Here is a 57,671-nt window from a genome sequence, read left to right as displayed (position 1 = left end):
CCGCGAAACCAAGCCATGTGACACCGAAAGATATCGCCATTATCGGGATGTCGCTCAATGTCCCGGGAGCGTCAACGAAAAGTGATTTTTGGAATCTGCTTGAAAAAGGTGAGCACAGCATTCGAGAATACCCCGAATCCCGGCTGAAAGATGCGGCGGATTATTTAAAGTCCATCCAAAGCGAGTTCAATGAGAGTCAGTTTGTGAAGGGCGGCTATTTAGATGAAATCGACCGCTTTGACTATTCGTTCTTCAGTTTAGCTCCTAAAGCGGCTCAGTTTATGGACCCTAACCAAAGACTGTTTTTGCAGTCTGCATGGCATGCGATTGAAGATGCGGGCTATGCCGGCGGCAGCATGAACGGGAGCCGTGTCGGGGTATATGCAGGGTACTCGAAGGTGGGCTACGATTATGAACGTCTTCTTTCTGCGAATTATCCGGATGAACTTCATCAATATATCGTGGGCAATCTCCCTTCCGTGCTAGCCAGCCGAATCGCTTATTTCTTAAATTTAAAAGGGCCGGCGGTCACAGTGGATACGGCATGCTCCTCATCGCTTGCCGCCGTTCATATGGCATGTAAATCTTTAATGTCCGGCGATTGTGAAATGGCTCTTGCCGGCGGTATCCGGACATCGCTCTTGCCGATCTGTATCGGACTTGATATGGAATCTTCGGACGGGTACACGAAAACGTTCAGCAAAGATTCAGACGGCACGGGCACAGGTGAAGGCGCGGCCGCAGTCCTGCTAAAACCTTTGCAGGATGCTGTTCGCGACGGAGACCATATTTACGGCGTAATCAAAGGAAGCGCGATGAATCAAGACGGAACAACCGCCGGGATTACAGCACCGAATCCGGCAGCTCAGACTGAGGTCATTGAGACGGCTTGGAAAGACGCGGGCATTGCCCCTGAAACACTGTCTTTCATCGAAGCGCATGGCACCGGAACGAAGCTCGGCGATCCGGTTGAATTTAACGGGCTTTGTAAAGCGTTTGAAAAGTATACGGCAAAAAAACAATTTTGTGCGATTGGTTCTGTTAAATCGAACATCGGTCATTTGTTTGAAGCGGCAGGCATTGTCGGGCTGATCAAATCTGTCCTCATGCTGAATCACAAGAAAAATCCGCCGTTAGCGCACTTTAATGAACCTAATCCGCTCATTCATTTTCACTCTTCACCATTTTATGTGAATCAGGAAGTTTCGGAGTTCACATCTGGTGATGAGCCGCTGCGAGGCGGAGTCAGCTCATTTGGCTTTAGCGGAACGAACGCTCATGTGGTATTGGAAGAATATATTTCTCAAAGTGAGTATGCACCCGAGGATGAACATGAGCCGCACCTATTTGTTTTATCCGCTCATACTGAAAAATCACTCTATGAACTCGCACAGCAGTACCGGCAATATGTATCGGATGACAGCCAAGCTTCATTAAAGTCCATTTGCTATACAGCCAGTACGGGCAGGGCTCATTTGGATCATGGCATTGCCATGATTGTATCCGGTAAAAAAGAACTATCGGATAAGCTGACCCGCCTGATTCAGGGAGACAGAAACCTTCCCGGTGTATACATCGGTTACAAGAATATGAAGGAAATGCTGCCTGCTCATAAAGAAGAGCTGAATCAACAAGCAGCCGCTCTGATTAAGCAGCGTTTGCGTACGCAAGATGAACGGATCACATGGCTGCATCGCGCAGCCGAATTATTTGTGCAAGGAGCCGTTATCGATTGGCGCGCGCTTTATTCCGGTGAAACTGTACAAAAGACGCCATTGCCCCTGTATCCGTTTGAACGGAGCCGATGCTGGGCTGAAGCTGACCAGTTGCGCTTAAACGAGGGCGAAAAGAGAGGAGAAGCGGCATTGAATATCAATCAATCGAAGGCGCACATTGAATCCTTCCTGAAAACTGTAATCAGCAATGCTTCGGGGATCAGAGCGGAAGAACTCGATCTGAATGCTCATTTTATCGGGCTCGGAATGGATTCTATCATGCTGTCACAGGTCAAAAAAGCCATCGCGGACGAATTTGGGGTAGATATCCCGATGGATCGTTTTTTTGATACGTTGACCAACCTTCAAAGTGTCATAGATTACTTGGCTGATACCGTTCCATCGTCCTTTGCATCCGCTCCGCCTCAAGAGAATGTTCCGGCGCAGGAAAAACAGGTCATTTCAGAAGCGCAGCCTGAATCGGATCGCAGAGATGGTCATCAAGAGCATACGCTCGAAAAAATAATCGCATCTCAAAATCAATTAATTCAGGATGCCTTGCAAGCTCAATTAAATAGCTTTAATTTGCTGAGAAACAGCGGACATCATTCCGACGAGAAAGAATACGCTAAAGCGCAAGAGAAATCAATTCCTTCTGTCAAGCAGGGGCCTCCGACCGTCACTGCAGAACAGAAAGCGGCTCAAGAAGCGAAACCCTATGTTCCTTTCCAGCCTCAGAACCTGAATGATCAGGGACACTATACCGCACGGCAAAAACAATACTTAGAAGATTTCATCAAGAAATACGCAGATAAAACGAAAGGTTCCAAACAATATACGGACAACACCCGATTTGCTCATGCAAACAACCGCAATTTGTCCAGCTTCCGTTCGTATTGGAAGGAAATCGTATACCCGATTATCGCCGAACGTTCTGACGGTTCTAAAATGTGGGATATTGACGGAAATGAATATATCGATATCACCATGGGATTCGGGGTTAACCTTTTCGGGCATCATCCTTCCTTTATTACACAGGTTATCGATGATTCAACCCGTTCATCATTGCCTCCGCTCGGCCCGATGTCAGATGTCGCCGGTGAAGTTGCCGACCGGATCCGAACATGTACCGGCGTGGAAAGGGTCGCTTTCTATAATTCCGGAACAGAGGCCGTCATGGTTGCCCTGCGTTTGGCGCGGGCGGCAACAGGAAGAAAGAAAGTCGTGGCGTTCTCAGGATCTTATCACGGGACGTTTGACGGCGTATTAGGGGTTGCCGGCACAAAAGGCGGGGCTGCGTCTGCGAATCCGCTGGCCCCGGGCATACTGCAGAGCTTTATGGATGATTTGATTATTTTACATTACAACAATCCCGACTCGCTGGACGTGATCCGCAGTCTTGGTGATGAATTGGCAGCCGTACTGGTGGAACCGGTACAAAGCCGCAGACCGGATTTGCAGCCGCAGGCATTTTTGAAAGAATTGCGGGCGATCACGCAGCAATCCGGAACAGCTCTGATTATGGATGAAATAATTACCGGATTTCGGATCGGTCTCGGCGGCGCACAGGAATGGTTCGGCATTCAGGCTGATTTAGTGACCTACGGAAAAATCATCGGCGGCGGACAGCCGTTAGGGGTAGTTGCCGGAAAAGCTGAGTTCATGAATGCGATCGACGGGGGTACCTGGCAGTATGGGGACGATTCCTACCCGCAAGACGAGGCGAAACGCACGTTTGTGGCCGGCACCTTCAATACTCACCCGCTTACCATGAGGATGTCATTAGCCGTCCTTCGCCATTTACAAACCGAGGGAGAACATCTGTATGAGCAGCTTAATCAAAAAACAGCCTACCTGGTCGATGAGCTGAATCACTGCTTCGAACAAGCGCAAGTGCCTATCCGCATGGTTCGATTCGGTTCTTTATTCCGGTTTGTCTCATCGCTTGATAATGACTTGTTCTTTTACCATCTCAACTATAAAGGGGTCTATGTATGGGAGGGACGCAACTGCTTCTTGTCTGCGGCACATACCGCGGATGATATCGAAAATATTATTCAAGCGGTGAAAGACACGGTGGAGGATCTTCGCCGAGGCGGATTTATTCCGGAAGGCCCGGATTCCCCTGATGGCGGAGGCCGTAAAAAGTCCGGGACGCGCGAGCTTTCACCTGAACAAAAGCAGTTGGTTATGGCATCCCATTACGGGAATGAAGCTTCCGCCGCTTTAAACCAGTCCATTATGCTGAAAGTGAAGGGCGAACTGCAGTATACATCATTAAAACAAGCCGTCCGGTATATCGTTGACCGTCATGAAGCTTTACGTACGGTGATTCATCCCGATGACGAGGTACAGCAAGTGCAGGAACGGATGAATATAGAAATACCAGTCATTGATTTTACCGGTCTCCCGCATGAACATCGGGAGCCGGAAATCCAAAAATGGCTGACAGAAGATGCCAAGCGACCGTTTCATTTCCATGAACAAAAGCCTTTGTTTAGAATCCATGTGCTTACATCGGCTCACAATGAACATCTGATTGTGCTCACGTTCCATCATATCATCGCCGATGGATGGTCAATCGCCGTTTTTGTTCAAGAACTGGAGAGCAACTACGCGGCAATAGTACAAGGAAAACCGATTTCACCGAAAGAGGCAGATGTTTCGTTTCGCCAATACTTAGACTGGCAGCAGGAACAGATTGACAGCGGCCAGTATGAAGAAGGGGTCCGTTATTGGCGGCGTCATTTCTCTGAACCGATACAGCAGCCAATTCTGCCAAGCACAGATTCTGTCCGTTATCCGAACGGGTATGAGGGAGACCGGTGTACCGTCAGGCTTGGACGGCCATTGAGCGAGGCTTTAAGGTCATTAAGCATTCAGATGAAAAATAGCGTATTTGTGACGATGCTGGGTGCATTTCATCTTTTTCTGCACCGGCTTACCAAACAGTCAGGCCTTGTGATCGGGATCCCCGCTGCAGGTCAATCGCATATGAAACAGCATGATCTGATTGGAAATTGCGTCAATATGATTCCGGTGAAGAACACGTCTTCTTCAGAAAGCACTTTATCCGGTTATCTTGGCAGTATGAAAGAAAGCGTGAATCTTGCAATGCGGCACCAAGCCGTCCCGATGGCACTGGTGGCCAGAGAGCTTCCGCACGATCAAGTGCCGGATATGCGTATTATCTTTAATTTAGACAGGCCTTTTCGAAAGCTGCATTTCGGAAAGGCGGAGGCGGAGCCCGTAGCATACCCAGTAAAATGCACCCTGTACGATTTATTTCTTAACATAACAGACGCGCATCAAGAATATGTTCTTGATTTCGACTTTAATACGAACGTCGTCAGTCCGGAAATCATGAAAAAGTGGGGAGCGGGTTTTACAAAATTGCTGCAAAAAATGGTTGAGGGAGATTCAATCCCTCTTGACGCCATGATGATGTTTTCCGATGAAGAACAGCATGATTTACAAGCACTTTACGCCGAACACCAGAAGCGGATCGCTTCAATAGGAAGCAATACGGCAAATTTTACTGAAGCCTACGAGGCGCCGGTAAATGAAACGGAGCGGCAGCTGGCGCGGATTTGGGAGGAACTTTTCGGCCTTGAACGGGTCGGCAGATCAGATCGCTTCCTGGCTCTGGGAGGAAACTCACTCCAGGCGACGCTTATGCTTTCCAAAGTTCAGAAGACATTTCATCAAAAGGTTTCCATCGGACAATTTTTCAATCACCAGACTGTTAAGGAATTAGCACGTTTCATTCAGAACGAAACGAAAGTCGTACACCTCCCGATGAAGACTGCTGAGAAAAAAGCGTATTACCCGACATCGCCGGCACAGCAAAGAGTATATTTCCTGCACCAACTGGAACCGGATCAGCTGGCGCAAAATATGTTCGGCCACATATCAATAACAGGGAAGTACGATGAGCAAGCCCTGATCTCATCTCTTCAACAAGTGATGCAGCGGCACGAAGCGTTTCGCACGTCTTTCGACATTATAGATGGCGATATCGTTCAGAAACTTGAAAACGAAGTTGATTTTAACGTTCATGTCCGGACAATGAGCCGGGATGAATTTGATGCCTATTCAGACCGGTTTGTAAAACCGTTCCGCCTGGACCAAGCTCCGTTAGTTCGTGCGGAGCTGATCAAGATTGAAAACGAGCAGGCCGAACTGCTCATCGATATGCATCATATCATTTCGGACGGTTATTCCGTCAACATCCTTACAAATGAATTGCTGGCTTTATATCATCAGAAACCATTACCGGACATTGAATTTGAATATAAAGATTTCGCAGAATGGCAAAACCAACGGCTGAATGACGATGCCATGAAGCGGCAGGCGACATATTGGCTGGAACAATTTCAAGACGAAATTCCCATCCTTGACCTGCCGACAGACGGTTCAAAAGCGGCAGAACGGTCTTCTGAGGGACAGCGTGTGACATGCTCCTTACAGCCGGATGTCATCCGTTCGCTTCAAGACTTGGCACAAAAGGCGGAAACCACTCTCTATACGGTGCTTCTGGCCGCCTATAATGTGCTGCTTCATAAATATACGGGACAAGAAGACATTGTCGTTGGCACGCCTGCTTCAGGAAGAAATCATCCGGATATCGAAAAAATCATCGGTATTTTCATACAAACCATCGGAATCCGGACGAAGCCGCACGCCAATAGAACGTTTACGGATTATCTGGAAGAAGTAAAGCGGCAGACGCTTGACGCTTTCGAAAACCAAGACTATCCATTCGACCGGCTTGTGGAGAAATTAAATGTGCAGCGGGAAACAACCGGAAAGTCTCTGTTTAACACGATGTTTGTGTTTCAAAACATTGAATTTCATGAAATCCGGCACAATGAATGTACATTTAAAGTGAAAGAACGAAATCCAGGGGTCTCTTTATATGATTTGATGCTCACGATCGAAGATGCCGGTCAACAGATAGAGATGCATTTTGATTATAAACCGGGACGATTCACAAAAGACACCATTGAACAGATTACCAGACACTATACCGCCATTTTAAACAGCCTTGCTGAGCAGCCGGAGATAACATTGTCTTCCGTTCCTATGCTGTCTGAAACCGAACGGCATCAACTGCTGACGGAGTGTAATGGCACAAAGACGCCGTATCCGCATAAGGAAACGGTATATCGGTGGTTTGAAATGCAGGCGGAACAGAGTCCCGATCATGAAGCCGTTATTTTTGGCAATGAGCGGTATACGTACAGACAGCTCAATGAACGGGCGAACCGATTGGCGCGGACGTTACGGACAAAAGGCGTACAAGCGGATCAATTCGTTGCCATCATCTGCCCGCATCGGATCGAGCTGATTGTCGGAATTTTGGCTGTTCTGAAAGCCGGCGGCGCATACGTGCCCATTGATCCTGAATATCCGGAAGATCGGATCCAATATATGCTGAGAGATTCAAGGGCGGAGGTTGTGTTGACACAGCGCAGCCTGCTGGATCAATTACCGTATGATGGTGACGTTGTGCTTTTGGATGAGGAAAACTCATACCATGAGGATCACTCGAATCTTGAATCGGACAGCGATGTGCATGATTTGGCCTATATGATCTATACGTCAGGTTCGACGGGAAACCCAAAAGGTGTACTCATTGAGCATCAGGGACTGGCTGATTATATTTGGTGGGCGAAAGAGGTTTATGTAAGAGGTGAGAAAACCAACTTCCCATTATACTCTTCCATCTCTTTCGATCTGACTGTGACCTCGATATTTACACCGCTGGTTACGGGAAATACCATCATTGTCTTTGACGGCGAAGATAAAAGCGCTGTGCTTTCTGAGATTATGCGGGACTCAAGAATAGACATGATCAAATTGACCCCGGCACATCTGCACGTCATCAAGGAGATGAATATCGCTGGCGGCACCGCAATACGGAAAATGATTGTCGGCGGAGAAAATTTAAGCACCCGTCTGGCCAAAAGTGTCAGCGAGCAGTTTAAAGGCCGGCTGGACATTTTCAATGAATACGGACCGACGGAAGCTGTCGTCGGATGTATGATTTATCAGTTCGACGCAGAACGGGACAAGCGGGAATTTGTACCGATCGGCACTCCGGCTGCCAACACGGATATTTATGTGGCCGATGCAAGCAGAAACCTGGTTCCGATCGGGGTAATCGGCGAAATATATATCAGCGGACCGGGTGTTGCCAGAGGGTATTGGAACCGCCCGGATTTAACGGCAGAGAAATTTGTTGAAAACCCGTATGTCCCGGGAGCGAAGATGTACAAATCAGGGGATTTGGCTAAGCGATTGAAGGACGGAAATCTTGTATATATTGGGCGCGTTGATGAACAAGTCAAAATCAGGGGACACCGAATCGAGCTTGGTGAAATTGAAGCAGCGATGCATAACGCGGAAGCGGTGCAAAAAGCCGCGGTTACAGTGAAAGAAGAAGAAGACGGCTTAAAACAATTATGCGCGTATTACGTAAGCGACAAGCCTATAGCGGCTGCGCAGCTTAGGGAACAATTGTCATCGGGGCTTCCGGACTACATGGTTCCGTCCTATTTTGTCCATCTGGAGCATATGCCGTTAACGTCCAACGGGAAAATAAACCGTAAGGCACTGCCTGCACCAGAATCGAGTCTGCAGCAGACAGCTGAATATGTTCCGCCGGGTAATGAGACGGAGTCCAAACTGACAGATTTATGGAAGGAAGTGCTCGGAATAAGCCATGCGGGGATCAAACATAATTTCTTTGATCTCGGAGGCAACTCCATCCGAGCGGCTGCCTTAGCCGCCAGAATTCACAAAGAGCTGGATGTGAATCTGTCTCTCAAAGACATATTCAAGTTTCCTACCATTGAACAATTGGCTGACAAGGCGTTGCACATGGACAAAAATCGATATGTACCGATTCCGGCTGCAAAGGAAATGCCATATTATCCGGTTTCTTCAGCTCAGAGGCGGATGTATTTATTAAGTCACACAGAAGGCGGCGAGCTGACTTACAATATGACGGGTGCCATGAATGTGGAAGGGACGATCGATCCCGAACGGTTAAACGCCGCTTTCCGAAAATTAATCGCGCGTCATGAAGCGTTGCGTACCAGCTTTGATTTATATGAAGGCGAGCCGGCACAGCGTATTCATCAGAACGTCGACTTTACGATAGAACGAATTCAAGCAAGCGAAGAAGAAGCGGAAGACCGTGTGCTTGATTTCATCAAAGCGTTTGACTTAGCCAAGCCGCCGCTGATGCGGGCCGGACTGATTGAAATTGAACCTGCGCGGCACTTGCTTGTGGTGGATATGCATCATATCATTTCTGACGGCGTGTCCGTCAATATTCTGATGAAAGATTTAAGCCGAATCTACGAGGGGAACGAACCGGACCCGCTCTCTATTCAATATAAAGACTTTGCAGTTTGGCAGCAATCGGACATTCAGAAACGGAACATCAAGAGCCAGGAAGCGTATTGGCTGGATCAGTTTCACGGTGATATTCCTGTACTGGATATTCCTGCGGATTATGAGCGACCTGCCATACGCGATTACGAAGGCGAATCATTTGAATTTCTTATACCCGAACACTTGAAACAGCGTTTAAGCCAAATGGAAGAAGACACAGGAGCAACACTGTATATGATTTTATTGGCAGCCTATACGATTCTTTTATCCAAATACAGCGGACAAGAAGATATTATCGTAGGAACGCCATCTGCCGGGCGGACTCATCTGGATGTAGAGCCGGTCGTGGGAATGTTCGTCAATACGTTAGTCATTCGCAATCACCCGGCGGGCCGTAAAACATTTGATGCCTACTTAAATGAAGTAAAAGAAAACATGCTGAACGCCTATAAAAATCAAGACTATCCGTTGGAAGAATTAATTCAGCATCTGCATCTTCCAAAAGATTCAAGCCGCAATCCTTTATTCGATACGATGTTTGTGCTGCAAAATCTTGATCATGCTGAATTGACTTTCGATTCCCTTCAACTCAAGCCGTATCCATTTCATCATCCGGTTGCCAAATTCGATTTGACCTTGTCGATTCAGGCGGACCGCGACAACTATCACGGACTGTTTGAATATTCGAAAAAACTGTTTAAGAAAAGCAGAATCGAGGTTTTATCAAACGACTATTTACACATCCTATCGGCGATTTTGGAACAGCCAAGCATTCTAATTGAACATATCGGATTGAGCGGCAGCAATGAGGAAGAAGAGAACGCGCTTGATTCTATTCAATTGAACTTTTAGGGAAAAGCATTATTTCTTTAAAATATATAAAATGAGGTGCTCCAATGTCGGTATTTAAAACTCAAGAAACGTACTGGGAAAACCTGTTTGATGAAGAAGACGGTCTAAGCGCATTCCCTTACTTTAAAGCAGCGGATAAAGCGTCGTTGGGCCGTACCGGCTACCAGGAAAAATGCATCTGCCGTTCCTTATCTCCGGAAGTATCTCAAAGAATCATGACAATGGCGAATCATTCCGATATGGCGGCCTATCTGATTTTATTGGCGGGTATTGAATGCTTGTTATATAAATATACGGATCGAACGAGCCTGATTCTTGGCATTCCAACGGTATCGAAGCAAAAAGCCGGCCAGTCAGCCGTTAACAACATTGTCCTCTTAAAAAATACGCTTTCAAACGAGAGCACATTTAAAACCGTATTCGGGCAGCTGAAAGAAGCCGTTAATGATTCTCTGAAAAATCAAAACCTGCCGTTTAGAAAAATGGCCCGGCATCTGAGCGTGCAATACAATGACGAGCATATGCCTTTGATTCATACCGTCGTTTCGCTTAACGAAATTCATTCCTTGCAATGTAAAGAAGATACTGCAACCGATACGCTGTTTCACTTTGATTTGGAGAACAACGGGATTCATTTGAAGCTTTTTTATAACGGCAATCTGTACGATGAGCGCTATATCAATCAAATTGTATCCCATTTGGATCAGCTGCTGTCTGTGATCCTGTTTCAGCCTCAAGCCGCGATCCATACGGCAGAGATCTTACCGGAAGCGGAAAAACAGAAGCTATTGTTTGATTTTAACGACACAGTCAGAGATTTCTCCGGGAGCAGAACAGTCTATCAATTATTTGAAGAGCAGGCAGAAAGAACGCCTGAGAATGCGGCCGTCAAATTTAAAAACGACCATTTGACGTACAGGGAACTAAATGAGAAGGCGAGCCGTTTGGCAAGAACATTGCGTAATTGCGGGGTTCAACCCGATACGTTAGTCGCCATTCTCGCTGATCGTTCATTAGAGATGATCGTATCCATTATAGCTGTTTGGAAGGCAGGGGGCGCTTATGTGCCCCTGGATCCTGAATATCCAAAAGAGCGGCTTCAATATTTGCTTCATGATGCGGATGCAGACGTTCTCCTTGTTCAGCATCATTTAAAAAACAGCCTCGCCTTTGACGGCCCGGTGATTGATTTGAATGATGAAACTTCATACCATGCCGATTGCTCATTGTTATCACCAGTAGCGGGACACAGCCATTTAGCCTATGTCATTTATACGTCGGGTACAACAGGAAAGCCGAAAGGGGTCATGGTTGAACACGGCGGCATTGTGAACTCGCTTCAGTGGAAGAAGTCGTTTTTCAAGCATTCTCCGGCGGATCGCGTACTTGTCTTGTACCCATATGTTTTTGATGCGTTCATTTTAAATTTCTTCGGCCCGCTCATCTCAGGAGCAACTTTGCACCTTCTGCCTAATGAAGAGAATAAAGAAACTTTCGCCATTCAAAATGCCATAAAACAAGAAAGAATTACCCATTTCTCAACTTCCCCCCGTCTTCTGAAAACGATGATCGAACAGATGAACAGAGAGGATTTCATCCATGTTCAGCATGTTGTTGTAGGCGGTGAGCAGCTGGAAACAGATACAGTTGAGAAGCTGCATTCTCTGCAGCCTCGCATTCGGATCAATAATGAATACGGACCGACAGAAAACAGCGTGGTATCTACATTTCACCCTGTTCAGTCCGCTGATGAACAGATCACAATCGGCAGCCCGGTGGCCAACCATCAAGCTTATATTTTAGGAGCGCACCATCAAATCCAGCCGATCGGCGTACCGGGAGAGCTGTATGTCGGAGGAGCGGGAGTGGCCCGCGGCTACCTCAATCGGCCTGAATTGACGGAGGAAAAATTTATGGAGCATCTGCATGTCCCTAGTCAAAAGATGTATAAAACGGGGGATCTCGCAAGATGGCTGCCGGATGGAAGAATCGAATATTTAGGGCGGATTGATCATCAAGTGAAAATTCGCGGCTACCGGATTGAGATCGGCGAGGTAGAGGCAGCCATGTTCAATCTGGAAAACGTTCGTGAAGCCGCAGTCGTCGCGCGGGAAGACGCAGACGGGGCCAAACAATTGTATGCCTATTATGTCGGCGAGCCTTCTTTGACCGCTGCGCAGTTCAGAGAAGAATTATCCCGGGAACTGCCTAATTATATGATTCCCTCCCGCTTTATCCCATTGGAACGCATTCCGCTCACTTCCAATGGGAAGATTGATCTGAAAGCTTTGCCTGCTGCTGACGAAAATACGCGGGCGGAAAACGAATACATAGCCCCGCGGAACACAATAGAAGAACTGCTGGCGTCTATCTGGCAAGAAGTATTAGGGGCAGAACGTATAGGAATTTTGGATAATTTCTTTGATTTTGGCGGAGATTCGATTAAATCAATTCAGGTGTCATCCAGATTGTATCAAGCCGGATACAAGATTGATATGAAGCATTTGTTTAAACACCCCTCGATTGCTGAACTTAGTCAGTTTGTAGCACCGGTCAGCAGGGTGGCTGATCAAGGAGAAGTGAATGGCGGAACCAAGCTGACCCCGATACAGCATTGGTTTTTTGAGCAAAAAATGCCGCATGCACACCATTACAATCAGGCCGTCATGTTATATTCGGCGGAAGGCTTTAAAGAGGGCCCGCTTCGCCGGACGATGGAACGGATTGCGTCGCATCACGATGCCTTGAGGATGATTTTTGAAAAAACGCCGGATGGATACGCTCCGCGAATTACAGGAACAGATGAAAGTGAACTATTCCATCTGGAAGTGATGAATTATAAAGGGGAAACCGATCCGGCTCAAGCGATTGCCGATAAAGCGAATGAGATTCAAAGCAGCATGGTATTAGACAAAGGGCCATTGATGAAGCTCGGTTTGTTCCAATGTCCGGACGGAGATCATTTGCTGATTGCAATTCATCATTTGCTGATTGACGGTGTATCCTGGCGTATTTTGCTCGAAGATTTTGCAAGCGGTTATGAGCAGGCAGAACGCGGACAAACGATCCAGTTCCCGCAAAAAACAGACTCGTTTCCATTCTGGGCCGGTCAATTGTCCAAATATGCGGCGGAAACCGATATGGAAGAGGAGATTGCGTATTGGACTGAGCTTTCAAGTATAAAGCCTCAGCCATTGCCTAAGGACACTATCAGCGAAGGATCGTTATTAAGAGACAGCGAAGAAGTGACGATTCAATGGACAAAAGAGGAAACGGAGCAATTATTAAAACAAGCGAACCGCGCCTACAACACGGATATCAACGATCTGCTGCTGACTTCGTTAGGGCTGGCTGTTCACAAGTGGACAGGCACGGAAGAGATTGTCGTGAATTTGGAAGGCCACGGGAGAGAACCGATTATTCCGGATGCTGACATTTCCCGCACGATAGGATGGTTCACAAGCCAGTACCCTGTCGTCCTGAGGATGGAAGCCGGAAAAAACCTGTCGCAGCGGATCAAGATCGTAAAAGAAGGGCTGCGCCGTATCCCTGACAAAGGAATGAATTACAGTATCATCAAATATATATCCGGGCACTCGGAAGCCGACAGCCTGCAGCTGAATCCGGAGATATCGTTTAATTATTTGGGACAATTTGACCAAGACCTGAAGCATCAGGCTTTGCGCATCTCGCCTTTTTCCACAGGGTTGTCAATGAACGAAAACCAAGAGAGAACGGCCGTGCTTGATTTGAACGGAATGATTGCCGAAGGGACATTATCACTGACACTGAGCTACAGCAGCAAACAATACGAAAGATCTACTATGGCGCAATTTGCCCGGGGGTTGAAAGAAAGTCTGCAAGAAGTCATTGCGCATTGCGTAAGCCGGCAGCAGACTTCTCTCACACCAAGTGACATCCTGTTAAAAGACATCTCAATCGACGAACTGGAACAGCTTTTGGAGCAGACGCGTGAATTAGGCGAAGCGGAAAATATTTATCCATTAACGCCGATGCAGAAGGGCATGCTGTTTCACAGCTTATTTGATCCGAATTCTGGTGCTTATTTTCAGCAAACGATGTTTGATCTGCATGGAGATCTGGAAATTGATTCATTTTCAAAAAGCTTGGACGGCTTATCGCAAAAATATGATATTTTCCGCACGAATTTTTACAGAGGCTGGAAGGATCAGCCGCTCCAAATCATATTCAAAACGAAAAAAATCGGCTTTCAATTCAATGACTTACGAGAGATGAAGGAATCTCAAAAAGAAGCGATGATTCAGCAGTATGCCAGAGAAGATAAGATGCGGGGGTTCGACTTAGAAAAAGGCGCGTTAATGCGGTTATTCATCCTTCGTACGGATGAAAAGACATACCGTTTTATCTGGAGTTTCCACCATATTTTGATGGACGGCTGGTGTCTGCCGCTGATTACAAAAGAAATTTTCGAGAATTACTTTGCTTTGCTTCAGCAAAAGCAGCCTGAACAATCGTCAATTACTCCGTACAGTCAATATATTGAATGGCTCGGCCGGCAAGATGCGAAAGAGGCCACGGCTTATTGGGATCAGTACTTGGAGGTATATGAGGAGCAAACCGGCCTTCCTAAGGATCACCATGCAGCGGAAGACGGACGATACGTTCCTGAAAAAGTGACGTGTGACATAAGCTCCGATCTCACTTCGAAAATGAAGCGGACGGCAGGCAAGCATCATGTCACGCTGAACACGCTGCTGCAGACGGCATGGGCGGTTTTGCTGCAGAAATATAACCGCAGCCGGGACGTTGTGTTTGGAAGTGTTGTATCCGGAAGACCTGCTGGAATTCCAAACGTGGAAACCATGATCGGCTTATTCATTAACACCATTCCCGTCCGGTTCCGGTGTGAAGCCGGGACAACGTTTGCCGGGCTTATGAAAGAGGCGCAGGAAAGGGCTGTAGCGTCTCAACAATTTGAGACGCACCCACTGTACGATATTCAAGCGCGTACAACGCAAAAGCAAGATTTAATTACACATTTAATGATATTCGAAAATTATCCGGTTGATCAGTATATGGAAAGTATAGGCCGCCAAAACGGAACATCCATCACGATTTCCAACGTACAAATGGAAGAACAGACCAACTACGATTTTAATTTGACCGTTATACCGGGCGACGAGATGAACATCTCTTTTGAATACAATGCAAATGTGTATGAGCGGGCAAGCATAGAGCGGGTTCGGGAACATTTCATGCAAATCCTGCATCAAGTCGTGACAGATGCGGATATCCGGGTGGATCAAGCGGAATTGTTAACGGAAGGCGAAAGAAGAACCCTTCTGCAGACGCTGAACGACACGGCTGCGCCGTTCCCGCAGACGCCGGTTCATCAATTATTTGAAGAGCAATCGCAGCGTACGCCCGATCAAGCAGCCCTCATTGATAAGGACAGGCAGCTCACGTACGGAGAGCTCAATAAGCGGGCCAACCGCCTGGCGCGAACGTTAAGAGCGAAAGGAGTGCAGACGGATCAGCCTGTAGCCATCATCACAAGAAACAGCATCGAATCGGTGGTCGGAATCCTTGCCGTTTTAAAATCAGGCGGAGCCTATGTCCCTATAGATCCGGAATATCCGCAAGACCGCATCCGGTATATGCTGGATGACTCCCAAGCCGGAATCGTTTTAATGCAGCGGGACGTCAGGAAACAGCTTGCCTATGAAGGCGTCACGGTTTTACTTGATGATGAAAGTTCTTATCACCAAAATGGCTCTGACCTTGCTCCGATAAATGATGTGAGCCATTTGGCATATGTCATTTATACGTCAGGTTCCACAGGCCGGCCAAAAGGCGTACTAATCGAGCACGGAGGCTTGACCAATTATATTTGGTGGGCGAAAGAAGTTTATGTAAAAGGCGAGAAAGCCAACTTCCCATTGTATTCGTCAATTTCTTTTGATCTGACGGTGACTTCTATTTTCACGCCGCTTGTCACAGGCAATGCAATCATCGTCTATGACGGAGAGGATAAAACAGCTCTGCTTGAATCAATTGTGCGGGACCCGAGGGTGGATATCATTAAATTGACCCCGGCCCATTTGCAGGTCTTGAAAGAAATGAACATTGCCGATCAAACGGCTGTCCGAAGAATGATTGTGGGCGGGGAAAACTTAAGCACCCGGTTAGCCCGCAGCATTCATGAACAGTTCGAAGGCCGGATTGAAATATGCAATGAGTACGGACCGACGGAAACTGTTGTCGGCTGCATGATTTACCGTTACGATGCCGCAAAGGACAGACGGGAATCGGTACCGATCGGAACCGCTGCGGCAAACACGAGCATTTACGTTCTTGATGAGAATATGAAACCCGCACCGATCGGAGTGCCGGGAGAGATCTATATCAGCGGCGCCGGTGTGGCAAGAGGATATTTGAACCGTCCCGAATTAACAGCAGAGAAATTTGTCGATGACCCGTTTGAACCCGGAGCGAAGATGTATAAGACCGGAGATTTGGCGAAGTGGCTGGCGGACGGAAACATTGAATATGCGGGCAGAATAGATGAACAAGTGAAAATCAGAGGCTATCGTATCGAATTAGGCGAGATCGAGGCGGCACTGCTTCAAGAAGAAGCGATCAAGGAAGCTGTCGTTACAGCCAGAGAGGACGTCCACGGGTTTAAACAATTGTGTGCATATTACGTGAGCGGCGGGCAAACAACGGCAACCCGGCTCAGGAAACAATTGTCTCAAACCCTTGCAAGTTATATGGTTCCGGCTTATTTTATTGAGCTTGATGAAATGCCTTTAACTTCTAACGGAAAAATAAACAGAAAAGGGCTGCCTGCTCCGGATTTCGAACTGCAGGACAGAGCAGAGTATAAAGCTCCCCGAACAAAAGCTGAAGAAATATTAGTTTCTGCCTGGGAATCGGTATTAGGCGCTGAAAACGTCAGTATTCTTGATAATTTCTTTGACCTTGGCGGAGATTCCATTAAATCCATTCAAGTATCCTCCAGATTAAATCAGCAAGGATACAAAATGGAAATCAAAGACTTGTTTCAATATGCAACAATTGCAGAATTGAGTCCGCATATCAAGCAGAATCTGCGTATAGCCGATCAAGGTGAGGTCAAAGGAAAAGTCAGCCTGACTCCTATTCAGCATTGGTTTTTCGAACAAACAACAACAGATCAGCATTATTATAATCAAGCCGTCATGCTGCATGCGCCGGAAGGTTTTCAGGAAACGCAGCTTCGTCAAACCCTGCAAAAGCTTGCTGAACATCACGATGCGCTCCGCATGACGTTCCGGACTACGGAAAATGGCTGTGAGGCACAGAATGAAGAAATCGCCCAAAGCGGACTGTACCGCTTAGAAGTCCTGAATCTGAAAGAAGATCCCGATCCGGGCCGTACAATTGAAGCCAAGGCTGATGAGATACAAAGCAGTATGCGTTTAAGTGATGGGCCGTTAATGAAAGCCGGGTTGTTTCAATGCGCAAATGGAGATCATCTGCTCATTGCCATCCATCATTTGATTATAGACGGGATTTCATGGCGCATTTTACTGGAAGATATCGTTAGCGGCTACAAGCAAGCCGAGAACGGGCGAGTAATTCAACTGCCGCAAAAAACAAACTCTTTCCAATTATGGGCTAAGAGACTTTCAGAATACGCGCAAAGTGAAACCATAAAACAAGAACAGGAATATTGGACAAAGATCGAACAAACCGAAGTCAAACCGCTGCCTAAAGATTTTCATGAAACCCCTACAACTGCAAAAGACAGTGAAACAGCAACTGTGGAATGGACGAAAGAGGAAACGGATCTGCTATTAAAACAAGCGAATCGCGCTTATAACACGGAAATAAACGATTTGCTTTTAACTTCTCTCGGTCTTTCCATATCGCATTGGTCAGGACTGGCACAAATTCCGATTCATTTAGAGGGACACGGCAGAGAACAGATTATACAAGATATAGATATCTCCCGCACGGTCGGGTGGTTTACAAGTCTGTATCCGGTTGTGCTGCACGCGCAGCCGGGCAAAGAAATCTCTGATTATATCAAGACGACCAAAGAAGGATTGCGCCAAATTCCGCATAAAGGGATCGGATATGGAATAGCAAGGTACTTAAGCGGCGGAATGCCATCGAAACTCAATCCTGAGATCAGCTTTAACTACCTTGGACAGTTTGACCAAGATTTACAGCAGCATGGGGTTCAATTATCTTCTTATTCTTGCGGTTCAGACTCAAGCGGAAATCAAGAAAGACCGTATGTATTGAATATAAACGGAATGATCACCGAGGGCCGGCTGAAGCTTACGATCAGCTACAGCAGCAAACAGTACGCAAAAGAAACGATCATGCGGTTATCGGAAACGATTCAAAGCCGCCTGCGGACCATCATTACGCATTGCGTTCATAAAGAACAATCGGAACTGACACCAAGCGATATTTTGTTAAAGGGCATGTCCATTGACGAATTGGATCAGCTCCTCATTCAACTGCCGCATGCAGGTGAGGTTGAAAACGTGTATCCGCTCACTCCGATGCAGAAAGGAATGCTCTTCCACAGCCTGCTGGACGAGGCCTCAAGTTCTTATTTTGAACAAGCATCGTTTGATTTGCAGGGAGAGTTAAAGATTGATTGGTTTAAAGCAAGCCTTGAACGATTATTTGAAACATACGCCGTGCTCAGAACCCGTTTTTACAGCGGCTGGAACGATACTCCTTTACAAATTGTCTATAAAACGCAAACACCGCAAATTCATTTTACAGATTTGCGTGATATAGAGGAACACCTGAGAGAGGATGCAATCGCAGCATATCAAAGAGAAGACAAGGCAAAAGGATTTGACTTGGCTCTGGATCCGCTGATGCGCATAGCGATTTTCCGGATGGAAGACCGCAAATATCATTTGATTTGGAGCTTCCATCATATTGTGATGGATGGCTGGTGCCTGTCTCTTATCACGAAGGAAGTGTTTGATCATTATAGCGCCTTACAGGAAGGCAGGGAACCAGAACCGCCATCGGCAGCTCCTTACAGCGACTATATCGAGTGGCTTGACCGCCAAGATCAGGGAGCGGCAAAGCGGTACTGGAGCGGGTATCTTGAAGGATATAAAGGTGAAACCACGCTTCTTCATAAAATAGCGCAGCATGAACAAAAAGAATACGCCTATGCCAATGTGATCTGCCGATTTGATCACGAACAGACAAAACAATTACAGCAGATCGCAAATCAGCATCAGGTTACGTTAAATACGTTGATCCAAACGTTATGGGGGATTTTGTTACAGAAATACAGCGGGTCCGCAGACGTTGTCTTCGGCAGTGTCGTGTCGGGAAGGCCGGCGGAAATTCCTGATGTAGAACAGATGATCGGTCTGTTCATCAATACGATTCCTGTCCGCATCTGCTGCGATGAGGACAGCACTTTTGCTGATACGATGCAAATGGTTCAACAAAACGCGCTTGCTTCCCAATCGTACGATACCTATCCTTTATACGAAATTCAGGCCCAAACGGAACAAAAGCAAAACTTAATTGATCATATCATGATCTTTGAAAATTATCCGATAGGGCAGCAAGTTGAAGAGGGCCATGATGCTGCGGATTTAAATATCGTGAATTTCCATATAGAAGAACACACCCATTACGATTTTAATGTAGTTGTCATCCCTGGCGAACAACTCACCGTTCATTTTAGTTTTAACCGAAATGAATATGAACAATCAGAGGCAGAGCGGATTCGCGGACATTTTGAACAGCTTATGCAGCAAGTATTGCAGCTGCCGTCTGTCAAAATAGAAGAAATGGAACTTCTGACGCAGCAGGAAAAAGAACAGCTGCACAGCCGTTTTCAGTCTAACGAAATGCATTACCCACGTGAACAAACGATTCATCAGCTGTTCGAGGAACAAGCACTCCGGACGCCGGACCATGAGGCGGTTATATTCGAGGAGCAGCGTATGACATACCTTGAGTTAAATGAACGGGCCAATCAACTAGCACGCACTTTACGAGCTGAAGGCCTACAGGCCGACCAGCTTGTTGCGATCATGGCTGAGCGTTCTCTAGAAATGATGGTCGGGATTTATGCAATCCTGAAAGCGGGAGGCGCTTATGTGCCAATCGACCCGGATTACCCGGAGGAACGCATCCGCTACATCCTTGAAGATTCAGGAGCGACCCTGCTGCTGTCACAGCGTCACGTGAAAGAACGGGTTGCTTTTGCAGGAACGGTCATCGATCTCGATGATACTTCCGTTTACGATGATGACGTTTCTAACTTGGATCCGCTGTCCGGTGCGGGCGATAGGGCATATGTAATCTACACGTCCGGATCGACCGGCAAGCCCAAGGGGGTTATGGTTGAACATCGTCCGGTTATAAACCGGCTGATGTGGATGCAAAAGGCTTATCCGATCGGCAGCGGCGATACGATTTTACAAAAGACAGCGATCACCTTCGACGTCTCGGTATGGGAGCTGTTCTGGTGGGCTTTGACCGGTGCGAAGGTGTGCCTGCTTCCGCTCGGCGGAGAGAAAGACCCTGAAGTGATTTGGAACACAATAGAAGAGCAAAGTATCACGACAATGCATTTCGTCCCGGCGATGCTGCACGCCTTCCTGAAGTTTGCGGAAACACAGACGGCGAGCGGACAGACAAGCAAGCTGCGTACGTTGCGGCAAGTGTTTGCAAGCGGCGAGGCATTAATGCCGGCACATACGGCAAGATTTCATCGCCTTATTACGCCTGTGAACGGCGCCCAACTGATCAACCTGTACGGCCCGACGGAAGCAACAGTCGATGTGTCGTACTTCAACTGCGAAGCGAACCAAGCGTATGCATCGGTACCGATCGGCAAGCCGATCTCGAATATACAGCTGTATATGATGGCACCGGGATCAATGCGTCTACAGCCAGTCGGAGTACCGGGAGAGCTTTGTATCGCAGGCGACGGACTGGCGAGGGGGTACCTGAACCGTCCTGAGCTGACTGCGGAGAAGTTCGCGGATCATCCGTTCGAACCCGGCAAACGGATGTACCGGACGGGCGATCTGGCGAGATGGCTGCCGGACGGTAACATCGAATATTTGGGCCGGATCGATCATCAAGTGAAAATTCGAGGATACAGGATCGAACTCGGCGAGGTGGAAGCTCAGCTCTTAAAGATAGAGGCGGTACAGGAAGCAGTAGTCACCGCTCTTGAAGACGGAGACGGAGAAAAGCAGCTATGCGCATACTTTTCAGCGAACACCGAGCTGATGGTGAGCGAGCTGCGAATAGCGCTGTCGCAGGAATTGCCGGGGTATATGATCCCGTCGTACTTTATCCAACTGGAGCGTTTGCCGTTAACGGCAAACGGAAAAATCGACCGCAAAGCATTGCCAGCACCAGAAGGAGGCGTGCAAACAGGGATCGAATACGTTGCTCCCCGTACAGCGGCGGAAGCGCAGCTGGCGCATATCTGGCAAGAGGTGCTTGGACTTCCGCGTATCGGCGTGAAAGACAATTTCTTCGACATCGGCGGTCACTCGCTGCGGGCAACGACGCTGACGGCGAAGCTGCACAAAGAGATGGGGGTCAGCCTGCCGCTGCGGGAAGTGTTCCGATCGCCAACAATTGAAGAAATGGCAGAAACGATTACCGGAATGAAACACACAGCATATACATCTATCCCGACCGTTGAAGCAAAAGAATACTATGCCGTCTCCTCGGCGCAGAAACGGCTGTACATTTTGAATCAGCTGAAAGGCGGAGAGCTGAGCTACAACATGCCGAGTGTCATGAGAGCCGATGGAGCTCTGGATCGGGAACTTGTCGAGAAAGCGATCCGCAAGCTGATTCAGCGCCATGAAACGCTGCGTACCGGCTTTGAACTGATAGATGGAGAACCGGTGCAGCGGATCTATGACGACGTCCAATTTGCAGTGGAATTCACTCAAGCGAAAGAAGAACAGGCGGAAGCCCTCGTTCATGGGTTTGTGCGGGCATTTGACTTGGAGAAAGCGCCGCTGCTGCGGGTAGGACTGATCGAGCTTGCAAAAGACCGCCATTTGCTGCTGTTTGACATGCATCATATCATTTCCGATGGCGTATCTATCAAGAATTTGATTGAAGAGTTCGTTTCATTATATGAAGGAAAAGAATTGCCGCCATTGCGGGTTCAGTATAAAGATTATGCGGCGTGGCAGCTGTCGGATATGCAAAGCGAACGGATGAAGAAACAGGAAGCGTACTGGCTGGATGTGTTCAGCGGAGAGGTTCCGGTGCTGGATATGCCAACCGACTACGGAAGACCGGCTGCGCGGAGCTTTGAAGGAGGACAAATCGAGTTTGTCATCGGACCGGAGTTGACGGAACAGCTGAAAGGCTTGGCGCTGAAGAGCGAAAGCACGCTGTACATGGTCCTGCTGGCTGCTTATACGACCATGCTTGCCAAATACAGCGGGCAAGAAGACATCGTAGTAGGCAGCCCGATTGCCGGAAGAACCCATTCGGATTTGGAAAGCTTAATCGGCATGTTCGTGGGCACACTGGCGATACGAACGAATCCGGTCGGGGAAAAAACATTCCGGGAATACGTGCAGGAAGTCAAAGAGCATACATTAAAAGCGTATGAAAACCAAGAGTATCCATTCGACGAACTGGTGGACAAGCTGAATGTGTCCCGGGATTTCAGCCGCCATCCGCTGTTTGACACGATGTTCATATGGCAAAACACAGAACAGGGAGAATTGAGCCTCGATGATGTGCGTTTTACCCCTTATCCGGACAACCATGCGATGGCGAAGTTCGACCTGACGTTCCAAGCGGCAGAGAATGAAGACGGAATTACAGGTATGATCAGTTACGCGGCAGCGCTGTACAAGCAGGAAACTGCGGAACGCATGGCAAAGCACTTTATCCAATTGATCGAGGCGATTGCGAATAATCCGCAGGCGCCGCTTTCATCGCTGGAGATGATCACCGCGAAGGAGAAAGAGCAGATTGTGGAGAGATGGGGCCAACCGGCGATAGACTGCCCAAGGGACAAAACAATTCACCAATTGTTCGAGGAGCAGGCGGAGCGCACGCCGGAACATACGGCCGCAGTTTACGAGAAAAGCCGATTCACATACCGTGAGCTGAATGAGCGGGCCAACCGCCTGGCGCGGATTTTAAGAAGCGAAGGCGTGCAGCCTGACCAGCCTGTGGGTATTCTGGCAGAACGTTCTCTGGAAATGATCGTGGGGATTATGGCGATCCTGAAAGCCGGGGGCGCGTATGTGCCGATGGATCCGGACAGCCCGCAGGAACGCCTCTGCTATATTCTGGAGGATTCAGGAGCAAAGGTTCTGCTGGCACAGCCCCATTTACAAGATCGTGTATCCTTTGCCGGAGAGATTTTACTGCTGAATGACGAACGAATGAACAGCGGGGATGGCTCGAATCTGGTGACGGCAGCCGGACCGGATCACTTGGCGTATGTGATTTACACATCAGGCACAACCGGCAAGCCAAAAGGCACGCTGATTGAGCATCGCCAGGTCCTTCATTTGATGGAGGGGCTCCGCGGACAAGTGTACGGTGCTTATGATTCGGGATTGCGTGTGTCTTTGTTGGCACCGTACTATTTCGATGCATCGGTCAAGCAAATTTTCGCGGCACTGTTAGGGGGACATGCACTGTATATCGTCCCTAAAGCATCAGTATCAGACGGTTATGCCTTGTCAAACTATTATCGCACCCACCGTATTGACGTAACAGACGGAACACCGTCACATTTGCAATTGCTTATCGCTGCAGACAGCCTTCATGGGGTAACGATCCGGCACATGCTTATTGGAGGAGAGGCGCTCCCGCAGGCGACGGTGGCGCAATTGCTTGAATTGTTCGCTTCGAACGGGTCATCAATGCCGCTCATAACCAATGTATACGGTCCGACGGAAACCTGCGTGGATGCATCAGTCTTTCACATCGTACCGGAGACATTGGCATCCGCTGACGACGGCGGTTACGTGCCGATCGGCAAACCGCTGGGCAACAACCGTGTGTATATTGTTGATTCCCATGATCGGATGCTGCCTATAGGTGTAAAAGGTGAGCTGTGCATCGCCGGAGACGGAGTAGGACGGGGGTATCTGAACTTGCCTGAATTAACGGGCGAAAAGTTTGTGGCCGATCCGTTTGTAATCGGAGAGCGGATGTATAAAACAGGCGACCTTGCCCGTTACCTGCCGGATGGAAACATTGAATATGCCGGAAGAAAGGATCACCAGGTCAAAATTCGCGGTTACCGGATCGAACTTGGCGAGGTGGAAGCCGCTCTTCTCAACATCGAGCATGTACAAGAAGCGGTGATCCTGGTCAGAGAAAATGCAGAGGGGCAAAGCGATTTGTATGCCTATTTTACAGGGGAGAAGTCACTGCCGATCAATCAGCTTAAAGAAAAACTCTCCGATCAAATACCAGGCTACATGGTTCCTTCATACTTGATGCAACTGGAGCAAATGCCGTTAACCTCCAATGGAAAAGTGAATCGCAGCGCGTTACCGCTGCCTGAAGCAGGCTTGCAGACCGGGATTGACTATGTTGCTCCAAGGACAAGACCGGAAGAGCAGCTGGTTCACATCTGGAAAGAAGTATTGAAGGTAGAACAAGTCGGCGTCAAAGATAACTTTTTCGATCTAGGCGGGCATTCGTTACGGGGGATGACGCTCGTTACCAAGATCCATAAGCAATTCGACAAAAGCATTTCATTGAGAGAAGTGTTTCAATACCCGACGATTGAAGAAATGGCGAGGGTCATTGCAGGCGCGGAAACCAGCGGACCGGATGAAATCCCTGTTGCAGAAGCCAAAGATGTTTATCCTGTTTCATCTGTACAAAAGATGGTTTACCTGTCTACACAAATTGAAGGCGGAGAACTAAGTTACAACATGCCGGGGATTTTGACATTGGAAGGCAGGATCGACATGAATCGTTTACAATCTGCGTTCCAAAGTCTGATCCAGCGCCATGAATCGCTACGAACCGGATTTGAAATGGTCCGCGGAGAGCTGGTGCAGGTGATCAAGCCGCAAACGGATTTCTCTATAGAAAGGTACAAAGCAGCTGATGAAGAGGTCGAGGAGCTGTTCCGCAATTTTGTGCGGCCTTTCGATCTCAGTCAGGCTCCATTGCTTCGGGCCGGACTCATTGAATTAGAACAGGACAGACATGTTTTCATGTTTGACATGCATCATATCGTTTCAGACGGCGCTTCTATGAATATTTTTGTTGAAGAACTGATTCAATTGTATGACGGCAAAGAATTAACCCCGCTCCGAATTCAATACAAAGATTACACTGTATGGCAGCAGCAGGCGGAGCAGAGGGAACGCATCAAGAGGCAGGAGAACTATTGGCTGAATGTATTTCATGAGGAACTCCCGCCATTTGAGCTGCCGAAAGATTTTACCAGACCGCGAATTCGAAGCTTTGAAGGCAAACGATACAATTTCGCTCTCGATGAGACCGTGGTCCAGGGTATAAAACAGATGGAAGAATTGACCGGATCGACCGCTTACATGATCTTGCTGTCAGCCTATAACATACTGCTGGCCAAATACAGCGGTCAGGAAGATATCGTCGTCGGTACGCCTATTGCGGGAAGAATGCATGAAGATTTACAGCATATTATCGGGATGTTTGTGAATACGCTGGCCATCCGTACGGCCCCGGCTGGAGAAAAGACCTTTATGGACTATGTAACGGAAACAAAAGAAACGATGCTGAAAGCTTATGAAAATCAAGAATATCCTTTTGAAGAATTAGTTGAGAAATTGGGAGTGAAACGGGACTTAAGCCGTAATCCGTTATTCGATACGATGTTTGTTCTGCAAAATACGGAACAAACGGATATCGAATTGGACTCTCTCGCGGTCAGACCATATGAACAAACAAATACGGCGGCCAAATTTGATTTGCAGCTGACCTTCGTGATGAATCCGCACGAGATACAAGGAAGCTTTGAGTACTGCACGAAGCTGTTCAAACAGAAAACCATCGCTACGCTGAGCAAGGATTACGCCATGATTCTGTCGGCGATCATAAAAGACCCATCGATTCCTTTAAAAGAAATTCAATTAAGTGAGAAAGTAAACAAAAGTGAACACTTTGCAAGCGAAATCGAATTGAATTTCTAAAAACGGCCGGTACCGGCTGTCCCCGCATGATGTTTTTACGGGGACAGCGGTCAGCCGGCTAAAACTTACTGGAGGGATATTAATGTCAGAATTTAAGCAACAGGAGTTGTTCTGGAGCAGCATGTTCGATGCGGAAGATCGTCCCAGTGCAATCCCTTCGTTTCAAATGTCGGACTCAACAATAGAGCATGATTCGTCGAGTGCACCCAACCGTATTCACAGTTCATTGAGCTCCGATGTATCCCTGCGCATCATGAAGATGACGAATAAATCGCCAATGGCCGTTTATATGGTTCTCCTGGTCGGAATCGAGTGTCTTTTGTACAAATATACGGGGGAAGAGGGCGTTATTGTAGGTGTACCGACCTTTGAAGACGAAACCGATGAAGACCTTCGTTTAGATCAAGTCATGTTAATCAAACAAAACATAAATGCGGATGGCACGTTTAAATCCATATTTAATGAATTTAAACATACGCTGAACGGAGCCATCTTACATCAGCACGTTCCTTTCGATAAAATGGCCGGTCCATTAAATCTGAACTACGATTCAAATCATTTGCCAATGATCCATACGATCGTATCACTAGATCAGCTTCACCCCATTCGTTTTATAGAAACGGCTGCTGCTGATACATTATTTCAGTTTTCCATAGAAAATGATTCGATTCATTTAAAGTTAACTTATAATGAACACGCTTATGATCGCCAGTATATGATGCAAGTGATCGAACATGTAAACCGGATTTTTTCGATTTTGTTATTCCAACCCGACCTTATGATCCGCCAGCTTAATATTCTGTCAGACTCAGAGACAAATCAACTCATCGCCTATAATCAAACTGCTGCAGAGTATCCAAAAGAAAAAACGATTCATCAATTTTTGGAGGAACAAGCGGAACGTACCCCTGATCAAACGGCTGTTGTCTACGAGGATAGCCGGCTGACGTACCGGGAATTGAATGAAAGGGCGAATCAACTCGCTCGGACACTGCAATCTGAAGGCGTGCAGCCGGATCAGCCGGTTGGGATTATGGCCGAACGCTCCCTGGATATGATTGTAGGGATCTTCGGGATCTTGAAAGCCGGCGGGGCGTATGTACCGATTGACCCGGGCTATCCGGAGGAACGGGTTCGATACATATTGGAGGATTCGGATACGAAGTTGTTACTCGTGCAGAATCAATCGCAAGAGAGAGTACCTTTTACGGGAAAAGTGCTGGATATGAAAAATCCGCAAAACTTTTGTGAAGACGGGTCGAATGTAGAGCCGGCTGCTGGTCCGGATCATCTGGCCTATGTTATTTATACATCGGGTTCAACGGGCAAGCCGAAAGGGGTTATGGTTGAGCACCGGTCGGTCATCAATCGGCTGGTGTGGATGCAGGAAAAATACCCTCTTGATGAGCGTGATGCGATTCTGCAAAAAACTGCGATCACCTTTGATGTATCAGTGTGGGAACTGTTCTGGTGGACGATATCAGGTTCCAGATTGGTTCTGCTGCCAAACGGAGGAGAAAAGAATCCCGAGCTGATTTTAGATACAATTGCACAAAAAGGCGTCAGCACAATGCATTTTGTACCGGCGATGCTGCATGCCTTCCTGGAATCCATGGATCAGAAGCCAAGCGGGATGTTGAAACAAAAATTAGCGTCATTAAGACATGTGTTTGCAAGCGGCGAGGCTTTGAAGCCTGTACATGTCGCAGGCTTCAAACACATCATCACATCGGTGAGCCAGGCTCAAATCATCAACTTGTACGGACCGACTGAGGCAACAATTGATGTATCATACTTTGATTGCCAGACGGAAGAAACATATGCATCGATTCCGATAGGCAAACCGATTTCCAACATTCAATTGTATATATTACATGCTGATTTGGAACATATGCAGCCGATCGGTGTGGCGGGAGAACTGTGCATAGCGGGCGATGGGCTTGCAAGGGGCTACTTGAATCGTCCCGAACTGACGGCCGAGAAGTTTGTAAACCATCCGATTGCATCAGGAGAACGGATATACCGGACGGGAGACTTGGCAAGATGGCTGCCGGACGGCAATATCGAGTATTTGGGCCGGATTGATCACCAGGTGAAAATCCGCGGTTACCGCATTGAAATCGGCGAAGTCGAAGGCGCTTTTTTTCAGCTGCCGGTGATCAAAGAAGCCATCGTTATCGCCCGGGAAATCGATGGGGAAACATCCTTGTGCGCCTATTATACCGCACAACATGCTTTAACTGCAGGCGAGCTCCGTGAAGAGCTGTCCCGGCAGCTTCCATCCTATATGATACCTGCGTATTTCGTTCAGCTGGAAGAGATGCCGCTTACTTTCAACGGGAAAATAGACCGTAAATCCCTTCCTTCTCCAAGAGAGAATCTTACAGGCATGAACTATGAAGCTCCTCGAACAGAACTGGAAAAAATACTGGCCGCGGTGTGGGAGTCGGTCTTAGGTTTAGAACGGGTCGGAATCTCAGATCATTTCTTCGAATTGGGGGGCGATTCCATTAAGTCGATTCAAGTGTCCTCAAGATTATACCAAGCCGGGTATAAGTTTGAAATCAAACACTTGTTTAAATACCCAACGATCTCCGAGCTTGTTCCATACGTAGAGCCGGTAACCCGAATCGCAGAACAAGGAGAAATCAAAGGCCGGGCGCTGCTGACACCGATTCAGCATTGGTTTTTTGACCAGAAATACCCGGAATTACACCATTATAATCAAGCGGTTATGCTTTATTGGAAAGAGGGACTGGATGAATCAAAGCTTCGGGACGTCATGAAGAAGATCACAGAGCATCACGATGCTTTGCGCATGGTCTATGTTCCGACAGAAGATGGATATGAAGCCCGAAATCGCGGGATCGATGAAGGTGATCTGTTCAGCCTTGAAGTGATCTCATTACGCGAAGAAAAAAATGTGTCTAAGACGATAGAAACCATTTCCAATGAGATTCAGCAATCCATTCATTTAGCTGAAGGACCGCTCATGAAACTGGGATTGTTCCGGTGTCAAGAGGGAGATCATTTGCTGATTGCGGTTCATCATCTGGTCATCGACGGCGTATCGTGGAGGATTTTACTTGAGGATATAGCGGCAGCTTATGAGCAGCTTCAAAACGGCGAAGCGATCCGGCTTCCGAAGAAAACGGACTCTTACCTGTTATGGGCTGAACAGTTGAATCGTTATGCAGAAAGTCAGGAATTCGAAGCGGAAAATCAATACTGGTTCAGACAGAAACATAATCCGCAGCAAACATTGCCAAAGGACAATGAACAGGAGACCGGTCTGGCCAAAGACAAGGAAACGGTCATCGTTCAATGGACCGTTGAGGAAACCGAACGTTTATTAAAAAACGCTCACCGGGCTTATTCGACCGATATGAACGATTTATTACTGACCGGTCTGGGAACTGCTATTCATCGTTGGACCGGATATGAAGACATTCTCATTGATCTTGAAGGACACGGCAGAGAGTCTATCATTCCGGATCTCGATATTTCGCGTACGGTGGGATGGTTCACAAGTCTATATCCGGTTTCGCTTCAAATCAAAGCTGATCAGGATATCACCGGGCGGATTAAAACAGTGAAAGAAAATTTGCGTCAGATCCCCCAAAAAGGAATAGGTTACGGCCTGATCAAATATTTGTCCGATCACCCGAAGGCACATGAATGGACCGGACATCCGGAAATACGTTTCAATTATTTGGGTCAATTTGATCAAGATGTCCGGAACGGCAAGATGGAGGTATCCCCTTACTCAAGCGGGAAAACAGCCAGTGACAATCGTCCCTTGACCTATACACTTGATATCAACGGCATGATTTCAGACGGCCGATTGTCGCTGGCCATCAGCTATTGCGGTAAACAATATCAAAGAGAAACAATGGAAGCCTGTGCCGATCTCTTAAAAAGCAGCCTGCAGCAAGTCATCGCACATTGTGATGCTCAAGATCAAATTCACCTGACGCCAAGCGATATTTCGTTAAAAGGTATAACGATCGGTGAATTAGATCAATTTGTGCAGCAAACGAGTCATCTCGGTGACATTGAAAATATATACCCATTAACCCCGATGCAGAAAGGAATGTTGTTCCACAGCTTGATCGATTCGGCTTCCGAAGCTTACTTTGAACAAGCCGCTTTTGATCTGAAAGGTTTCTTGGATATCGATGCATTCAGGATGAGTTTGGCGCATCTGGCCGAAAAATATGACATTCTTCGGACTCTTTTTTATACAGAATGGAAAGATCAGCCTTTGCAGATTGTATTCCGGCAAAAGCCGATTGAAACGGCCGTTGAAGATATTCGCAGCATGAACAGTCATCAGCGCAGCGAGTTTATTGCCGATTTTGCAAGAAGAGATAAGGCGCGGGGATTCAATCTCACCCGGGATGCTTTAATGCGCGTATCGATCCTGCGGACAGAGGAAGACCAAGCGCGGTTGATATGGAGCTTTCATCATATTTTAATGGATGGCTGGTGTTTGCCTCTTGTTACGAAAGAAGTGTTTGAAACCTATTATGCAATACTTGAGCAAAGGCAGCCGAAGCGGGGAGCCGTCACCCCATACAGCCGATATATCGAATGGCTGGATCAACAAGATCACAAGCAGGCGTCAGCCTATTGGCGCAACTATTTAGAAGGTTATGAAGGGCAGACTGTTTTGTTACAAGAACAATCTTCCGACCGGGCGAAAGGATACGAAAAAGGTGAGCATGAGTTTCGTTTAGGAAAGCGGCTCACAGACGAAATAAAACGGGCCGCAAGCCGCCAGCAAGTCACCGTCAATACATGGATACAAACCGCATGGGGCTTATTGCTGCAAAGATACAACGGGAGTCAGGATGTCGTCTTCGGCACGGTCGTATCCGGCAGACCGGCAGAAATTCCGGGAATTGAAACCATGGTCGGTTTATTTATCAATACCATTCCCGTACGTATTCATACGCAGTCTGATATGACAGCTGCACAAGTATTGAAAATGAACCAGGAGCGGGCACTGGCTTCTCAAAAATATGATACATTTCCGTTGTATGACATTCAGGCTCAAACTGAGCAAAAGCAGCAGTTGATCAATCATATTATGGTATTTGAAAATTACCCGGTTGAGAAACAAATAGAACATATGAAGCAGGATGACAACGCATTAGACATTCTCGATTTTCATATGGAAGAACATACTCATTACGATTTTACTTTTATCGTGATGCCGGATGGAGAAATTGACATTCGTTTTGTATACAATCGCGATGTTTATGACCAAGCAAGTGTCGAACGGATGCAGACGCATTTCATGCAAATCATGAAGCAAATGGCGGACGATCAAGAAATTCGCGTTCAAGACCTCGATATCGTAACAGCGGATGAGCGATCGCTCCTGATAGACAAGTTCAACGATACGGCGGCTGAGTATCCAAAGGAAAAGACGATTCATCAATTGTTTGAAGAACAAGCGGAGCGAACGCCGGAGCAAGCGGCGATTGTTTTTGAAGATAAGAAGCTGACGTATCAGGTAGTAAATGAACGCGCCAATCAGCTGGCCCGAACCTTGGTTGCCAAAGGACTTCAGGCCGAGGAGCTTGTCGGCATTATGGCGGAACGTTCACCGGAGATGGTGATAGGCATCCTTGCTATTTTGAAAGCCGGGGGCGTTTACGTACCGATCGATCCGGATTATCCGAAAGAACGCATCCATTATATGCTTGAGGATTCTAACGTCTCTATCTTATTATTGCAGCATCATCTTCTGGAAGGTACCGATTATCAAAGTCATACTGTCTTCCTTGACGATCCGTCATCATACGGCGCCGAAACATCTAATCTCAATCTGAACGTGATGCCAAATCAATTAGCCTACGTTATTTATACATCAGGAACAACGGGGAATCCGAAAGGCACGCTCATTGAACATAAAAACGTGGTTCGTCTGTTATTTAACAACAAAAATGTTTTTGATTTTAATGCATCGGACACTTGGACTTTGTTTCATTCCTTCTGCTTTGATTTTTCAGTATGGGAAATGTACGGAGCGCTGCTGTATGGGGGCAAATTAGTGATTGTTCCGAAACAAATAGCAAAAAACCCGGAAAGGTATTTGCAATTGTTAAAATCGGATGCTGTGACTATTTTAAATCAAACGCCGAGTTATTTCTATCAACTGATGCAGGAGGAGAGAGCAGATCCCGAATCCAATTTAAACATCCGAAAAATCATATTTGGCGGAGAGGCGTTAAATCCATCCTTCTTGAAAGACTGGAAGCTTAAATATCCTTTAACCCAATTAATCAATATGTACGGCATCACCGAAACCACCGTTCATGTCACATATAAAGAAATCACGGAACGGGAAATCGACGAGGGCAGAAGCAACATCGGACAACCTATTCCTACTCTGCAAGCGTATATTTTGGACGAATATCAGCGCATTCAGGTAATGGGCATACCGGGCGAGCTCTATGTGGCAGGAGAGGGACTGGCCAGAGGATATTTGAACCGCCCGGAATTAACGGCTGAGAAATTTGTTGAACACCCGTTTGCCGCGGACGAAAAAATGTACAAAACGGGAGATGTCGCCCGGTGGCTGCCTGACGGCAATATCGAGTATTTGGGAAGAATTGATCATCAGGTGAAAATCCGGGGCTACCGGATTGAAATTGGCGAGGTCGAAGCGGCTTTATTGCAATCGGAATCTGTCAAAGAAGCGGTCGTCATCGCAATTGAAGAAGAGGGCTCAAAGCAGCTGTGCGCCTACTTGTCAGGAGACGATTCATTAAATACGGCGCAGCTGAAGCGCCATTTACTGAACAAACTGCCCGCTTATATGATACCGGCTTACTTTGTCCAAATGGAGAAGATGCCGATAACCGCAAATGGAAAAATCGATCGAAAAGCTTTGCCGGCTCCTGAGGGAAATAGGCTTACCGGAACCGAATACGAAGCGCCCGGAACGTTAATTGAAAAGCAGCTGGCCGAGATATGGAAGAACATTTTAGCTCTCAGTGACCCGGGAATTAAAGATAACTTCTTTGACGTTGGCGGCCATTCGCTCAAAGTATTGCAAGTTATTCATCAAATCAACGACCGTATGGGAATCAAAATGCATTATCAGGCCGTATACGATTTTCCTACCATTGAAACAATGGCACGCGCCATTCAAGCAGCAGTTTTCGAGTCCAAGACGGATAACGTATTCGTCAAGATGAATCAGAACGGTTCAATCCCTGTGTTCTGTTTCCCGCCTTTAATCGGATACGGGCTGGTCTATAATGAAATGGCGAAAAGACTTGCCGGCCGCTGCACCGTCTATGCCGCTGATTTCCTAGAAGAGCCGTCTTACGAGCAAGAGATCGTTGACCGGTATGCAGAAAGCATGATAGGCATTCAGGAACAAGGGCCCTTTGTTTTACTTGGTTACTCCTCGGGGTCGAATTTGGCTTTTGAGGTTGCCAAAGCCTTGGAGAAGCGCGGACGCATCGTATCGGACATTATGATGCTTGATTCTAAAAGAGCCGTATCGGTGAATTATTTTTCGGAAAAGGAAACCGAAGAGATCATTCATCGGAATCTGGATATCATTCCGGATTATTATAGAGAATTATTAACCATTCCTTCCATTAAGGATAAAATCAGAAGCTATCTCACATATCACAATAAACTGATCAATTCCGGCGCGGTGAACGCCAACATTCATCATTTTCTATGCGGCGAGTTGACCGATAGAGGATGGAAGCAATCAACCGCACAGCATTACCTTGAGTACAAATTAAAAGGAGACCATGTGACGATCTTTGACCCTCACAATATTGAAGAAAATACGGATACAATTCGATCTATTATCAAAAGGATTGAAGAACGGCATCATCACGGACTTGTTCTTGAAGAACAACTGTCAATGGGATCGTTTGCGGGGGACGCAAAGTTTGACAAAATGTAAATGATCAAGTGTAAAACGCCGCTGGCCTGGCACTCAGCGGCGTTTTTATTAAAAAGGCGAGAGTCATACTCCTGTGTTCGCAAGGTTTACTCCAGAGCCGTTCTCCATGACCAGTTGTCATGGTAAAAAAATCATCATACATTTTAAGGAAAAAGGAGGATGTCAAGTTATTAGAAAAAAGTGTAGCGTATGTTTATAGGTACTAGCTCTATTATTGAGTTGCTTAACTGCGGAGTCTGCTTTTTACTGCCGGTACTGCAATTTGTTCTCAAATGGAAAAAGTTCCCTAAATTTAAACAAAAAGGAGGAGCGTTAAGTTATGTGTAAAAAATGTTGCGTATGCCTATGGGTCCTTGCTTTATTATTGAGTTGCTTCACTGGGAAGTCTGCGTATGCTGCCAGCACTCCAATTGCAAAACATGTTGGGAATTCAAATCCGCTTATAGACCATCATTTGGGAGCAGATCCGTTTGCGCTGACCTATAACGGAAGAGTCTACATCTATATGTCAAGCGATGACTATGAATATAATAGCGACGGAACGATTAAGGATAATTCATTTGCCAATTTGAATAAAATATCCGTCATATCTTCAGCGGATATGGTGAACTGGACAGATCACGGAGCGATTCCCGCAGCGGGTGCCAATGGGGCGAATGGCGGCCGGGGGATTGCCAAATGGGCAGGAGCATCATGGGCCCCGTCAGCCGCGGTGAAAAAGATCAATGGTAAGGATAAATTTTTCCTTTATTTCGCAAACGGCGGCGGAGGTATCGGGGTTCTCACCGCAGACAGCCCGACCGGCCCATGGACAGATCCGATCGGAAAAGCGCTGGTAACGCCAAATACGCCAGGAATGTCCGGTGTTGTATGGCTTTTTGATCCGGCAGTATTCGTAGATGATGACGGTACCGGTTACCTATATGCCGGCGGAGGCGTTCCGGGCGGTTCAAATCCAACGCAGGGGCAATGGGCCAATCCTAAAACAGCAAGAGTCATGAAATTAGGTCCTGATATGACCAGTGTTGCTGGAAGTGCATCGACCATTGATGCTCCATTTATGTTTGAAGACTCAGGGATGCATAAGTATAACGGAAAATATTACTATTCCTATTGTATCAATTTCGGGGGCGCGCACCCCGCCGATAAACCTCCAGGTGAGATCGGCTATATGACCAGCTCAAGTCCCATGGGTTTCTTTTCGTATAGAGGGCACTTTCTGAAAAATCCGGGAGCATTTTTCGGAGGCGGCGGGAACAATCACCATGCTGTTTTCAATTTTAAAAACGAGTGGTATGTGGTGTATCATACTCAAACTGTCAGCTCCGCTCTTTACGGGGCCGGCAAAGGATACCGTTCTCCCCATATTAATAAGCTTGTGCATAATCCAGATGGCTCCCTGCAAGAGGTAGCGGCAAATTTTGCAGGTGTCAAACAGCTATCCAACTTGAATCCATATAACCGGGTAGAAGCGGAAACGTTTGCCTGGAACGGACGGATTTTGACAGAGGCATCCTCAGCACCCGGCGGGCCGGTCAATAATCAACATGTCACAAACATTCATAACGGAGACTGGATTGCTGTTGGAAATGCAGACTTCGGCTCAGGCGGCGCCAGGACGTTTAAAGCAAATGTAGCGTCCGCTCTTGGCGGGAAAATAGAAGTGCGGCTAGACAGTGCAAACGGTAAGCTTGTCGGAACCTTGAATGTCCCTTCCACAGGCGGAACGCAATCCTGGAGAGAAATAGAAACTGCGATAAGCGGCGCAACCGGTGTTCACAACGTATTCTTTGTATTTACGGGGACTGGTACAGGAAACTTGTTTAACGTTGATTACTGGCAGTTTACACAAAGATAAGCAAAGGTACGTTTTCTAAGTCCATAAAAGACATATGAAAGAGAGGAAAAAATGATGTCGAGCGTAAAAAAATCAATTTGTGTATTATTGGTATGTTTCACAATGATGTCCGTCATGCTCTTAGGACCGGGAGTTACTGAAGTTTCAGCAGCGAGTGATGCAACAGTTAATATATCTGCAGATAGACAAGTGATTCGCGGTTTTGGAGGAATGAACCACCCGGCTTGGATTGGAGACTTGACTGCAGCCCAACGGGAGACCGCTTTTGGCAATGGACAGAATCAGTTAGGTTTTTCGGTCTTAAGAATTCATGTAGATGAAAATAGAAACAATTGGTACAAGGAAGTGGAGACTGCAAAGAGTGCGATCAAACATGGAGCAATCGTTTTTGCTTCCCCTTGGAATCCGCCAAACGATATGGTTGAGACTTTCAACCATAATGGTGACACATCAGCTAAGCGGCTGAGATACGATAAGTACGCCGCATACGCGCAGCATCTTAACGATTTCGTTAATTTCATGAAGAGTAATGGTGTGAATCTGTATGCGATTTCTATGCAAAACGAGCCTGATTACGCTCACGAATGGACATGGTGGACGCCCCAAGAAATCCTGCGTTTCATGAGAGAGAATGCCGGTTCCATTAATGCCCGCGTGATTGCGCCGGAATCATTTCAATACCTGAAAAATATATCGGACCCCATTTTGAACGATCCGCAGGCGCTCAGGAATATGGATATCCTCGGAACCCACCTGTACGGCACTCAGGTCAGTCAGTTTCCTTATCCTCTTTTCAAACAAAAAGGAGGGGGGAAAGAGCTATGGATGACGGAGGTATACTATCCGAATAGTGACAACAATTCAGCGGATCGCTGGCCTGAGGCTTTAGGTGTTTCAGAGCATATTCACCATTCAATGGTAGAGGGAGATTTTCAAGCTTATGTGTGGTGGTACATCCGCAGATCATACGGCCCTATGAAAGAAGATGGGATGATCAGCAAACGCGGATACAATATGGCTCATTTCTCAAAATTTGTGCGCCCTGGCTATGTAAGGATTGATGCAACGAAAAATCCTGAACCGAATGTTTACGTATCAGCCTATAAAGGAGACAATAAAGTCGTGATTGTTGCCATTAATAAAAATAACACAGGGGTCAACCAAAACTTTGTGTTGCAGAATGGAACTGCTTCGCAAGTATCCAGATGGGTCACGAGCAGCAGCAGCAATCTTCAGCCTGGAACCGATCTCAAAGTAACGGACAATCATTTTTGGGCCCATCTTCCGACTCAAAGCGTGACAACATTTGTTGTAAAGCGTTAAAGGCATCAGCATCGCAATAAGCCAATTTTCTTACTTGAAAAAGAAAATTGGCTTATTTTCTGTGGGATAGAAGTGTTGATTTTTTTAACGATACACAGACATTGGGTATAATAATGACAATGACTTCAAGGAGTGATCAATATATGTCACGGCTTCACAGCAAAGTATTAATCATAGACGACGAAAAAGAAATTTTGGAACTGATCAAAACCGTATTAATAAGAGAAGGCATTGATCGCGTAGTGACCACTTCAACTGCCCGTGACGGATTGGCTCAATTTCATCAAGAAAATCCCGATCTTGTGATATTGGATATCATGCTGCCAGACGGTGAAGGCTATGATATCTGCAAGCAAATAAGAGACATTTCACACGTTCCTATTATCTTTTTGTCTGCAAAGGGGGAGGAAACGGATAAAATTGTCGGACTTGCCATCGGCGGAGACGACTACATTACAAAACCCTTCAGCCCTAAGGAAGTTGCATATCGAGTCAAAGCGCAGCTGAGACGGGTCTCTTACTTACAGCCTTCCCAAACCGGAACCGTGATAAAAAAAGGACCATTTGAATTAAACCAACAACAAGCCGAGCTCACCAAAAATGGAGCGGCTATTGAGTTAACACCTAAAGAACTTATGCTTATGACCTATTTTCTGCAGCATCCCAATCGGGTGATCAGTAAAGAAACACTCTATCAAGCTGTATGGGGAGAAGATTTCTTCGGTTCTGACAACACGGTGATGGTTCATATACGCAGGCTCCGTGAGAAAATAGAAAACACCCCATCAAAACCAGACTTTCTCGTCACTGTGAAAGGGTTAGGCTACAAATTTGCTGTAAAGGATGCGTAAGGATGAATTGGCGATTAACAGGCAGGTATATGGTCTCTGTCATTATCGTGACTATCATTACAGTCTTCATTAATTTATTTATTTTTATGTTTTGGCTCGTTTTCCAGGCGAACAGCCAACATGACGAAGAAAGTACACCGGAAACTTTCACAAGATCATTCCGACAATATGTCACGTTATCGGACAATGGTATCACAGTAAACAAAGAGGGCCAAAAAGCTTTAAAAGAGCAGAATGCATGGATTCAAATATTAGATGAAAACGGACAGGATGTTTATCATGATAGAGAACCTAAAGGACTGAAGAAAAAATATACGCCTATTGAAATTGTAAATTTACATAAATATAAGGATGAACGATTATTATCAACCATTTACGCCGGCGGAAAAAAAGTAAACGGCAAGGAGTACAGTTACTTTATAGGGTTTAAAAATCCCTCTCTCGGAAAGTATGTCCTCTCATATGATACCAAGGAATTTGTGACGAAGTTCAATGCAGGGACCATCATATTATTATCAATAGATGCATTGATCGCGTTACTCATTGGCTATCTATTCAGCCGGCAGCTCACAAAACCGCTCGGCCGTGTCATTCAAGGAATCCAGCGGTTAGCTAATGGAGATTATACGATCAAAATGAAATCCAAAGGCATTTATAAAGATGTCTTCTATAATGTCAATCATTTATCGGAACAACTATCTTCAAGCAAAAAAGAAAAAGATAAATTAGAGCAAATGCGTGAAGAGTGGATCAGTCATATTTCTCATGACATTAAAACACCATTAGCATCTATTCAAGGCTATGCAGAAATCATCCAAGATCCAAATTACCATCTCACAGTCGAACAGATCAGAGAGTACGCCCAGATCATTGAGAGTAAATCCCTCTATATGAAAGATGTGATGGAAGATTTAAATTTAACGACAAGGCTGAAAAACAACGATGTGATGTTACATACAGAGCGGGTAAACCTAGTATCGCTGCTGCGGGAAACGTTAATTGATATGTTAAACGATTCTAGATATGCGGATAAATCCATTGAACTTCAAACGAACCTGGAAAAGCTGATGCTGAACCTTGATGCGATATTGATTCGGAGAGCGGTCACGAATCTCATTTTAAATGCCCTCGTTCACAATGATCCTGATGTGAAGATCGTTGTACAGCTTGAACAAAAAGAACGAACTCATGTGACAATTAAGGACAACGGCAAAGGGATAGAAGAAGAGGAGCTGGAAAAAGTGTTTGATCGCTATTACAGGGGCACAAATACAGGAACGACGCATGCAGGCTCTGGTCTTGGAATGGCCATAGCAAAGGATATTATCCAAAAGCACGGAGGGGACATCACCATTCAAAGCACCGCGGGAGAAGGGACAACGATAGATATACAATTATCATAATGGCTATACAAAAAAAGGTTCTGTTATTGATCAACAGAACCTTTTTTTCCTATTGTTCCGAAAACACTTTGATTCCTTTGACAATGTTCCAAATGAAAAAGTAGATCGCCACAAGGAATGTAACAGCATACGTCGCAAGCAGGAAAGGCCCGGCGTGCCTGATGTCATTCATACCAAGTAAACCTGAAGCGATGATGCCAATTACAAAAATCAAATAAGGAATCAGATGCGTCCATAAAGATTTTTTCGCATGATATTTCACATCGTCCTGACCTAAGAAATAGACGATAATCGGAAACAGAAACGGCGCAAAAAATATACTGAAGTAACATAATGAAGACAAAATTTTATTTTCTCTCAAACCTTTTCACCTCTATGATTTATTGAAGGGGGAATTCTTCTGGCTGAATCCCTCACTGAAGTACAATCTTATTGTACAACTCCAACCTTAACCCGTATTAATCCGAACCTTACATCAACCTTAAATTAACCAGTACAGATAAGGGATCGTCCTCTTACAGCAATCATAAGATACAATGCCATATTGAGACTCATCACATTCAGCGTGTCTACGTTGGAAATAAATTTAATTTTTCGATTCGATTGAAAAATGACGTGTAAAGTCCCGATTCAGTCCGGTTTTCTTTGTACTATATGTGTCAGGTGTGTCTTATTCAATAGAGATAGAGCAAATTGACAGGCTTTTACACCTCCCAAAAACAAGAAATTAGGTTGATAGACAATCATAAGAAAGATTTTTACAATGAGTTCGAGCTCATAAGAAAGAGCCAAAATGATGCGAAGGAGGAAAAGATCAGATATGAAACGGTCAATTTCTATTTTTATTACGTGTTTATTGATTACGGTATTGACAATGAGCGGCTTGCCGGCTTCACCGGCATCAGCAGCAGGGACAAAAACGCCAGTAGCCAAGAATGGTCAGCTTAGCATAAAAGGTACACAACTTGTAAATCGAGACGGCAAAGCGGTACAACTGAAAGGGATCAGTTCACATGGATTGCAATGGTATGGCGATTTCGTCAATAAAGACAGCTTAAAATGGCTGAGAGACGATTGGGGCATCACCGTTTTCCGCGCGGCAATGTATACGGCAGACGGCGGTTATATTGACAACCCGTCCGTGAAAAATAAAGTGAAAGAAGCAGTTGAAACGGCAAAAGAACTTGGGATATATGTCATCATTGACTGGCATATCTTAAATGACGGCAACCCAAACCAAAATAAAGAGAAGGCAAAAGAATTTTTCAAGGAGATGTCAAGTCTTTACGGAAACACGCCAAACGTCATTTATGAAATTGCAAATGAACCAAACGGTGACGTGAACTGGAAGCGTGATATTAAACCGTATGCGGAAGAAGTGATTTCCGTTATCCGCAAAAATGACCCCGACAATCCCATCATTGTCGGAACCGGTACATGGAGCCAGGATGTGAATGATGCTGCCGATGACCAGCTAAAAGATGCAAACGTCATGTACGCGCTTCATTTTTATGCCGGCACACACGGCCAATCTTTACGGGATAAAGCAAACTATGCACTCAGTAAAGGAGCGCCTATTTTCGTGACGGAATGGGGAACAAGCGACGCGTCTGGAAATGGCGGTGTATTCCTTGACCAGTCGCGGGAATGGCTGAATTATCTCGACAGCAAGAAAATCAGCTGGGTGAACTGGAATCTTTCTGATAAGCAGGAATCATCCTCAGCGTTAAAGCCTGGAGCATCTAAAACAGGCGGCTGGCCGCTTACAGATTTAACTGCTTCAGGAACATTCGTAAGAGAAAACATTCGCGGCACTAAAGATTCGACGAAGGACGTCCCTGAAACGCCAGCACAAGATAACCCCACACAGGAAAAAGGCGTTTCTGTACAATACAAAGCAGGGGATGGGCGTGTGAACAGCAATCAAATCCGCCCGCAGCTTCACATAAAAAATAACGGCAATGCGACGGTTGATTTAAAAGATGTCACTGCCCGTTACTGGTATAACGTGAAAAACAAAGGCCAAAACTTTGACTGTGACTACGCGCAGATGGGATGCGGCAATCTGACCCACAAGTTTGTGACGCTGCATAAACCTAAGCAAGGTGCAGATACCTATCTGGAACTGGGGTTTAAAACAGGAACGCTGTCACCGGGAGCAAGCACAGGGAATATTCAGCTTCGTCTTCACAATGATGACTGGAGCAATTATGCACAAAGCGGCGATTATTCCTTTTTCCAATCAAATACGTTTAAAACAACGAAAAAAATCACATTATATCATCAAGGAAAACTGATTTGGGGAACAGAACCCAATTAGTTAAGCTTTAGGCGGACATCAGCAACGATGTCCGCTTTTATCATCTTAAACAGCAATACAAGGAGGTTTACGTGGCGGATGAAACTCTGAAACAGTATATGGGCCTGTACAAATGTTGTTAGCAATCTCAAGAAAGCCAAGGAGTAGATATGATTCACTGAACATATGATGTAATTGTTTCACAGTTTTGAAAAGCGTTTATAGCGCAATGTGTGTATTTCACATCCGCCACTTTTATTACGTAAGGGGGAACAAGAGAATGAAAAAGTATGACGCATTTCCAGAGCCAATTGGCGGCTATACTGTCGGCCGAACCCAGATGGATTTTGAGTACACGGCATCAGATCATACAAAAAGAGAACTGACGGCGTTTGTGTACTATCCGTCCGACAGCAGCGAAGGGAAGACTACATCAGCGTACATGTTTCCTGAAGTCTGCGAAATGCTTGATGAGCAGCCGCTTCTCACTGCGTTGAAGGATGCTTACTCTATAGATATCAAGACCCAATGTTACGACGACCTTGCTCTCTCCGGGAAGGAAAAACGCTATCCGGTGTTATTCTATGTTTGCGGCGGGGGCGGTTCTCCAGAATGGGGTACAGTGATCTGTACAGACTTGGCAAGCATGGGATATGTTGTAGTAAGCATCGGCCATCAAAATAGCACGATGTATAAGCGTAAAGATGGGCGCCTGTTTAATGTATCAAAGGATTTTTCGGATGTCATTATGGCGTTTTCTGAAGATCCGGAGATGCTGGCTTTGGCTGGTAAGATGGAGATACGGCCCGACGATGAAACTGCCATTGAGATGTGCCAAAACGTGCTTACACTGCCGATACTTGACAAGTTAACAGAGTATAGTGAATTACAGGCAGAAGATGTAAGGTATGTAGCCGATTATCTTGTCAAATTGGATTCTGGAGAGCTGAATTCCATCTTTAAGGGCAGATTGTTGCTTGATATCGGCATGGGCATAGTCGGACATTCTTATGGAGGGCCTACGACGGCGATTGTTTGCCGGGACGACGAACGGTTCATCTGCGGGATTGGCTTGGATAGCGGAGCGTTCGGCCTTCAGGGCAGCGACCTTAAGAAACCCTTTTTGCTGCTGTTTTCTGAACCGAACTATAACATGAATGCGATCATTGGCGCTAACAATAGCATGGATACCTATTATTTCTCTGTTGATCGTGCTGCGCATTTAGATTACTGCGACATCGTGTTTACCAGTGTGAATGAGGAACTTAGAGGCGAACGGGATGCCATGGAGATGCGAAATCTTGTTACAGACTATACGAAGAACTTTTTTGATCATTACATACTGCAGAAGGCTGCAAATGTGGAAAGTCTGGCATACGATGGCGTGGACTTGATCAAGAAGACCAGCAACAAGTGACATAACCGATTAAAATACTCAAACTGAAAAACCTTTATGACCAATTTAATTTATTAAGGACGTAGAGGTTTTTTAATATTACCTTACAAAAAGGGGATGTTCTTAGAATATGGATCCACTTTTATATTCTCTTCACAATTTCTAGTTTACATAATATATATTCTAGGAAGTTAAATCTTTTGATGAAAATTCTGTCTCGTTATCTTAAGTATACTTAGTTGGTGAGACAGAATAAGAAAAATAGGACATATTACGATTTATCTTCAGTATATATTATGAATAAGACATCTTCATTCATATACATAACAAACTCCGCCTTCTGTAGTTACACACTCAAAATCTTCCCAATAATATTTTCCTTCACTGTCTCTAAAGAAAATTCTTACAGTATCATTACCAACACCAAGCCATCTGTATTCTTCAACCTTATCATCAAATTGTTTGTTTCGAATTGGGATTAAATTTCCTGGTTTAGTTGCTGCCTCAGCTGCTTGCTTGTACTCCAGATACTAGCAAGGCCCCACCAGTGCTGTAGCTCCTGCTATCTTCTTGAATTTACTTTTTAACATTTTTATTGCCCCCTTTTGATTTGTTGCCTGCTGCTTACTCACTTAGCAGGCAATCTGATTTTATCACCTTGCAAGAGGGAAATTTGTCATATTTTGCAGATGAGAGTATTACTTTCGGAAAAAATACAAAATTATGTAAATTCTTTTCCATTCTTGAATTCTGAGACTTTTCGGAGGGCTTCTGATAGCGATCCTCTTTGCAAATGTGCTTACATAAAAAAAACCGGCGTGCTGGGCCGGTCTTTTCTTCTAGACAACATGTCACCTTCTTGACTGCTTGGTGAGGATGCATTAAGACTTTATTAAGCTTCGTAGTTTCTGCTGTTTGAACCTAAATTCCTAAAAAGTAAAGAAGAAAGCAGAGCTAACACAAAATAAACAACAACGAATCCGCCCCAAAAGAAGATAGCCTGATCAAATGGGAAGCCAAACACTCTAAAAATGATTCTGTGTACCACTCCGGCAATAATGACCAGGATGCTTGCCGATAATGCAAAAGCAATGTGTTTCAATTTAAACCTCTCCTTATGAAAGATTGATCACTCTATCCGAACCATTGGCGATTTCTTGATCATGAGTAACACAAATAATCGTTTTCCCCATGCCTTTTAACTGATGAAATAAAGACAAAATAATGTTTTTATTATGCTCGTCTAAGTTTCCTGTCGGTTCATCAGCCATGATAATATCACAAGGTTTCAAAATAATCCTTGCGAGAGCTACACGCTGCTGCTCTCCGCCACTCAGTTGATAAACCTTTTTCTTTAAAAAGCTTTTATCCAGGCCAACCATTTCTAAAGCTTCTGTCAACTTTTCTTTCTTAAAGTCTTTTGCATAAGCCGTCGAAAGCTGTAAATTTGTTAATACTGTTTCATTGTCCATAAGCACGTAATTTTGAAAGATATACCCTAAGTTTTCTCTCCTTAGTTTCATCACCTCTGTAGGTTTAGGATTTCGAAAGCCTAAAATTTCAACATTTCCTGAGTGTGGAGTATCAAGAAGACCTATGATATTTAGCAGGGTAGTCTTCCCTGAACCGCTCTTACCAACAATTGAAACAAATTCATTTTCTTTTATCTGAAGAGAGAAATTCGAAAGAACAGGTTTTTCATCAAACATCTTTGATATGTTGTTGAGTGTAATCATATTCTATCTCCTTTTAAGATCTTATGCATGTTTTTCTTGTTTAAATAGACACTCAGGAAATAAAGAATAAGCAGCTCGATTACAATAAACAGCGCGATGAAAATTGTTAATTCGAAGATTTTGTAATAAATACTGCATCCTAAACCTATAAGGCAATTGGTTAAAAGAGAAAAGATGATTAAATTTTTATTTCTGACCCAATATGAATATCCAAAAAGCTCTTTAAGGTACAGCCGATATGCATTTGCGCTGTAATACGACCAAATATAAGCAACAAGAAAGGCTATGGAGAGGATAACTGTTATTGTTAGTTCAATTAAATTCTGCAAGAATTGATTCTGAATTCTTGCTATACCGTCGCTTAGTTCTTGATAAACTGAGATTGATGAATCAATTAGATCTCTCGTATTGGTCTTCTCCAAATAAGGAACTATGCGGTCATACGCCATGCCTTTTGATGAATCTGAAAAGAATAAACATGAGGTTGAGTAAGCCCCTATAACAGATGGATCAACGTTGTCCGTGAAAATTTCAGCTATTGGATCAACAATGTTATTTTTATTGCCGGCATCCCCAAACTCACTATTAAAGGTGAAATACTCCTGCCTATTTTTAGTATAAATGATGTTGATTTTCAATTCATCTTTTTTGAGGGTGTTTAAAGGTTGATTCATCTCCTTGTTATACATATTATCTAATTCAACTTTGTCAAAGAAAAAGTGATCCCTGTATGCAGCTATTATTTTTTCTTTATATTTTTCATACTTTTGTGGGACAAGCAGGTTCAATGTATTTGAATCAACCCTTAATTGCTTTTGGCTTATGGCTTCCCCATTAGCGCCGATAATGGGATTCACCTTTAAATAATTAGGGCTGATTGTAATGCTTCGTCCAGAAGGAGAGTAAATTTCATTTTTCTTTGTCGTATTTAAGGTGTAAAAATAAACAGGTTTTTTTCCATCTTTCCTTAGTACAGCATAGTTATGTGCATCAATGACGAACGCATTTTTATGCTTCTCTAATTGATGATACAACGCTCGTACTTTAACATTTTTCTCCCTGTCTAATTTTAAATCACTATAGTCTATCCCGGTATATGCAAAGCTTGTCTTATAAGTGTTTTGTGTCTTTTTCCAATACGATTGATTATCAAGCTGCTGTTTGAGATCAAATACGTTAGAAAGTGAAAACGCAACAATATTGAAAAGCAATATCGTGACAATAATTTTAAAGCCTACAGATAACCATTGGAATTTTTTGATCGGTGTGCTGCCTTTGATCGAGCCACTAATGTCGCTGTTGTTATACAAGATTAAAGTAACAATGACGGTGTATACCATCATGATAAGCGCACCAATCACCGCGTTTCTAATGTAAATCCTAAGATATGCAGCCAACCAGTCATTTAAATTGAAAGAAAAAGCTAGTAAAGCCACAATAATTGCGCCGCAAAATATGATTATAATTAGAGGTTTTAAAAACATTGCTGGGTAAGAAAGCAGTGTTTTAACCTTGGAATACCCCCATAACTTTTGCAGCAGAAGCCGTTTGCGATTTTTAATTACAAAATAAAGGACACCAATAAACAAAATCAGCATAGAGAGCAACACTAGCATAAGCAAAGTTTTGTTAAACATAAAAGCAGTATTCTCAGTGATGTCATCAAAACTTACTTCACCATAGTCAGCAAAAAGGTTTTGTGCTTTCTCCAATACCTTGTCATCGTTAGACGAAATATAAAATTTTCTTCCTATGCCTATATTCTTTATTTGATTGAAATCAATATATCTGATTTTCCATGTCGAGAGTGGAAAAGTAATGCTGCCGATCATCTTCTGCTCTGAATGGCCTCTTAGAAAATTTGACACAAGTTTATTGCCGTTATGTATTGATGGTTCATTTTCAGTGTTTGTAGAATAGATGTTTAAGCTCTTTTCATCCAAGAAATTGTATTGAGAAATGTTCACTTTGTTTTCTTTTGAGAAGGCGACCAATCTCTTTACAAAGTCCTCACTTTTAAATTCTGAAGTATAATTGATTATCAATGCTTCTTTATTTGAGAATAAAGTGTAATAGATTTGTTTGTTAAGAGTGTAATGATAGCTTGACATATTCATTGAGAGCAAAACCAAAATGAACAATATGTAGATTGTTTTCTTCATTGGACAGCCTCCATAAAAAGAAATCCGGTGCTGTCTTGTATTCAAGTTTGACCACACCGGAAGAAAAATTAAAAAATCACTTTGCTATCGTTTTCTTTATTTTGTATTCCAATAAGCCTTGTTTCCGAACCAAGTTCGATACACGGAAGCGTAGATACCCTTCATCTTTTTTCTTCCATTCGGTTACCCGCGGAAGCATGAGTGATCCGATAATGTACAGTTAAAAATTTCAGTCCGAACAGCCACATATGATGAACGGCCTTCAGGCTGGTTTCGCTCTGGGCTGAAATAAGAAATGTCTCTGCCAGCGGAAGATGACACGCCCCCCATTTCGTCTGCAGATAAATCCCTTCATCACCCGCTCCGCTTTTTCGCCGTCTGCTTGTCAAAACAAGATTCTGCTTACACGCATAAGGTTTTAAAATGCCCGTCATTTGGCCGTACGGCAGCGGAAGAGAGATATTCATGTATCCTTCCCCTTTTGACCTGTACGCTGAATACAGCGCAGTAAAAACGGTTTCCTGCTTTTCATTTGTTCTGATCCACGCACGGACGTTTGTTCTGCCATCTTTGTCAGAGTCAACTCCTATAATATCACTGTGCATGATATACCAATCCGGATTCATGGACAGGTGAATCTGCCCCGCTCTTCTGCTGAACGGCTCGTACATGCGCGCGAACGGACGAAACCATCTGCTCCACGTCACTTTTGCCATGATGTCATAATCAATTGTCTCTTCATAAAAGGAAATAACGGCCGGCGCCAGTTTTTCAGTTGAAAAGTCTTCAGAATGCAGTTCTCTCATCTGATCCAGAAGGCCGGAATAATGGATGTCATTTGCTGCATGAATATCAGTCAAAAATTCTTTGCCTATCGTTCTCTTCCCGTAAATACGGCTGAACGTTCTTTCGCTGCCCTCAGCAAACGGTCTCGGATTTTCCAACCTCCACCCCGCCAAAGCCGGCAGGATAACGCCGAATGCATTGACGGCCCCGTGAATCCAAATCATCTGGCTGATCGTGAGCGTTGCCTCCTCGCGGTAGACACCGTACGAATATATCAAAGAAAAAGCAATTGTGATCATTAACACAGCCGAAGAACTCCTGATCAAGACCCTTCCTGTTTTCGTAACAAACGGCCCCGTAAAGACGAGATATGCATTTACATACAGACCCGCCAGATACAGAGCGACAGCAATCACATCAAGTGTCTTTGAAAATGTAATCCCCAAGGCAATAAGGATCGGCGAAATCAAAATAATGACCGTGCTCCACTGGTAAAGTTCGCGTTTCTCCCGTATGATCCTGCCGAGCAATCCGTTAAAGATCGGAATGAGGAAAGCGGAATAGTGAAAGTGCACCGCCGTCAGCAGAACGATAAGCGGGCCGAAATTCATGACGGGAATCTCAAGGACATATGCGAAGAACCAGAATCCGCCCCCGGCCAAATAAATGAAACCCGCCATAACAGACATCTCTTCTGTTCTGTGAATATTTGTTTTCATCAGCCGCCGGACAGCATACAGTGCCAGCCCAAGCGTATAAATGAGCCACACAAAGGCAAAAAAACTGAAGTCTGTGACAAGCGCAAGCGCCGCACATATAGCGGCAACAGGATAACTCCGTAACCACACATTCTCTAACCGAAAAGCAAAGCAGAATACAGCGGGAACGAAAAAAAGTACGGAAAATAAAACAAACGTTTCAGCAGCTGATATATGCGGAGCTTCAGCCGCCGCAAATCCCAAAAAGCAAATCACGCTTACCATGAGATGACGCTTCAGCATGTTTCTCCCTCTGTTTCCCGGAAAGTCCCCCGGTAAGAGAAAAGCGTGCCGAGTATCCGATTTTTCACATGAACCTTTATGCTGAAGCAATTCATTTCCTCATCATAAGCCTCATAAACGGTTGAACTGCCGCACAGCCATGCCGGAAGCGGGATTTTCTTTCCGCCTATCAGGAGCCACTGCCTTCCGGATGTAATAACAAGCCCTCCGTCTGAAGACGCTTCTAAATGCAGTTCAGACAGTAGGATGTGAGGTTTTCCGAAGTAATCAAGAATTCTGTTTTCCCGCTCATCGTATTCCATGACCGCATCAAAAAAACGCGTTTTGCCTTTGAAGAAAAAGGTACGATTCCATTCCACGCCATTTTGCCTGTTTTTGTTTTCGATAGTGAAAGGGATATCGTTTCCCCTCTCTGAGAAAAAACATCTGAAAAAAACACCTGTCTTTAAAAGCATTCTGACAAGAAAAGAACCTCCCTTTATTTCTGACATAACGCCTTCTCCGCAAAACGTGCGTGATCCGTCAAATCTGTACCGTTTCTGCAGCATCGGGTGCAGTGATTGATAATGTGTAATCGCTTTTTCATACATTGAATCCGTCATTTCACTTCTCTCTTTCGTTTTGTATGCCAGGCGCTCGGCAGCTTGAGCTTAAGAATCATTGCGGCTATCGTAAGCACTCCTAATGAGATCACGAATCCGCCGCCGGAATATAGCAGTGACGTTACACAAAAGAAGACTGACTGCCCGGCGTAAATCAGCCACTTTCTCCGCATGGGAAACAGCCATAATACCCCTAACCCTGTCTCCAGCGCTCCCCTCACGATCTCTGCATCGGCACAGCCATCATGAAAGCCTTGAAAAAACCAATACAGACTGAATACGAGACACATACAGACATAGACAAATCCGAAACGGACTGATATCTTCGGATGTCTGTTTTGTTCTATCCAAAGCCGCAACGCATCAAAGCTCCAAGCGGTAGCCCAGCTTAGCAGAGGACGAAATAAAAAACGGTCTATCCAACTTCCCGGCAGACCGCGGGCCGTTTCATATTGATATTGAGTCAAAAATGCGGTTTGTCCGTTATCCCGCTCTATATACTTCCAGTAGCCCCTGCCTTCTTTTATAAGTGACAGCGGATGATCAGAGGCAAAAGCGAGCGAAGACACTCTTTCTGACGAGCGAGACCTTATGTCACCTATTGATTCGCCCGTGCCGGATACCTTCAGCCCAAAACCGATTCGTGTTTCATATAGAAATCTCTGCGGTTCATCTGGCAGCCTATGAAGATATGTAATGTCAGAAAAACGCAGATCCCATTCCTTATGAAGATGCGGGTTTTGCGTATATTCCCAAAGCGTTTCTATATCAGATGCAATATTGATTTCGACATATATCGGCTTCTGTTTCATGCCCCTCCTCTTCCCTTCTTTTGTAAACAATTCCTATATTATCATAGGAACAGATCAAGCGGCAGAACGAAAAGGCCATCCCGTTATCGGCAGGACAGCCTCAGTGACTTTGATGACTTATGAATAAGGTATCGTGTCTTTTTTATCTTCAGAAGCGGGTTGAATGATAATCGGACGCACGAAACGGATTACCGCAGCCGAGGCCAAAACGGCTAATCCGCCTGCAAGCAAAAACGCCCCCGAGAATGATCCGCTTTTGTCCGCGATAAAGCCGGTTAAGGCAGGCCCGATAATACCGGCCGTGTTTGCAAGAAAATGCATAAAGCCGCCGACTGACCCGACATTCCTTTGATCAACCACATCATGAATCACCGCCCAATAGATAGAGCCCGTTATATATAAAAAGAAAACTGATAAAGCAACGAGAATAACGGCACTTACGGTAGTGGTAACAAGTCCGGCAAATCCGATCAGTACAGCGGAAGCGAACAGACAAGTGACAAGAATGACTTTCCGTGAGAACAAAACCCCTTTTCCGGCGGTTTTTTTGAATACATAATCGGAAATCATTCCGCCTGCCGCCAAACCGATAAATCCAAGAATCCAAGGAATAACAGTCACCACGCTCATAAATTCAACACTTAAACCGCGTTCTTTCACCAGATAGCTCGGAAACCATGTTAAGAAGAAAAATAAAATGTAGTTGTAGGCGAAAAAGGCAAAAGCCGTGAAGAGAATCGTTTTTTGTTTCAAATAAAAGGTCATCGGGATATGCTGCTCATGCGGTTGAATCTCCGCTTTCATTGCCGGGGCGTCTTCCGTCGGCGCCGGCCGTTCTTTGACAAATTTAAACCAGATGACCGCCCAGACTAAACCGATGATCATGATCAGGACAAAGGAAACTTTCCAGCTGAACGCCACAGCAATCATCCCGACAATCGGGCCGGAAATCGCCCCGCCGAGCGGCGTGCCGCTGTTTGTCAGGCCAATGACCGTGGCGCGCTGAGACGGAGGAAACCAATTGTTGACCATTTTGCTTATGGCAGCCGACAGCGGCCCCTCCCCCATACCGAATAAAACACGGATAATCAATAGACTTACAAATCCGAAAGCAAGCGCAACCGCTCCGCTGAAAAGAGACCAAACGATCATCGCCGTACACAATGTCAATTTAGCCCCATACCGGTCAGATGCAACACCGCCGAGAAAGTTAAACACAGCGTATCCGACAGAAAAACTGCTGAAAATCAGCCCCATTTGGGTTGCCGACAATGTGAGATCCTGCTGTATGAACGGCGCTGCAATAGACAGCGCTGAGCGGTCTAAATAGTTAATCACCCCGGCTGAAAATAAAAGAAGAATAATAGGGAATCTATCTTTTGAGAACATAAAATCCCCCTCTCATTTCATAATATTCAGACATTTAAATTGCCGGAGTAAACCGATTTATGCAATGAAACCGGTTATCCGGATTGCCTTGCGAGCAGCGCCGGTTTATAGCGGTGAATCCGTTTTTCACCGCCACCTTTTTCTTGTATCTGGCGAAGAAGAAGGCTTCCCGCTTTTCGCGCCATTTCTGCCGCAGGCTGGATGATCGTCGTAATCGGAGGAGTAAAAAAACCAGCAAAAGGAACTTCATCAATTCCGATGACGGCTGCCTTATCCGGAATTGCCATATCATGCTCCTTCATATACTTCAGCACCTCAACAAGAACGATATCGTTTGCCGCCAATATCGCTTTCGGAGGCTCCTCAAGTGAGAACAGCTCTGACAAAACATTGGAAATATCAGCTGCATCGGCTGTTTTGATATATTCGTCCCGCACCATCATACCGTGGCGGTCAAGCGCCTTCTTATACCCTTCAATCCTTTCTACCCTCGGACTGATTTCCCGAATAATAGACGTCGTAATAATCGCGATTCTCTTAATGCCGCTTTCGATAAACCGGTCAACGGCAAGACCGGCTGCATGATGGTTATCAAGCATCACTGTCGGAATTCCGAGTTCTTCAATGGTTCTGTCCATAAACACGACCGGAAACGTATCGCGTTTCATCTTTTCATATAAAGAGAGATTTTCGCCCGTCGGAAAAATAATAATTCCGTCCACCTGCTTAGCCCGCAGCATTTCAATATATTTCTTTTCTTTTTCCGGTTCATCATCCGCATTGCAGACAATAATATGAAATCCTTGTTCATGAAAATAGTCTTCCACCGCCCTGATGACCTGAGTGGAAAAAGTGTGAAGAATATTAGCCACCACCACACCTACTGTAAATGTTGATTTCTGTTTTAAGCTGCGGGCAACGAAATTCGGCTGATAGTTCAGCTCTTGAATGGCCGCTTCTATTTTTTGTTTCGTTTTCTCGCTCATATAGTCATAGCGCTGATTTAAAAATTGAGATACGGTGCTTTTAGATACGTTTGCATATTTCGCCACATCAGAAATTGTAATGGTTTTCATAGACTCATCCCCGTCTGCCTTCATTTTTCACTAGTATAAGTCAGAAGTAAATGGTTTACAATCTGACAGGGACATGGATTCTGTCACACTCCGGAATAAGCCATAAAACCTCCGTCGACGGGAACGGTGACCCCGGTGACAAAGCCCGAGCATGAATCATCCGAAAGCCACAGGAGCGTTCCCAGAAGGTCTTCCGGTTTCCCGAAACGTTTCATCGGTGTATGTGCCATAATCTTATTGGATCGGTCTGTCAGACTTCCATCTTCCTGTAATAACAACCCACGGTTTTGCGCTGTCAAAAAGAAACCCGGAGCGATGGCATTCACCCGCAGCCCTTTTTTTGCGAAATGAACAGCCATCCACATCGTAAAATTCTGAATCGCCGCCTTGGCCGCGCTGTAGGCGGGCACCTTTGTCATCGGTGTATACGCACTCATAGAAGAAATATTAATAATCGCGGGACATTCCGCCTTCAAAAGGTCTTTTCCAAACACTTGCGATGCCAGAAATGCACCGGTAAAGTTGGTTGAAAATACGCTGGAAAACCCCGTTTCGTCCATATCAAAAAATGATGTGCCCTGCTCATCCTCTTCATACGTCTCGCTGGCAGTGATCGCATCAGGGTGGTTTCCCCCGGCTCCGTTAATTAAAAGATTGACAGAACCGAACCGGCTGATAATCTCGTCTTTTGCCTTTTCGAGCGAATCACGGGCTGAAACATCAGCCGGTACAGAAACCGCGGTTCCTCCAGCATCAGCAATCTCGTTCGCCGCACGCTCTGCTTTATCAGCATTCCGGCTGACGATCGCAATTTTCATCCCCTGCCTTGAAAGCTCCTTTGCCATTGCTGAACAGAGAACACCGCTCCCGCCTGTTATGACAGCGGTTCTTCCTGATAAACGTTCATGAATCGGTCTCATCCCTTCACCCCTTTCTCATGAGACGAGAACGCATCCCACAGCCCGTTCAAGTACATAATTCCTAAAGCACGATCATATAAACCATAACCCGGCCGGCATTGTTCGCCCCAGATATGACGGCCGTGATCAGGCCGTACATATCCTTTATAGTCTTGGCCGTGCAATTCTTTTACCACACCGGTAATATCAATGGACCCATCACTGGTAAGATGCGAAGTTTCCGTAAAATCACCGTTATCGCAGATTTTCACATTTCGTATATGGGCAAACGGCGCAACTCCCGCATAGTGTTTGGCGATCTTCACCATATCATTGGCGGGATCCGCTCCCATCGAACCCGTGCACAACGTAATACAGTTGGCGGGTGAATCTGAAATCTCTCGCAGCTTTTCATAACTTTTCTCACCGGTGATAATACGGGGCAGGCCAAAAATTGACCAGGGCGGATCATCCGGATGAATGGCCATTTGAATGCCGTGTTCCTCCGCTACAGGAAGGATTTCATGTAAAAAAAATTCTAGATTGGCCCAAAGCTGTTTTTCACCGACCGTTTGATAGGCCTCAAACAGTTCCTTGATCCGGGCCATTTTCTCCGGTTCCCACCCGGGAATCGTCAAATCAGAAGATTTTTCAACCGTGCGGATCAGTTCCTCCGGAGGGAGACTTTCCACTTTCGCTTTTTCAAAAAACAAAGCGGTTGACCCATCTTCCAGCGCGCGGAACATATCGGTACGCGTCCAGTCAAATATCGGCATGAAATTGTAACAGATGACTTTCACGCCGAATTCGGACAGATTGCGAATGGTCTGTTTATAGTGCTCAATATATTGTCCGCGTTCTTCATGACCGAGTTTAATGGCTTCATGAACATTCACGCTTTCCACGACCTCTGCATGAAACCCATAGGATTGAATGTATCTGACTTCCGCCTCAATGTCCTCCTTTTCCCATACTTCGCCCGCGGGCTTCTGGTGAAGAGCCCAGACGATGCCTTTGACCCCGGGAATTTGTCTGACATGTTCAAGAGTCACCGTATCATTACCTTGGCCGTACCAGCGAAACGTGATATTCATGTTACACCCCCGTATATTCGTTTTTTCGGCAGACGTATTCTTTGCTGAGGGATACGGCAGCTTCATAGCCGCCCTTTTGATATGCTTTTGTCAAGTCGCTTCCCACACCGACCGCGACCGCTCCGGCAGAGAGCCAGTCATTCATGCTGTTTAATGAGATACCCCCGGTCGGCATAATGCGGACATTCGGCAGAGGGCCGTTGACCGACTTGATAAATGAAGGGTCAAACGAATTAGCGGGGAACAGCTTTACCACATCACATCCGGCTTCGAGCGCCAAAGCCATATCAGACACGCTCATGCATCCCGGAAGATACGGTACGCTGTACTGGTTGCATAGAGACGCTATCTCTTTTACAAAATGAGAGCTGACGATAAATGAGGCGCCTGATAAAATGGCGTGTCTCGCCGTTTCTGTATCCATTACAGAACCGGCTCCAAGAAGAATATCTTGATGCCGGAGTTCCTTAAAGACTTCTTCCACTTCAGGGGTTGTGTATGTAAGCTCAATGGCGCTGATACCTCCTGAAATGGCCGCTTTTGAAACTTCAAGCGCCTCTTGGCTGTTTTGTCCCCTTATGACAGCCACCACTTGTGCATGCAGAAGTTTTTCGTAAATGGCGTACCTAGGCAGCATTCTCGCTCCTCCTTTAATCAAACGTAATGATTGCTTTTCCCGCCTTGCCCGGGTGCTGTTCGATCAACTGAAATGCTTGATGGACGTCATCTGCTGAAAATGTATGTGTAATAAGACCGCCGTGCGTTAACAGGCCTTTATTCAGTAAGTCTGTAATGTACGGAAACTGATTCGTCTGCAATCTTGAACCGGTTATCGTGACTTCCTTTTTTGTGATCGGAAGCTGAGAAATGCCGGCAGTCCTCTCATCAAAACCAAGCACAACCACATGACCGGCCGGAGAAACCGCGTCAATGGACGTTTCAAACGTTGAGGGGAGACAGACGGCATCAATGACGACATTGGCGCCTTCATTTTTTGTCCATTCGTTCACCCGCAAAACGGGATCTTCTTTTTGCGCGTTGACGGTAACGTCCGCACCGTTTTTTTCAGCGAATACCAAGCGTTCCTCATTCAAGTCGGTTATCATGACGGAAGCGCCTTTGAACTTTGCCATTTTTAATATGCAGATTCCGATCGGTCCCGCTCCCTGAATCAAAACGGTATCTTCCTTCTCGACTCGGCCTCTCCAAACGGCCTGGGCGCCGATCGTATATGGTTCTGCCATGACCGCTTCCTCCCAGGGCAGATCGGGCGAAACGGCATGCAGCTGCTTTTCCGGAACCACGATATATTCCCGCATCCCGCCATCTTCATGAACGCCGAACACCGAAAGCGCTTTGCAGACGTTCGGACGTCCTTTCCGGCAGGCATAGCATGTTCCGCAATAAGATATCGGTTCAACCACTACCCGGTCACCTGGCTTGAAACGCCGGACATGAGAACCGGTCTTTGCGACTTCCCCTGTGACTTCATGTCCGATTACTCTCGGCAGGGACGCTAACGGATTTGTCCCATGATAAATATGCAAATCTGATCCGCAAATTCCGACCCGCTTCACCTTGACAAGAACATCATCCGCATGGACAACAGACGGTTTCTCACATTCCGTCACCACCAGATCAAATGCTTTCCGTACTAGAACCGCTTTCATTTTCTCACCCGCTTTTTAAGTTGTGCTTGCTACCGTTCAATCACAGTCTCTTTGTTTACAAATGACAGAACCTCTTCTAGATAGGGAAGCCCTTCATTGTCACCGGAAACTGTGGTGACGAGCGCACCGACCGCATTGGCAAACTCCAGACGTTTTTCCGGTTCAAAACCATGCAGATAACTGTACAGGTAGCCGGCATTAAAGCCGTCACCCGCTCCTACCGTGTCAACAGGCGCAACCGGGAAAGCCTCTTTGTGAACCCACTTATGATCATGATACAGCGCAGAACCTGCTTCACCGTCTTTTATGACAAGCTGACTGATTGAATAGGTCTCTGCAAACCGGGCTAATGCTTCATTTTCCCCTATACCTGTCAGCTGTTTCATTTCGTCCCGGCCCGCCAGAAGAATATCAGTATGCGGAAAGATTTGATGAAATGCCGCACGCGCCTCCTCAATCGTCCACAGCTTCAGCCTGATATTCGGATCAAAAGATACGGGAATCTTTCTTGCTTTGGCGATGGAAAGCACCCTTTCAGCAATTTCAAGGTTTTTCTTATCAAGCGCGAGGAACACACCGGTAAGATGAACGATGTGAATGCCGTCAAACATATTCTCTGTTATATCTTCCGGTGCAAGAGTCAGAATTGGTGAATTGAAACGGTAATAAAACGTCTTGCCTGAACCGTCATTTCTGATCTCTTTGACATTTAAAGATGTAGGAAAGCCTTCAACATAGGAGACGTCAGTCACATCAATTCCTTCTCCTCTGGCAAACTGATAAATCACTCTGCCGAACTCATCCTTCCCCAGTCTGCTGACCCACTTTGAGTGCAGATTCAACCTGGCGCATGCAATCGCAAAATTCAGTTCAGCTCCTCCTGCTTTTCGTTCAAAATGGGTAACAAAACGCAAAGGCCCTGTGCTTGCGGGATTTAAGGTGATCATCGCATCACCGATCGTAAAAATGCCATAATCAGAAGCCACATCAATACTCCTTTCTTTTAAGACTAAATCGGTTTGGTAAACCGGTTTAGTAAAACTTTATATGAAAACCCTTACACACGCAAGAGAAAAATACAGTAAATTCAAAAAATCTATTTTCGGTAAAAATAACCCGGTTTTTCACATAAAAAAACCCCTCACAACAAAATGTAGGGGTTTTTTGAAAATTGTATACATGTTTCCTTAGTTAGCAGTCTTACGTTCGGGGCTTGTACCTTCTTCTTCCGC

The 57,671-nt window shown here is 45.6% G+C and carries 24 protein-coding genes (2 of these 24 running past the window's edge); 9 read left to right on the top strand and 15 right to left on the bottom strand.

Features of this window, described 5'->3' with window-relative positions; translation table 11 throughout:
* The 7 genes from bamA to JNUCC22_RS09195 form a co-directional block, all read left to right on the top strand.
* On the top strand, positions 1-9,971 hold the 3' portion of the coding sequence (gene bamA, locus JNUCC22_RS09225; RefSeq protein WP_216062298.1) for a bacillomycin D hybrid PKS/NRPS BamA. It extends 1,978 nt beyond the left edge of the window; only the last 9,971 of its 11,949 coding nucleotides appear in the window; its start codon lies beyond the left edge, outside the window; it ends in the stop codon at positions 9,969-9,971.
* 44 nt (positions 9,972-10,015) lie between these two features.
* Positions 10,016-26,140, top strand: a complete 16,125-nt coding sequence (locus JNUCC22_RS09220) for a non-ribosomal peptide synthase/polyketide synthase (protein WP_216062297.1) — start codon at positions 10,016-10,018, stop codon at positions 26,138-26,140.
* An 82-nt stretch (positions 26,141-26,222) separates the two neighbouring features.
* On the top strand, positions 26,223-34,082 hold the full coding sequence (bamC, locus tag JNUCC22_RS09215; RefSeq protein ID WP_216062296.1) for a bacillomycin D non-ribosomal peptide synthetase BamC: 7,860 nt from the start codon (positions 26,223-26,225) through the stop codon (positions 34,080-34,082).
* 319 nt (positions 34,083-34,401) lie between these two features.
* On the top strand, positions 34,402-35,940 hold the full coding sequence (locus JNUCC22_RS09210; RefSeq protein WP_082998086.1) for a glycoside hydrolase family 43 protein: 1,539 nt from the start codon (positions 34,402-34,404) through the stop codon (positions 35,938-35,940).
* A gap of 51 nt (positions 35,941-35,991) precedes the next feature.
* On the top strand, positions 35,992-37,263 hold the full coding sequence (locus JNUCC22_RS09205; RefSeq protein WP_216062295.1) for a glucuronoarabinoxylan endo-1,4-beta-xylanase XynC: 1,272 nt from the start codon (positions 35,992-35,994) through the stop codon (positions 37,261-37,263).
* Positions 37,264-37,406: 143 nt separating this feature from the next.
* The gene (locus tag JNUCC22_RS09200; RefSeq protein WP_216062294.1) at positions 37,407-38,114 is read left to right on the top strand and encodes a response regulator transcription factor; all 708 of its coding nucleotides are present in this window, start codon (positions 37,407-37,409) and stop codon (positions 38,112-38,114) included.
* Between the two features lie 2 nt (positions 38,115-38,116).
* Entirely contained in the window at positions 38,117-39,517 is a 1,401-nt protein-coding gene (locus JNUCC22_RS09195) for a sensor histidine kinase (protein ID WP_216062293.1), read from the top strand.
* A 49-nt stretch (positions 39,518-39,566) separates the two neighbouring features.
* On the opposite strand, the gene JNUCC22_RS09190 is transcribed toward JNUCC22_RS09195, so the two are convergent.
* The gene (locus tag JNUCC22_RS09190) at positions 39,567-39,878 is read right to left on the bottom strand and encodes a magnetosome magnetite crystal formation protein family (protein ID WP_014418041.1); all 312 of its coding nucleotides are present in this window, start codon (positions 39,876-39,878) and stop codon (positions 39,567-39,569) included.
* A 459-nt stretch (positions 39,879-40,337) separates the two neighbouring features.
* Here JNUCC22_RS09190 and JNUCC22_RS09185 point away from each other — a divergent pair, with 459 nt between their 5' ends.
* Both JNUCC22_RS09185 and JNUCC22_RS09180 read left to right on the top strand, forming a co-directional pair.
* The gene (locus tag JNUCC22_RS09185; RefSeq protein WP_216062292.1) at positions 40,338-41,837 is read left to right on the top strand and encodes a cellulase family glycosylhydrolase; all 1,500 of its coding nucleotides are present in this window, start codon (positions 40,338-40,340) and stop codon (positions 41,835-41,837) included.
* Between the two features lie 259 nt (positions 41,838-42,096).
* Complete coding sequence (locus JNUCC22_RS09180; protein WP_053104443.1) at positions 42,097-43,233, top strand: alpha/beta hydrolase; 1,137 nt, start codon at positions 42,097-42,099, stop codon at positions 43,231-43,233.
* Between the two features lie 871 nt (positions 43,234-44,104).
* Here the strand turns inward: JNUCC22_RS09180 and JNUCC22_RS09175 are convergent.
* The 14 genes from JNUCC22_RS09175 to JNUCC22_RS09110 all read right to left on the bottom strand — a co-directional run.
* A complete protein-coding gene (locus JNUCC22_RS09175; protein ID WP_032858823.1) occupies positions 44,105-44,314 on the bottom strand; it encodes a bacteriocin-like WGxF protein in 210 nt (69 codons plus the stop codon).
* 13 nt (positions 44,315-44,327) lie between these two features.
* Positions 44,328-44,948 carry an ATP-binding cassette domain-containing protein gene (locus JNUCC22_RS09170; protein WP_216062291.1) on the bottom strand — a complete coding sequence of 207 codons (621 nt, stop codon included), beginning with the start codon at positions 44,946-44,948 and terminating at the stop codon, positions 44,328-44,330.
* A complete protein-coding gene (locus JNUCC22_RS09165; RefSeq protein ID WP_216062290.1) occupies positions 44,945-47,110 on the bottom strand; it encodes a DUF1430 domain-containing protein in 2,166 nt (721 codons plus the stop codon). The genes JNUCC22_RS09170 and JNUCC22_RS09165 overlap by 4 nt, the downstream gene beginning before the upstream one ends.
* A gap of 161 nt (positions 47,111-47,271) precedes the next feature.
* Positions 47,272-48,897 carry a YndJ family protein gene (locus JNUCC22_RS09160; RefSeq protein ID WP_216062289.1) on the bottom strand — a complete coding sequence of 542 codons (1,626 nt, stop codon included), beginning with the start codon at positions 48,895-48,897 and terminating at the stop codon, positions 47,272-47,274.
* Positions 48,891-49,499 carry a DUF4166 domain-containing protein gene (locus JNUCC22_RS09155; protein ID WP_043867165.1) on the bottom strand — a complete coding sequence of 203 codons (609 nt, stop codon included), beginning with the start codon at positions 49,497-49,499 and terminating at the stop codon, positions 48,891-48,893. The genes JNUCC22_RS09160 and JNUCC22_RS09155 overlap by 7 nt, the downstream gene beginning before the upstream one ends.
* On the bottom strand, positions 49,496-50,311 hold the full coding sequence (locus tag JNUCC22_RS09150; RefSeq protein ID WP_216062288.1) for a hypothetical protein: 816 nt from the start codon (positions 50,309-50,311) through the stop codon (positions 49,496-49,498). The genes JNUCC22_RS09155 and JNUCC22_RS09150 overlap by 4 nt, the downstream gene beginning before the upstream one ends.
* A gap of 117 nt (positions 50,312-50,428) precedes the next feature.
* Positions 50,429-51,700 carry an MFS transporter gene (locus tag JNUCC22_RS09145; RefSeq protein WP_216062287.1) on the bottom strand — a complete coding sequence of 424 codons (1,272 nt, stop codon included), beginning with the start codon at positions 51,698-51,700 and terminating at the stop codon, positions 50,429-50,431.
* Positions 51,701-51,774: 74 nt separating this feature from the next.
* Entirely contained in the window at positions 51,775-52,776 is a 1,002-nt protein-coding gene (locus JNUCC22_RS09140; protein ID WP_064107352.1) for a substrate-binding domain-containing protein, read from the bottom strand.
* Between the two features lie 83 nt (positions 52,777-52,859).
* Positions 52,860-53,696 carry an SDR family oxidoreductase gene (locus JNUCC22_RS09135; protein ID WP_040238100.1) on the bottom strand — a complete coding sequence of 279 codons (837 nt, stop codon included), beginning with the start codon at positions 53,694-53,696 and terminating at the stop codon, positions 52,860-52,862.
* Positions 53,693-54,769, bottom strand: a complete 1,077-nt coding sequence (uxuA, locus tag JNUCC22_RS09130) for a mannonate dehydratase (RefSeq protein WP_040238102.1) — start codon at positions 54,767-54,769, stop codon at positions 53,693-53,695. The genes JNUCC22_RS09135 and uxuA overlap by 4 nt, the downstream gene beginning before the upstream one ends.
* Before the next feature lies 1 nt (position 54,770).
* Positions 54,771-55,406, bottom strand: coding sequence for a bifunctional 2-keto-4-hydroxyglutarate aldolase/2-keto-3-deoxy-6-phosphogluconate aldolase (locus tag JNUCC22_RS09125; RefSeq protein ID WP_216062286.1), 636 nt, complete (start codon positions 55,404-55,406; stop codon positions 54,771-54,773).
* Positions 55,407-55,419: 13 nt separating this feature from the next.
* A complete protein-coding gene (locus JNUCC22_RS09120) occupies positions 55,420-56,439 on the bottom strand; it encodes a zinc-binding alcohol dehydrogenase family protein (RefSeq protein WP_216062285.1) in 1,020 nt (339 codons plus the stop codon).
* Positions 56,440-56,468: 29 nt separating this feature from the next.
* A complete protein-coding gene (locus tag JNUCC22_RS09115) occupies positions 56,469-57,425 on the bottom strand; it encodes a sugar kinase (RefSeq protein WP_032875057.1) in 957 nt (318 codons plus the stop codon).
* A 201-nt stretch (positions 57,426-57,626) separates the two neighbouring features.
* Positions 57,627-57,671 carry the end of an alanine/glycine:cation symporter family protein gene (locus JNUCC22_RS09110; RefSeq protein WP_007410311.1) on the bottom strand. It continues 1,374 nt past the right edge of the window, so the window shows 45 of its 1,419 coding nt (coding positions 1,375-1,419); its start codon lies beyond the right edge, outside the window; the stop codon is at positions 57,627-57,629.

The sequence above is a fragment of the Bacillus sp. JNUCC-22 genome (genome assembly GCF_018861275.1).
Lineage (GTDB): Bacteria > Bacillota > Bacilli > Bacillales > Bacillaceae > Bacillus > Bacillus velezensis.
This window is presented reverse-complemented; position numbering and strand designations above follow the sequence as displayed.

Bases quoted from the DNA above. Each gene is read 5' to 3' on its own strand.
- JNUCC22_RS09220 (WP_216062297.1), top strand. From the start codon at position 10,016: ATGTCGGTATTTAAAACTCAAGAAACGTACTGGGAAAACCTGTTTGAT.
- bamC (WP_216062296.1), top strand. From the start codon at position 26,223: ATGTCAGAATTTAAGCAACAGGAGTTGTTCTGGAGCAGCATGTTCGAT.
- JNUCC22_RS09210 (WP_082998086.1), top strand. From the start codon at position 34,402: ATGTGTAAAAAATGTTGCGTATGCCTATGGGTCCTTGCTTTATTATTG.
- JNUCC22_RS09205 (WP_216062295.1), top strand. From the start codon at position 35,992: ATGATGTCGAGCGTAAAAAAATCAATTTGTGTATTATTGGTATGTTTC.
- JNUCC22_RS09200 (WP_216062294.1), top strand. From the start codon at position 37,407: ATGTCACGGCTTCACAGCAAAGTATTAATCATAGACGACGAAAAAGAA.
- JNUCC22_RS09195 (WP_216062293.1), top strand. From the start codon at position 38,117: ATGAATTGGCGATTAACAGGCAGGTATATGGTCTCTGTCATTATCGTG.
- JNUCC22_RS09185 (WP_216062292.1), top strand. From the start codon at position 40,338: ATGAAACGGTCAATTTCTATTTTTATTACGTGTTTATTGATTACGGTA.
- JNUCC22_RS09180 (WP_053104443.1), top strand. From the start codon at position 42,097: ATGAAAAAGTATGACGCATTTCCAGAGCCAATTGGCGGCTATACTGTC.
- JNUCC22_RS09170 (WP_216062291.1), bottom strand. From the start codon at position 44,948: ATGATTACACTCAACAACATATCAAAGATGTTTGATGAAAAACCTGTT.
- JNUCC22_RS09165 (WP_216062290.1), bottom strand. From the start codon at position 47,110: ATGAAGAAAACAATCTACATATTGTTCATTTTGGTTTTGCTCTCAATG.
- JNUCC22_RS09160 (WP_216062289.1), bottom strand. From the start codon at position 48,897: ATGCTGAAGCGTCATCTCATGGTAAGCGTGATTTGCTTTTTGGGATTT.
- JNUCC22_RS09155 (WP_043867165.1), bottom strand. From the start codon at position 49,499: ATGACGGATTCAATGTATGAAAAAGCGATTACACATTATCAATCACTG.
- JNUCC22_RS09150 (WP_216062288.1), bottom strand. From the start codon at position 50,311: ATGAAACAGAAGCCGATATATGTCGAAATCAATATTGCATCTGATATA.
- JNUCC22_RS09145 (WP_216062287.1), bottom strand. From the start codon at position 51,700: ATGTTCTCAAAAGATAGATTCCCTATTATTCTTCTTTTATTTTCAGCC.
- JNUCC22_RS09140 (WP_064107352.1), bottom strand. From the start codon at position 52,776: ATGAAAACCATTACAATTTCTGATGTGGCGAAATATGCAAACGTATCT.
- JNUCC22_RS09135 (WP_040238100.1), bottom strand. From the start codon at position 53,696: ATGAGACCGATTCATGAACGTTTATCAGGAAGAACCGCTGTCATAACA.
- uxuA (WP_040238102.1), bottom strand. From the start codon at position 54,769: ATGAATATCACGTTTCGCTGGTACGGCCAAGGTAATGATACGGTGACT.
- JNUCC22_RS09125 (WP_216062286.1), bottom strand. From the start codon at position 55,406: ATGCTGCCTAGGTACGCCATTTACGAAAAACTTCTGCATGCACAAGTG.
- JNUCC22_RS09120 (WP_216062285.1), bottom strand. From the start codon at position 56,439: ATGAAAGCGGTTCTAGTACGGAAAGCATTTGATCTGGTGGTGACGGAA.